This is a genomic window from Pseudomonas sputi, assembly GCF_021603585.1.
GTDB lineage: Bacteria > Pseudomonadota > Gammaproteobacteria > Pseudomonadales > Pseudomonadaceae > Aquipseudomonas > Aquipseudomonas sputi.
On record NZ_BQHI01000027.1, the window covers coordinates 1 to 57,516 of the forward strand.

The following is a 57,516-nucleotide window of genomic DNA, read 5'->3' on the forward strand; positions in this document are numbered from 1 at the left end:
GGAAAAGTGCGATGAATCAATTTGCGATTCTGTACGGAGATCGATTTATCAGGCCAACCTGGTAAAAGCACGGCCTGCCTGACGGCAGGCCGTTACCGGCCCGCACACAAAATATCTGACAGTCCCGCTTGAAAGGGCGGCGCATCTTACCGTGGAACCGCGCTTGATCGCCAAGCGCCTCGCCTGCGTCGCAAGCCGTAACAAGTCGCCCGGCCCAGGCGCTCGGAAATTAAGCTTGAGCTAAGGTTGCGTCCCTACCATCCGGGCCACCAAGCAGCGGTTCTGTGTGCTGATTGCCGTCAGCAGAACCCTTCAACTTGAAGTGAGCCCGGACCATGAGCGCGATCGATTCAACCTCAAAACAAATGCCCACCTTCAGTCTTGTATTGGTCAATTACAAGACGCCGGAAATAACCCGGATGTGCCTGGAATTTCTCCAGCAATACGTCAAGGAGCATCAAATTCCGGTGTGGGTGGTGGACAACGATTCCGCCGATGAAAGCCTGATTTACTTGCGGTCTCTGGACTGGATCAACTTGATCGAGCGCCCTTCACCCGGCAAAGAGGCGGGGCATATTGCTCATGGCAAGGCACTTGATCTGGCACTTGCGAAAGTTGAAACCGATTACCTGTTTTTGCTGCACACCGATACTTTCGTTTTTGACAGCACTGTCTTTTCGATGATGATGAATGAGTGCATGCAATCTTTGGATACGGCGGCGGTCGGTTGCGTCGAGCAATTGGATCGCGGTGTTCTTAGAGACACCTGGCGTTTGTCTTCGCGTTATTTCAAACACTATTTCCGCCGGGCAAAACAGCATTTCGGGTTGCCGTCCCGAGAGCCAAAACCCTACCGGGAAACTCACCTGAAAAGCTTCTGCACCTTGTGGAATGCACGCCTGATCAAGGCTCATGGACTACATTTTTCGATGGACGACCGGGTCCCGGGATACACGCTGCAGGATCGTTTAAGCAGCCTTGGCTACGGCATCAAATGCCTCTCGCCGCGGACGATCTTTCGCTACCTGGATCACATTCAGGCCGGCACCGTGGCCGCGATCGGTGGATACGGCAAACAGCACCGCCGCACCACCATGTATCAGGAAACGCTCAAGCGCCTTCAGTTACAACAGGGCATGCGACCCGCCAAATCGTAAGACAATAAAAAAGGGCGACTTCAAAGTCGCCCTTTTTGTATCTGAATTCTGTGGCCTCCACTCCGAGGAGGTGTTCGCCCAGTGTAATGGCCTGGCAATCCATGCACCGGTAAAGAGCCCTGACACTGGGCGAACGCGAAGGATTTTAATGGAAACTGGCGGATATGTCGTCCTGCTTCAACATGAAATTTATGTACTGAAAAGTTAAAGAAAATATTCGTCGATATTTCCCGACAAACTTTCTGACATCACCCCCTCGAATACTTCATATGACTGTTCTCATACAATTGTTTGTACAAGAACAGCCGCTTTGTAGAGTTAATACTCAACTTTCATGCTGACTGGTCACTTTTAATACATCGGTGTAAGTGACCACAACGCTTTGCCCGACTTTCAAATCTTTCAGTTTGGCCTGAATCTCAGGCTTTTCGACGTTGAGGGTTTTCGACTGGCCTGAAGGGTTTTCCAGGGTGACCTGGTTTGTCGCCAAATCAATTTTGGTGATTTTCAACTGGACCTGAACCTGGCGGAAAGCCTCGCCACCGGGGTTGCTGCTGCCCACGGCGTTACGCAGTTCACCGGTACGCTCGGTGGAGCCTGGCAGACCTTTATCCACGTCGGTGTCCAGATAAGCGGCGACCGAACGTGTCACCTCGATCTTGACCAGATCGCCCACCTTGAGATTTCCGAGGTTTTTCGCCTTGTCGCTGAGCTGAATGTGCACCTGGCGACCTTCTGCGCCTTCCAGGACCACCTGATGATTGGCCGGGTCAACCGCCAGCACTTTGGTGGTGACCCGGTCCGCCTCGACCGCGGCCGACAGCGGGATATCGGCGGCCATCGCCGAAAGGCTGGCAGCAGAAAAGACAGTGGCAAGTGCAATGGCGTGCGTCAGTGCTTTGAGCTTCATAAGCGGTACTTTCCCTGTGATGGATGGCAGCGCACGGCACCGAATGGGTCTCGGCAGCGTGCGTGCCAAGGAGCATAGACGCTGATCGGCCGTTGCTCCTCGATCCGGGTCAATCAGTACCCGGTCATCTCCAGATACCCCTGCCCGCCCCGGTTGCCGCTCAGGCGCACCGGCCCTTCCCAATACGGAATGCGCAGGTTCATCCAGGCATCGGGGTTGATTGCATCAAGGGTGATCTGCAGGTTTTTCTGCGGAATGTCGATTGACCAGCGCACCGGCATCGAACGGCCGGCCACCTTCGCAGTGCCTTGCGGGGTCAGCTTGATCTGTTCGGCGTGCAGGGTTTCGGTCTGGCCATCGGCGGCAATCCACGTGCCGGTCAGGTACGGCGCACCTTCCTTCTGGCGCATGCGGTAAAGCATGACGTGTTCACCGCCGTCCAGATGCAGGGAGAACCAGTCCCAGCCCGTCTGGTTGGCGGTCAGCGGCTGGCTGCTCCATTCGCGGTCGAGCCACGCGGGGCCGTTGACGGTGTAGGTCTGGCCGTCGATCTGCAGGGTGCCGCTGGCCTGGAAGAACGGCTGGCTGTAGTAATACGACGCCTGGCCCTGTTCGGATTTCTGGCTGAAGCCCTTGTCGCCCTGCAGCACCAGCGGGCGGCTGGAGGTCAGGCGCAGTTGGTAGCTGAAGTTCTTGTCCTGGGCGCTGAGTTGCAGGTCGGCCAGCGGATCGCTCGCCTGACTGACAAAGCGCCAGTCATCGATCCATGCCTCGAACGGCGCCGCACGCACCCCGGCCTGGCCGACGCCGCCACGGGCGTAACGCTCGGCGGCGTGGTGGACGCTGGCCGAGGTCACCGCTGCATGCCCGAGCCAGATCGTCTGGTTGGCCCAGCCCGGTTGCTGCGGCGAGGCGTTCAGGGCGCTGCGGAATAACGTCCACTGCACGCCGAAATCGTTGCCCTGGGCATCCTTGAGATTGGCCGTCACGTACCACCATTCGATGCGAAAACCGTCATGGGCACCGTGATCCGCCGGGAAGCTGAACACCCGCCCCGGCACCACCGGCGTAAACGCCTGCGCTTGAGCGCCCATCCCGGCGAAGCCCTTCTGCTCCGGTGCCGGGTTGTCGCATCCACCGAGCAATAACGCCAGAAACGCCAGCGCAAACCTAATTCTCATGGGCAAACGTCCTCAACAAGTCCGCCGGTTGCGTGCGGTACAGCGAATACAGCGGCCACGCCGAGGCCAGCAAGGTCGCCAGCAGCGCCAGCCCCATCAGTTGCAGCAACTGCCATGGAAACACCCGCAGCGGCAGACGCCAGCCAAAAGCCTGCACGTTGATCACCGCGTCCAGGCACCACGCCAGGCCGATGCCCAACGGCAACGCCAGCACCAGCGTCAGCAGCGCCAACAGCCAGGTTTGGCCGAGGTTGAGCAGCATCAATTGTCGTCGCGTCACGCCCAGAGCCCACAACGGTGCGAGCTGACCGAGACGGCTCTGGCTCTGGGTCAGCAGGCTGATGAACAGCGCCACGCCAGCGACGGCCAACGTCAGGCTATTCAGGGCGGCGGTCGCGGCGAAGGTGCGTTCGAAGACTTGCACCGACCAGCCCTTGAGTCGCGCCTGATCGACGATGCGGCTGTCATCGAGCTGAAAGCGTGCCTGCAAGGCCGTGAGCAGCGCCGGGATGTTCGGCGGGTCGATGCGCAGGTTGAAGCGGTTCGGCGTCAGTTGCGGCCAGCCGCGCAACAGGTGATTGCTGTTGACCAGCACATGGCCCTTGGGGTTGCCGTAGTCGGCGTAGATCCCGACGATGCGCGGCGACCACGACCCGCCCGGCGTGGGAATCGTCAGGTGATCGCCCGGCGCCACTTTCAAGCGACGCGCCAGTTGCTCGCTGAGCATCACCGCATCGTCCTTGGCCAGCGCCGCCCACGGGTCATCGCCCCGCGCTTCGAGCAGCGGCCAGTGCTGGCGATAGTGCGGATGATCGATGATCCCGAACACGTCCGCCGGCCAGCCTTGCAGCGTCACCGAAACCTGCCAGTTGGGCATGATCGCCGTGACGTTCGGTTGCTGTTTGAGCCAGGTGGACAGCTCTCGCGCCTGCGCCGGGTTGCTCGGGTTCAGATAGAGCTCGGCGGTGAGCCGTTGTTCGAGCCAGTCGTTGAAGGTCTGGCGGAAACCGGCGGTCATGCTGCCGGCACCGATGTTCGCCGCCATCGCCAGCAGCAACGCCATCAACGCCAGGCTCAGCGCCGGCAATTGCTGGCGGCAATCGGCGAGAAACCACTGCCCGAGCACCGAGCGGCTACGCCCGAGCGAACCGTTGAGCAGCGCACTGAGCAACACCGGCAGCGCCAGCGCGGCGCCGAGCAACAGCCCCGCCATCAACACAAAACCGCTGGCCAGGCTGTTGCCCCACACCAGCGCGGCCAAGGCAATCACTGCACACACGCCGGCCACCCAACCCTGACGCCGCAACCAGCGCGCATGTTGCTGATGCCAGGCCTGTGGATCCGCCACCGCCAGCAACGGCAGACGCGCCGCCCGCAGCAAGCTGTTGGCTCCGGCCAGCAACGCGCCGAGCAGGCTCAAGCCGATACCGCTGAACCACCACCATGGACTCAGACGCAACTGCCCCGCCACTTCCGCGCCGTACAGACCGCGCAGGCTGGCGGCGACATCCGGCAACAGCACGCTCGCCAGCCAATAACCGCTGACCACGCCGAACAGCCCGCCGATCAACGCCAACGCGCCGAGCTCGACGATCAGGCAAGCGATCAACATTCGCGCGCTGACACCACAGGCCCTCAGCGTGCGCAGCAGTCCCCGGCGTTGCTCCAACGCCAGACCGATGGCCGCGTGGACAATGAACAAGCCGACAATAAACGAGAGGAACCCGAGCGCATCGAGGTTGAGGTGGAAGCTTTCGGTCAGTCGCGCCAGGTTGTTTTCCTCGCCACTGCTCTTGAGCTGCAGCTGGCCTTTGAACGCGGCCGGCACCTCGGCGTGAAAATCCTTCGGCAGCAGCAGACGCGACAGTTGATCGGGTTGTTCGAGCACGCGTTGAGCGGCGCCAATGTCCACCAGCAGCACGCCGGGGGCCATGTCGGTTTGCGCTCGCAGCGGTGGCAACGTCTGGCCGGTTTCGCTGGTCGGGGTCGCGCCCTCGACGAGGTTCAGCGCCCGCAAGGTGTCGGGAGAAATCCAGGTGCTGCCCGGCGGGGTGAAGAATTCGACGACGCGTTCAATCGGCATCGCCTGCCCGGCCACTGCGCTGTCGCCGGGCAACGACACCGGTTCGATGCCCATCAATTGCAGGCGCTGGTTCTCGTGGCCCTTGAGCATCAGGCGCCCTTGCAGCACCGGCGACACCGGCCAGCCCAGGCGCCGCAGGTCAACAAACCATTGTTGCGGGAACGTCGCGCCGTTCGGCGTACTGAGGCTGGCTTGGGGCTCGCCGCCGATCATTTGGCTGGCCCGAGCGTAACTGTCCCGCGCCTGACTGTTGAGGGCTTCGACTCCGGTCAACAGGCTGGTGGCCAGCCATAGTCCGGTCAGCACACTGAAAAACTGCACCGGATGGCGTCGCCAGTGACTGAGCAGCGCCATCAGCGCATGGCGGAAAACCTTCACGTCAATCGTCCGTTGGACAGCACCACCCGCTCGGCCAGCCGTGCCGCCACCCGCTGACTGTGGGTGACCATCAGCAAGGTGGTCGGAGTGTCGTCGAGCAATTCCAGCAACAGCCGCAGCACTTCGTCGCTGGTGGCTTCGTCGAGGCTGCCGGTGGGCTCGTCGGCCAGCAGCAATTTCGGTTGCGCGGCCAGCGCCCGACCGAGCGCGACCCGTTGTTGCTGGCCGCCGGAGAGTTGTTCGGGATAGCGCTTGAGCAGTTCGCTCAGCCCCAGACGCTGCACCAGGTGATGCTGCCAGCGCGGGTCATGCCGCCCGGCCAGCCGCGCCTGAAACGCCAGGTTGTCCTCGATCCGCAGGCTGCCGATCAGGTTGTACTGCTGAAACACCAGACCGATTTCGGTGCGCCGCCAGTTGGCCAGTTGCGCCTCGTTCATCCGGTCCAGTCGATGCTCGCCGCTGCTGATGCTGCCGCTGTCGACTTTGTCGAGCCCGGCGATCAGGTGCAGCAGCGTGCTCTTGCCGCTGCCCGACTCGCCCATCAGCGCCAGGCTGCTGCCGGGTTTGAGCGTCAGGTCGATGCCTTGCAGCACCGGCAACGAGCCTTGCGGGGTGAGGTAGCTTTTGAAGACGTTGTGAACCTGGAGCATGCCGCCATCCGATCGATCCGTGTCGGCCAAGGATAGCGGATACCGACGCGTTACTGCCCCACCGCCACACTCGTCGGCGCTTCACCCGGCGTCACGATGCTGTTCAGGTCGATGTGTTTCCACTCGGGCTTGGCCCCCAGCCGCGCGTTGAAGCGGTAGTTGAAGGTGAATTCATCCGCCGTCGCCACGCTCAGCGGTTTGCCGTACACCGCTTCGATTCCCGGCAGGTCGTAGCCCATCAACTGCAACAGGGTCGGGAAGATGTTGTAGTGACTGGAGCGATCCTTGTTCGCCGCCAGTTGCGCCGACCAGTCCAACGTGTGCAACTGATCGCCCTGAATCACCACCAGCGGCACCAGCCCTTCTTCCTCCACCGGATCGCCGCCGCAGTGGGTGTTGAGTCCCGGATTGCCGCGTTCGTGCAAATCCTGGCCGTGATCCGAGGTGTAGATCAGCAGCGCATTGTTCAGGTTGGCCTGGGCAAATACCCGCGAGAAGAACTCGCCGACATTCCACAGCAAGGTGTTCTTGTAGGCATTGCGATACAGCACCCAGTCATCCGGCTGGCCGTTGAAGCCGGTGCGTTCACCGGTGTCGGCGACTTCCGTGAACTGCCCGCGCGGCAAGGTCGGGCGGTAGGCCATGAAGGCGTCCGGGTATTTGTCGTGCACCGGGAAGTGCGCGCCGACCTTGTTGATCAGCACCAGCTCCGGCTTGTCGTCGTTGAGCAGCTCGATCAACTTGGCGGCGGCGGCCATGTCGCGGTCGCGCACGCTGGTCTGGTCGAATTGCACGAATTCGTCGATGTCCTTTTTTTCGGCATCGTTCATCAGGTTCTGCAGGTTGCCGCCAGTGCGCTGAGCGTCGATATAGACCGTGCGCAGGCCGGCCTTTTTGGCGTACTGCCAGATCGACGGCAACGTGCTGTTGATCCGCATGTAGTCAGCGCGGGTGCCGCCGTAGCGCAGGGTGATGTTGGTGTCGGCGCTGCAATTGGCGATGGACGCCGCGTAGCCGTAATTGAAGATCTCGACGCCCGGACGGGCCTGCTTGAGGTTGCTGTGCACGCCGAACGGCGCGTTGATGTCCAGGTAATTGCCGGAAATGCTCTCGTCGATGATCAGCACGATGTCGTGGCCGATCGCCGGGCCGTTACGTGCGAGGGTCACCGGCTCACGCGGGCCGACGGTGTTGTGCAGCGCTTCGTAGCCGAACAGGTTCAGATAGGCCAGCGGCGTGTACATGATCGGCAACCCGCGCGCGCCCTCCCCGGCGCGTACGAACAGCACGACGCTGAGCAGCAACACGCCACACACCGGCGCAGCGATCCGCCAGGCATTGGGTAGCGGGATCGCGTGCCGAGGCTTGAGACCGATCCCGAACAACAGCAACAACCCGTTGAGCAGCCCGTGGATGATCGCTCCCCGGTATTGATACGCCGCTTCCTGGATGAAGCCGCCGGAGTACACCAGCGAAACGAAACTGCTGTAGGTCAGGTAATCGGCGGTCACCCTCGTATAAACATCAAAGAACACCGCCGAGACAAACAGGGTTAATGCGAACACATGCCGAATGATAGTCTGACGTATATAGGCAGTTAGTAATAACGCACCTGTAAGCGTCAAAAACATCGCGCCAAAAAGAAGTACTGTCAGCCCCATACCCATCGCATTTAAACGATCGAGGTAATATTCGGAATAAAGCAATAGATAAATAATTAAAAGCAGTTCTTTTAAATATCGAAACATGGCGATTCCGGGTGCGTCCGACGAGACGTTGTCAAAGGTTTGTCGGTCAAAATCTGACACTAGCACCGGGCCATCAAAGCGCAAGAAATGTCGGACATTATCAAAAAGCGTCAAAAAACCGCTGACTCAAATCTGACACACCCAAGTCGTTAAAACCCTTGAATTTCGCGGCCTACGACCGTTTATCGCTTTCTTGAAAATGGGAAAAACACGTCAAGAACGGGACAAATCCAACTACAGCAAGCACTTGATGGCCTTTCGCCCCCAGACATGGGGGTGTTATACCCCTGCAACATGTCATTTTGCTGACACGCTTTTCCCACATTGCGCTATACCCCTTTTGACAGTTCCATTTTGATCTTCCATCACCGTCTTACGAGGCACGCCAATATGGACGTGAGCGTATTTGGTACGGGCTATGTTGGCCTGATACAAGCAGCCGCACTTGCCGATGTTGGACATCGCGTATTGTGCGTTGATATTGACCCGAACAAGATTAAACAACTGCAACAGGCGGTACCGCCTATTAGCGAACCGGGTCTTTCGGCAACTTTGGAAGAAAACATCAAGGCCGGGCGTTTGTTGTTCAGTACCCAGGCCAGTGATGCGGTGGAACATGCCGGACTGATCTTCATTGCCGTGGGCACGCCGGCCGACGAAGACGGCTCCGCCGACCTCAGCCATGTGCTCAACGTGGCGCGGCAGATCGCCAGCTTCATGGAGGATGATCGCACGCTGATCATCAAGTCCACGGTGCCGGTCGGCACGGCGGATCAGGTGCTGCACACCGCTGAAGAAGAACTGCAGCGGCGCGGCAAAAGTGGTCTGGCGGTGCGGGTGGTGTCCAACCCGGAATTTCTCAAGGAAGGCAGCGCCCTCGCCGACTGCATGCGTCCGGACCGGATCATCGTCGGCACCCGCGACGAGCTGGCCCGCGAGCAGATGAGCGAGCTGTACGCGCCCTTCTGCCGCAACCACGAAAAACTGATGTTCATGGACAACCGCAGCGCCGAGCTGACCAAGTACGCAGCCAACGCGATGCTCGCCACCCGCATCAGCTTCATGAACGAGCTGGCCAACCTCACCGAACTGCTCGGTGCCGATATCGAAGCGGTGCGCAAGGGCATCGGCTCCGACCCGCGCATCGGCTATCACTTCATCTACCCCGGCTGCGGCTTTGGCGGCTCATGCTTTCCCAAGGACCTGCGCGCCCTGCTGCACACCGCCGAACACAACGGCATGCCGCTGAAACTGCTGCGCAGCGTCACCGACGTCAACGACGCGCAACGGCACATTCTGTTCAGCAAACTCAGGGCGCAATTCCCTCAGGGGCTGGCCGGCAAGTCCATCGCGATCTGGGGTCTGGCGTTCAAGCCGAACACCGACGACATGCGTGAAGCCCCGAGTCGTTACCTGATGGATGCGCTGTGGGCCGAAGGCGCCAGCGTGCAGGCCTACGATCCGGAAGCGATGTCCGAGTGCCGGCGCCTTTACGGTTACCGCAATGACCTGCACCTGTGCGCCACCCGCGACGACACCCTGGAGGATGCCGACGCGCTGGTGATCTGCACCGAGTGGAAGAATTTCCGCGTGGTGGATTTCGAGCTGCTGGCCAGCAAGCTGCGCTCCAAAGTCATCATCGACGGCCGCAACCTCTACAACCCGGAACAAGTGGCAGCCGCCGGCCTGCACTACAGCGGCATCGGTCTGCGCCATATCGCGCCCGACGGGTTACGGCCATGAAAATCCTCGTCACCGGTGCGGCCGGGTTCATTGGTGCTCATGGCGTGCTGCGGCTGGTGCGCGACGGGCATCAGGTGATCGGCCTGGACAATTTCAACGGCTACTACGATCCGCAGCTCAAGCACGATCGGGTGGACTGGGTGCGCGAACAGATTGGCGATTTCCAGCTCGCCACGATTGATCTGGCGGATGCGTCGGCTCTGGAAGCCCTGTTCGTCCGCGAACGGCCGCAAGTCGTGGTCCACCTCGCGGCGCAGGCCGGGGTGCGCTATTCGCTGGAAAATCCACGGGCCTACCTGGACAGCAACCTCGACGGTTTCCTGAACGTGCTGGAGTGCTGCCGCCGGCACCCGGTCGAGCACCTGATCTACGCCTCGTCCAGTTCGGTGTACGGCGCCAACCAGCGCACGCCCTACTCGGTACAGGATGGCGTCAATCACCCGCTGTCGCTGTACGCCGCGACCAAGAAAGCCAATGAGCTGATGGCCCACAGTTACAGCCACCTGTTCGGCATCCCTTGCACCGGACTGCGGTTTTTCACGGTGTACGGGCCCTGGGGCCGGCCGGATATGTCGCCGATCCAGTTCGCCAAAGCCATCAGCGAAGGCTCACCGCTGAAGCTGTTCAACTACGGCGAGCATCAGCGCGATTTCACCTACATCGACGACATCATCGAAAGCATCGCACGCCTGATCGAGCGGGCGCCCCGGGCCAATCCCGAGTGGAACCGCGAGCAACCCGACCCGGCCAGCAGCATGGCCCCGTGGCGTTTGTTCAACATCGGTGGCCAGCATCCGGTGGCGCTGAAAACCTACCTCGCCCTCCTGGAAAAACACCTCGGTCAGAAAGCCGTGGTGGAGTTGCTGCCGCTGCAACCGGGCGACGTACTCAATACCTGCGCCGAGGCCAGCGATCTGGCCCAGGCCACCGGGTTCCAGCCCCTGATCGAGCTGGATGAGGGACTGGGGCGATTCATCGCCTGGTTCCGCGATTACTACCCCACTGCCTATCGCCCACGCGCCGCTCGCGGCTGAACATCAGCGGAGGACTCCATGACTGGACATGAGAAAGGTGTACCGATCCAACAATTGGTGCGGGACAAACGCATGGATCCGGAACAGCGAATGCGCCTGGACGCGGCGATCCACCGTCAGGGCCAAGGCTGGATGACCGGTCGCGATGGCGGTCGGCCGTGGCAACTGTCGCGCACCAATCGGGTGGTCGCCTGTCTCGGCGCACTGATGATTCTGCTGATGATTTCGCCGCTGCTGATCGGTCTGGCGCTGGCCATCAAGTTCACCAGCAAGGGCCCGGTGATGTTCGTGCAGAAACGCACCGGTTATCGCGGGCGCAAGTTCGGCATGTACAAGTTCCGGACCATGGTCGCCAACGCCGAAGAGCTCAAGGAGTCGCTGCGCCACCTGAACAAGCACGGTGCCGACGCCATCGACTTCAAGATCGACCAGGACCCGCGCATCACCGGGATCGGCGGTTTCCTGCGGCGCACCAGCCTCGACGAACTGCCCAACCTGATCAACGTCGTGACCGGCGACATGCGCCTGGTCGGCCCTCGTCCGACCTCGTTCAACGCCTACCGCTACAAGGACAATCACCTCGCGCGTCTGGCGATCTACCCCGGCATGACCGGCCTGTGGCAGATCTCCGGACGCAGCAATATCGACTTCGACCAGCGCGTTGAGTTGGACCTCAGCTACATCGCCGAGCAGAGCCTTCTGCTTGATCTGAAGATCCTGTTGAAAACCCCCTTCAAAGTATTCAGCGGCCACGGAGCAAGCTAATGGACGGTTCAACCAACAAAAGCCTGAGCATTGCCAGCCCCAGCGAGTCGAACCTGACCTCGACCGTGCTGGACCTGGATCTGCGGATCCTGTTCCTGACCGCCGCCAACCCCGGCGCCGGCACCACCACCAGCGCCCTGGCGCTGGCCAGTCAACTGGCGCAGATGAGCAGCGGCCAGGTGCTGTACGTCGACGCCAGCCAGTCGGCGAGCAACCTGACCCAGCAACTGAACCTGAGCAAGGAGCGCGGCCTGCGCGACCTGCTGTTCAACCCGGACAACCCGCCGCTGTTGCAGGACTGCGTGGTGCAGGTGTCGAGCCTGCCGTTTCACGTACTGCCCAACGGCCGGCCGATCCGCACCATGGAACACCTGACCGCCGAGCGCCTGAGCCCGTTGCTCGATCAACTGGGCAGCCAGTACCGCTTTGTGGTGATCGACGGCGACGCGGTGTATTCAGCCGCCGACACGCTGGTCATCAGCACCCAGGTCGACGGCGTGGTGTTCGTGGTACGCGCCGAAGACACGCGCTGGGAAGTCGCCCAGGCAGCCGTGCAACGGTTGACCCAGGCCGGGGCGAAAGTGGTCGGCAGCGTGTTCAACCGACGCAAGTACTACATGCCCAAATGGCTCTACAAAAACCTGTAAGCAACCGCAAAGGATGACGCCATGAACGCCAGGATTCTTGTGCTGCTGATGCTGCCGCTTGCAGGCTGCTCGAGCACCTCCGAAACCCAGAACATGCCGGTGAACATTCTCACCGCCACCCCGGCCAACGCCCAGGCCACCGACATGCCGAAGATCGAGCAGACCCTGCGCCCGCAGGATGTGCTGGACGTGATCTTCCACATCAGCACCAGCGGCTCGGACGCCTACCGCGTGCAGTCGGGTGACCAGATCGGCCTGAACTTCACCGCCGCCAGCCAGCTCAACGGTAATCAACTGGTGCTGCCGGACGGCACCATCGAACTGCCGGGCGCCAACACCTCGGTGAAAATCGCCGGGCTGACCAGCGATGAAGCGCGCCAGGAAATCCAGCGCGCCTATCAACGCAAACAGCTGTTCCAGCCCAACCGCAATCAGTTGACGGTGCAGATCATCAGTCCGCTGACCAACGAGCAGAACCTGAAAAACGCCCTCAACCACCCGGCCACCGGCATGAGCCGCGAGATCACCGTCGGCACCGACGGCTACGCGAGCTTCCCGGAAATCGGCGCCGTGCCGCTGCAGGGCATGACCGTCAACCAGCTCGAAGCCTTCCTCAACAAGAAGTACGCGCAACTGCCGGGACGCATGACCGTGGACGTGCTGCTCAAGTCCACCGCCGGCAATGAAATCTATGTGTTGGGTGAAGTCGGCCAGCCGGGCTCCTACCCGATCCGCCGGCCGGTGTCGGTGCTGGAGGCGCTGACCCTGGCGCGTGGCACCAACGTCAAGGCGCGGCTCGATTCGGTGGTGATCATGCGCCGCAACGGCAATCAGGTGCAGGCCGTGCGCTACGACGTTGAAAAAGCGTTGTCGGGCGAGGCGCCGCAAATCGCCTACCTGCAACCGGACGACATGCTGTACGTGCCGAAAACCAAACTGGCCAGCGCCGGCGAACTCGCCAGGCAACTGGCCGACGTGGTGCTGTTCCAGGGCGTGGGCTTCAGCTTCGGCTACCGCGTCGACAACAAAGACAGTGACAGCAACTGACTCTCAGGTGACCGACATGAACCCAAAGGAAAACTACCTGCATGAGTTCTTCAGGATCTTCTTCGCCAACAAGCAACTGGTGAAACGGGTCTTCCTGATCTTTGCAGTGATCGCGCTGGTGCTGCCACTGCTGCTCAAGCAGAGCTTCGATATCACCGCTCAGGTGATCGTGCAGTCGAAAAAACTGTCACAGGGCGACGCCACCACATCGCTCACCGTGGACAACGCCACCTTCATCCCGCCGTCGCTGGCGGACATGGAAACCGAGAGCAACATCCTGCGTTCGCCGGCGCTGATCCGGCAGACCATCAGCGAGCTGCGCGACAAGGGCGAATACACGCCTTCACCGGGCATGTTCAGCAAACTGGTGAGCGAGCCGTTCAAGCGCTACGTCAGCTCGCCGCTGCGCCTGTACGTGATCAACCCCTTGCGCAACGCCCTGGGGCTTGAGACCGATCCGGTGCGCGACACCGCGCTCGATGCGCTGACCCAGGACGCGATAGACAGCCTGAAGATCGAGACCCTGCCCGGCTCCAACGTGATTTCGATCGTCTACAGCTTCCCCGATCCGCATCAAGGCACGAGCTTCGTCTCTGCCCTGCTGCAAAACTATCTGGTGAGCCGTCAGGCGCTGCAATCGATCGAGCTGCCGCAGTCGTTCTACGAAACCAAGAAACATCAGTATCAGGTGCGTCTCGATGGCCTGGAAGGCAATCGCCAGGCGTTGCTGGAAAGTGTCGGCGCATCGGATCCGAAGGAGGAAATCACCTTCCGCCTCAACGCGATCAACACCGAAGAGCAGGCGCTGAACCTGTATCGCGACCGTCTGCTGCAAAGCCAGCGCTGGCTCGAGTACCTGAAGACCGCGCTGGCCGCCGCCAGTAACAGCAAACTCAACGACTACACCTTCCCCTACACCTTCACCACCACCGTCGACAACGTGGCGTTCGAGGATCGGGAAATCAAACAGATGGGCGAGCAACTGACCACTCAGGTCAGCCGCTACATGAACGACCTGGCCGTGTTCCAGCCAAGCAGTGAACCGATGTTGCTGACCCGCGAGCAGATTGCCCGCACCCGTCAGCAGTTCCTCAAGGTGGTGAGCAACCGCATCCAGGAACGTACCAACGATCTGGCGGTGGTCCAGCAGGTGATCAATCAGAAAACCGCGCGCATCGCCGAGTTCAAGAGCCGCATCCAGGAATTGCAGCAAACCCAGAGCAAACTGCGGCAGATGGACACCGAGATCGATGCCCTGCACGCCGCGTTCTCGACCTATGCCCAGCGTTTTGCTGAAAGCAGCACCACCCGTTCGCTGAACGATGACTTGTCCAACGCCCGGGTGTTGAGCCCGCCGTTCGAGCCGACCGAAGCGGCGTTTCCCAAGCCGATGCTGATCATTCCGTTCGGGCTGTTCACCGGTTTGCTGTTGGCGATTGCATTGGTCTACGTGCGTGAGTTCTTCGATCACCGCTTCAAACACCCGGCGCAAATCAGCCACGAACTGGGCCTGCCGGTGCTGCTGGTGATCAACGACCAGAACGCCCAGCCGAGCAACCCGCACAAGAACTGGACCGTGCCAAGCTTCATGTACTGGGTGCGCAATTGAACACGCCGTCCACCCCGAACGCCGCCCTGCCGATCATGCATTTGCTCAGCAGCGGTGGCTTCTACGGGGCCGAGCGCATGTTGCTCGATCATTGCCTGGCGACACCGGGGCAGCACCAGGTGCTGTTCCTCGATGCGCCGCCGGAACTGATCGCGCGCTTTCGCGAGGCCGGCGTCGACGCACAAGGCTGCGCAGGGCTCGCTGCCCTGTTGCGGCACTTGCGTCAGCGCCGGGGCGAGCGTCCGTTGATCAATACCCACAATTTCAAGGGGCTGTTGTTCGGCTGGGTCGGCGCCACGCTGTTGCGCCTGCCGCTGGTCATCACCCAGCACGGCTTCACCCCGCGCAGCCGCAAGCAGAAGTTCTACACCTGGCTGAGCCTGCAACTGTGCCGCACGGCGTCGGTGGATCGGGTGGTGTGTGTCGCCGAAAGCATCGCGCTGTTGCACCGTCAGGCCAGCGTACGCGCGGAGAAGTTGCAGGTGATCCCCAACGGATTGCCGGCAGCGGCCGCCCTGCCTTGCGAGGCGCCAGGACCACGCTGGCTCGCCGGATACGTCGGGCGCTTGAGCAGTGAGAAAGGCCCGGATCTGTTTCTCGACGCGCTGATCCCGCTGTGTCACCAGCATCCGCAGCTCGACGCGGTGATGCTCGGCGACGGCCCGGAACGCGAAGACTTGCAGGCGCGGATCGACGCCGCCGGTTTGCAGCAGCGTATCCGTCTGCCGGGTTACCAGACCGACATGCGCCCCTGGTGGCAGCAACTCGATGCGCTGGTGATCAGCTCGCGCACCGAAGGCACGCCGATGATTCTGCTGGAAGCGATGCAGGCCGGAGTGCCGGTGGTGGCATTCGGCGTCGGCGGGATTCCCGATGTGCTGGAGAACCGCCACAACGGTTTGCTTGCGGCCCCCACCGACAGCAATGCCCTCGCCCGCCAGCTCGATACCCTGCTGTCCGAGCCCGGGTTGGCGCGGCAACTGCGCGACAACGCAAAACGCACGCAACAGGACCGCTACGACCTCAAGGCCCTGGCCGAACGCTGGTCGCAGTTGTACATCCGCACGGCACGGGAGGCACGCGCATGATTCTTCCGCTCTCGATCGTCAGTCTGCTGGGGCTGGCCTGCATCGCTCTGCTGGCCAGCCCCTGGCCCTATCTGGCGCCGGGCGCAGTGCTCGGTCTGGTGGGGTTCGCGGTGTTGTACCGCAAACCGACCTGGGGCCTGCTCGGCATCGTCGCCCTGGTGCCGTTCGAAGGTTTCTTCAAGGACAACCCGCTGTCGGGCAGCAAACTGATCGGTGCTTCGCTGGCGGTGATCCTGATGCTGCAACTGGCGATGCATCAGATTCCCTCGGATCGCCTGCGCAGCAATATCTGGCGTTTCCTGATCGCCTTCATGGTTCTGTACTTTCTGAGCCTGCTCAACACCGATGACATGGGCATGTCGCTCGGTCATCTGCGGGAAATCAGCGTCGGCCTGATTCTGTTTGTCATCACCCTGCTGATCGGCCGCGAGCTGAACCTGGACCTGTTCGCCCGGCTGGTGACCCTGGCGGTCAGCACGACCTGCGCCATGGCCATGTTCTCTACCAAATTCCAGGATCAGGGCCGCGCCGCCGGCCTGCTCGAAGACCCCAACGCCTTCGCCCTGCTGATCGCGTTCGCCATTCCAATGGCGTTGCTGCTGGTGATCCGCAGCCCGAACCTGCTGCATCGGCTGTTCTGGGGCGGTTGCTGCCTGCTGTTGCTCGGCGGCATGACCAAGACCGAATCGCGCTCCGGGCTGGTGGTGCTGGCCCTGAGTCTGGTGATCGGTTGCTGGCACTACCGCGCGCAACTGGCGCGGATTCGCCCGCGTCACCTGGGCTTTGCCATGCTTGGCGCGGCGATCGTGATTCCGCTGGCGATCTATGCGATGCCCGCCGGTTACATCGCCCGCATCCAGTCCCTCAGCGTGTTGAGCGCCGGTGCCAAGGGGCACAACGACGAATCCCTCGGCCGCCGCGCCTCGTACATCGTGGTCGGCAGCCAGATGATCCGCGAAAACCCGCTGCTCGGCTCCGGCCCCGGCACCTTCCCGCTGCACTACGCCACCACCGGTTACGCCAAGGCGTTTTCCGCCAACCGCAAAGTCGGCGACCTGTACCGCCGGGCGCATAACACCTACCTGGAAATCTTCAGCGAACTGGGGGTGCCCGCCGGCCTGATGTTTGTCGGCATGCTTGGATTGGGCCTGTACAACCTGGCGCGGGCGCGCAAGGCGTGGATGTTGCGGCGTGACTGGCAGCAGGCGGATCTGATGACCCATCTGGGGGTGAGTTTTCTGTCGCTGACGCTGTTCCTGATGTTCCTCAGCGCGCCGAACCAGAAATACCTGTGGATCATGCTCGCCATGACCTGCGTCCTGCGCCTCAAAGCCGAGCAGGCACCGATGACGGAGGCCAGGGCATGAGCCGGATCAGTATCGTCATTCCGATGTACAACGAGGCCCGGCACATCGGCCGCACCTTGCTGGCCGCGCAAAAAGCGGCGCACGCGGCGGATGTCGAGTGTGAACTGATCGTCGTCGACAACGGTTCGAGTGACGAAGGACCGCAGATCGCCCGGCAGTTCGGCGCCCACGTACTGGTGATGCCGGGCCTGTTGATCGGTGCGCTGCGCAATCGCGGCACGGCCATTGCCACCGGGGAATGGCTGGCGTTCATCGACGCCGACGTCGAAATGCCCGAAGACTGGCTGCTGCCGTTGTTCGACATCGAAGCCAGCGGCCAGGCCGACGTCTTCGGTCTCGATCTGCACACCCCCGCCGCTGCGCCGTGGTACGCCACTGCCTGGCAGCGCCGGACCCTGCGCCCGAGCAGACACACCAGCCATGCCGTCGACTGGCTGCCCAGCGCCAACCTGTTGCTGCGCCGGCGCTGGTTCGACAAGGTCGGCGGTTTCAACGAAACCCTGCGCACCGGCGAAGACAAGGAATTCACCCTGCGCCTGCGCGAGCACGGCGCCCGACTGCTGTCGATCAATGAACACGTCGCGCTGCACTGGGGTTACGAAATGAACTGGCGCGAGTGGATGGGCAAGGAACTGTGGCGCCAGGGCAGTCATCTGCAACTGCTGCGCAGCCACGGTTTCAGCCTGCGCCTGCTGCGATTTCCAATGTTGTCGATCTTCGTCTGGATTCTCGATTTCCTGGCGATATCCGCCCTGCTCGACGGCTTTCCCCATCACGCCGTGATCATGGTGATGCTGACCCTGGTGCCGGGGCTGGTGCTCAGCGTGCGCCAGAGCGCCAGGCACCGCAACGTCTGCCTGACCCTGCAACTGTGGGGCCTGCACTGGCTGCGTCTGCATCTGGCGGGCGCGGCGTTCATTCTCAGTCTGTGTCATTGGAACGCCAGGAGGCCTGCCCGTGGCTGAATTCATTTTCTGGATGTGCCTGCTGCTGCCGGCGTACGCCTACGTCGGCTATCCACTGCTGCTGACGCTGCTCGCGCCGCTGTTTCCGGCGTGGCGCCACAGCCCGGCCCCGCCGCTGAACATCAGCATCGTCATCGCCGCCCACAACGAAACGCGGCACATCGAACACAAGCTGCGCTCGCTGCTGTCCCAGGATTATCAGCCGACGACCCTGCAAATCATTCTGGCCAGCGACGGTTCCACCGACGACACCGTGGCCTGCGCGCACAAGGTCGTTGACCCGCGAATCACCGTGCTCGACCTGCCCCGCCAGGGCAAGGCGGCGACGCTGAATGCCGGCGCGGCGTTGGCCACCGGCGACATTCTGGTGTTCACCGACGCCGACAACCAATGGTCGCGGGAAACCCTCGGCAACCTGCTGGCGCCCCTGAGCGACCCGCAGGTCGGCGCCTGTGCCGGACACATGGTGATCCCGGTCACCGGTGGCGGACTGAGCATCGGCGACAGTCTTTATCGGCACTACGAGGGCTGGTTGCGCCGGGTCGAGAATCGCACCGGGTGCATGGTCTCCGCCGACGGCGCCCTGCTTGCCCTGCGCCGCGAGTTGTTCGAGAACGTACCGGCCGAGGTCAATGACGACTTCTTCATCAGCACCTGTGCGCCGGTGAAGTTCAAGCGCATCGTCTACGTGCCCGAAGCGCAAGTGATCGACCACGGCGTGGACGAAGCGGACAAGCAATTCCGCCGGCGCCAGCGGGTCACCGTCGGCGGCCTGCAAAGCCTGGCGCAACGCAGCGAGCTGCTCAATCCGTTCAAGCATGGGCTGTATGCGATTGCGTTGATCAGCCACAAGTTGATCCGGCGCCTGGCGCCGATCCTGTTGCTGCCGCTGCTGCTGAGCAACTTCTGGCTGTGGGAAGAGCACGGTTTCTATCGCCTGAGCCTGATCGCCCAACTGATCGGCTACGCCATCGCAATCGCCGGCCTGCTGGATGCACAACACCGCTTGCCCAAGCCGTTCCGCCTTGCGGCGTTCCTGCTGGTGACACTGGCGGGCATGAGCATCGGCTTGTGGCAGTTCCTGCGCGGCCAGCGTTATGCCCAGTGGAACCCTGACCAAAACCGTTGAGAGGGACAGAGCCATGGCGATCAAACAACTGATTAAACGCACCAGCGGCTGGCTCTATCTCAACTCGTCCGTGGGGCGACACCAGTTGCACGGCGCCGGTGTGATCCTGATGTTGCACCGGGTGCTGTCCAATGACCGCGCCGCCGACCTGCCGCACCGCAACGAACTGTGCGTCGGGCCCAAGGCCTTCGAGCATTTGCTGGTGTGGCTGCGCAAGCATTTCGATTGCGTGCCGCTGATGGAGATCCTGCAGCCCAACGCCTTGCGCAGCGAGCGTCCGCAGGTGGCGCTGACCTTCGACGACGGCTGGCGCGACAACGCCGCCAACGCCTTCGCGCTGCTGCAGAAACATCAGGTGCCGGCGAGCATTTTTCTCTCCACCGATTTCATCGGCAGCCGTCAGCGTTTCTGGTGGGAAAGCATCGGTGAAACCCTGTGGGGCAGCCATGGCGAAAAAGCCCGCACGCACTTGATCGAGTGTCTGCGTTCGGTGGGGCAGCCGTTGCCGGTGCTGTTGGACGACATTGATGTGGATCGTCGCAGTCTGACCTTGTTGCATTACCTGCAAAGCCTGAAGGCGCTCGACCCGATGATGCTCGAACACCTGACCGACGAATGTCCGCAGGAGTCATTGCCGCAAGCGCTGGACTGGCATCAAGTGCGGGCGATGGAAGCTTCGGGGCTGGTGCGTTTCGGCCCTCACGGCGCCAGTCACGCGATCCTCACGGGCCTGAACGATGTGCGTCTGAGCGAAGAAATCAGCCGCAGCCGCGATGCTCTTCAAAACGGCTGCAACCGGCCGCTGCCGGTGTATTGCTACCCCAACGGCGACAACGACGAGCGCGTGCGCGAACAGATCGCCAATCACGACTACCCCTTCGCGCTCGGCACCGGCACCGGCCTCTATCGCGGCACCGGCGATCCGCTGAATCTGCCGCGCTTCGGTGTCAGCCAGCGCACCGCACGCAACCCGCAACTGCTGTCGTGGCGGATCTATCGCGGGGCACGGCCATGAGTCGAGGCAATTACCTCAAGCACCTGGCGCTGAGCATGGGCACCAAACTGGCGATGATCGCCCTGCGCCTGCTGAGGAATGTGCTGCTGGCGCGGATCCTCGGGCCCAGCGAACGGGGCCTGTTCGCCCTGCTCAGCACCCTGCCGGATCTGATCAGCGCGGCCACCAGCGGCGGGTTGAATTCGGCGGTCGGTTATCAGGCCGCCAAGCAACGACCGATGGGCTTGTTGCTCGCGCAAGTGTTGGTGTTCGGCTGCTTGCTGGCGGGTCTGTTGACCTTGCTGGTGGTGGCGCTGGTGCGCGAATTCGGCAGCGAACTGGACGTGACCATGCAACTCGGTCTGCTGGCGTGGCTGTTGCTGCTGGCGGTGCCGTTGACCGTGCTCAAAAGCGGTCTGCTGACCTTGCACAATGCGTCCGGCGGCGTGGTCGCGTTCAATGCCTTGCGACTGGTGGAATCCCTGGCGCCGCTGCTGCTGTTTCTCGCCCTGTTCTGGATGTGGAAAGAAGCGGCGCTTGAAGCGGCGCTGATCAGTTGGCTGGCCGGCATCAGTCTGGTGGTGCTGGTCGGCTGGCTGTGGCTCAAACGCGCGCAGCCGTTGCAGCTGCAATGGGATCGCGCCAGCCAGTACGAATTGCTGCGTTTCAGTGCGCGCAGTCACCCGGATCTGCTGTTCCAGCAAGTGATCCTGCGTTCCGATTACCTGTTCATCGGTGCCCTGCTGGGCAGCACTGCCCTCGGGCATTACGCGATGGCCAGCGCCGCCGCCGAGTTGCTGCTGATCGTTCCGGAAGCGGTGACCACGCCGCTGATGAAGCGCCTGCTGCAGCAGGACGAAGGCATGGACAAGGTCACCCCGCTGGCCCTGCGCCTGACCGCCACGGTGATGCTCGGCGCCTGCCTGACCATGGCCGTGATCGGCGAATGGCTGATCGTCACCCTGTTCGGCGTCGCCTACCAGCCGGCGTATCCAGCGCTGCTGGCATTGCTGCCGGGGCTGCTGGGCCTGTGCTACGCGAGCATCCTGCGCCTGGATCTGATCGGCAAGAACCGCCCCGGCACGGTGTCGCTGCTGATGGGGCTTGGTGCGCTGCTCAACCTCGCGCTGAACCTGCTGCTGATTCCGGCCTACGGCATCGTCGGCGCCGCGGCGGCATCGTCGATTGCCTATCTGGCGGTGACCGTGGCGATGCTGGTGTTGTACTGCCGGTTGAGCGGCGTGGCGTTCTGGCAAACCCTGATCATTCTGCCCAGCGACCTCACGCCGATGTGGCTGATGTTGCAACGACGCTTCTTACAACGGAAATCGGCATGAAAGGCCTGTCCCTGCTGTTCGGTCTCGGCCTGTCGCTGGACGCCCTCGCGGCGTCGATGCGCTGGGGCGACATTCGCGACGGCAGCCTGTACCTGCAAGCCGATCATCCCGACACAGTGACCGTGCGCTGGGCGCCGGCGTGGCAGGCAGAGGCCAACGAAGAGCACATTTACCTGCTCGACGGCCGGGGGCGATTGCAGGGCGAGCGCTTCATCAAGGCCAGTGAAACCCGTGGCAGCCAGAGCTGGCCGTTGGCGCCGGGCGCCGCGAGTTATCAGCTGGAAATCCCCGGCTACAGCTTCCGCAGTTACCGGGTCGAACACGACGAAAACACCGTGGCGCTGTTCGCCCCGGCCAAAGTGCATTTCAGCGCGGAAACCCGTAACGGCGATGAACTGTATTTCAAGGTCGCCGCCGGTGAGCACGCGATATTGGCGGGCAAGTTTCACGGCGGGGTCAGCGCCCTGCAGGTGCAACGGGTCGGCGACGGCCAGCCACTGACATTGGCGCTCAAACCCTATCGCGCCTATTGGCAGTTCGATCAGGTGGCGTTGCCGGTCAGCAAACGCGAACAGGTCTGGCGCCTGCGTCTGCAAGGCAGCGGCAAAGCGGCGTTCTGGCTCGACGGCACGGCCAATCTGTTCGCGCAGAATCCGCAACAGCTCAAACCGCTGCGTGAAGACGACGGCCAGACGCACCTGACCCTGCACGACAAAGTCCTGGGGCGCACCCCGGATCTGGGCATCGCCCTGCCCTACGTGATGCCGCCGCCCGCCAGCCATCCGCTGCTCGACGTACTGAAACCGACGGCCGCCAGTTACTACAGTTTTGTCGACGTGACGGCGAGACAACCGCAGTTCGAAGATGCATTTCGCCAGGTTTATCAGGATCGCTTCGGCATTCGTCAGGACATCACCCTGCTCGCCGGCAGCCAGCGTCAGGCCGATCTGCGCGCCGACGTGCAAAGCAACAACGGCCTCGACGCCTGGCTCGCCGGCACCCGGGCGCTGGGCGGCAAAGGCACGCACTACATCGGGTTCGCCGACGAGCCCAACCTGAACTATTCGAGCTACGAGCAATACCGTTCGATCTTCACCAGCATGGCCCGGCAAGTGCGCAGCGATCCGGCCAATGCCAGGGCCGGCGTGCGCATCGCGATGCCGGCCAGTTCGCGGCTGGTCAATGGCCCCTTCGCCGACAATGCAGCCAGCAAGCGCGGCATCGACTGGGCCCGGCGCCTGCTCGGTGAATCCGCCGAACAGGTCGATGCGCTGGCCTGGCACGAATGGATGATTCGCGACCTGCTCGCCACCCGCGTATACCGCGACAGCGTGCGGCGGGCGGCGGAGCTGGTCGGCCTCGACGCCCGCGGCCAGCCGCGCAAGGCCTTGCTGCTGGATCAGACCAACCTGTCCAGCGGTTCAAGCCTGAGCCCCTACGATCAGGAAACCCATTTCACTTCACTGTGGTGGGCCTCGGTGGTGATCAACGCCTCCCAGGACGGTTTGCTGACCATGCTCAACTGGTTCCAGGCCGCCGATGAGCCGCAGTACCCCAAAGGCATGTTGCGAGTGCTGGGCGATGATCGCTTCGAGTTGAAGCCGGTGGGGCTGGCCCAGCAGTTCATCCAGCAGCACTGGTTGCACAACGTGTTGTGGCTGGAGAACGATGCGTTCGAAGTCGATGTGCTGGCGATGGCCGGCGACGATCAACGCGGACTGCTCGGTGTGAACAAAGGCACGCGTTTGCAGCATGTCGACCTGGCGGGCGCCAGATGCCCGATGAACAACGGCGCGCTGCGTTATTTCGGCGCCGACAACCGCAGCCGCGATGCGCCGTTTCGCTGTCAGGACGGCCGCGTGCGCTTCGAACTGCCGGGACAGACCCTGTTTGCCCTGCGCTGGAACGCCTCATGACCGCCCTGTTGATGTCCGGCCGCGCTGGCCTCTGGCCGCGCGATGACTCGTCATCAGGAGCCACGACCATGAATGTTCTGCAAAAACTCTGCGATCACATCAAACACAAAGGCCTGCGGGCCACCTTGGCCAAAGTGTGGAAGCACTACGTCTTTTCTCATCAGGAACTGCTGTGGATGGAGCGCGACCTGGTCAGTCCGGTGCCGCCCCACAGCCTCAAACCCTACCCGCCGCTGCGAGTGGTGAAGATCACCCCGGACAACGTCAGCGCCTTCGCCCGCCACTTCGGCGACCGCGTCGGCACCATGGCGGAGCTTGCCCGGGAACATCACACCGGGCACATGCACCTGGACGATCAGGCCATGCGGTGGCCTTCATCTGGGGCACCGCCCAAGACTATTTCGACCGGCACTACTACGGCTGCCTGTTCCCGGTGAAACCCGGCGAGTTCTTCGAATTCGGCGGCGAACTGACCCGCTCGTACTGGGGCACCGAACTGTCGGTGGACCTGCAACTGGAACTGTGGAACGCCATGGCCGCTCAGGGCTGCGACAAAGTCGTGGACGTCTGCGAATTTCACAACATCCCGGCGCTCAAGCTGCACCTGCGCATGGGCTATACCGAACAGGGCCGGATCATGAATGTGTATCAGCTGTTCGGTCGCTGGCGCTTCTACCGCGAAACCCGCTACAGCGGCTCGCGCCTGGATGCATTGCGCAAACCTTCCCGTCCACCTGTCACAGCCACGGTGACCTGAGCCTATGGCGCGATTCGAATGGCGCACTTCGTTGTGCGCACCTGACTTCCCGGCGGCGGCCTATGAAGCGCTGCGCCTGCGGGTGACGGACCACACGCCGTTCAACAGCCTCGACTGGCTGGGTGCGGCAGAGCAGGCGCTCGACGCGCACGAGCGGCTGCACGTATTGCTGGGTTGGGAAGCAGACGAATTGCGCCTGTGCCTGCCGCTGGTGGCGAGCCGTGAACGGTTTTTCGGCGTGCCGTTTCGGGTGGTGCATCACCTGGGTTATCCACTGGCCGATCGCCTGGCGTTGCTGTCACGGCTGGACGCCAAAGACATGCGCCAGGTCCTGCGGCTGATTCGTCAGCGAATGCCCCACGCCCTGTTGCAACTCAACGAAATCGCCGAGCCGCTGGGCGCCGAAAGCGTGCTCACCGAATGGATGGCCCGCAGCTCCACCGGCGAACGTCGCTTGAGTTGCCGGGTACCGGTGCACCTGATCAGCGACGCCGACCGCCAGGAAGTCTCGGGCGACCCGCGCTACAAACTGCGCCGGGCGCGCAAACGGATCGCCGCGTGCGCTGCCGAAGTCCGGCGGATCACGCCCGACGCGACCAGCATGGGCCCGTTGCTGCAGGTCATCAGCGAAGTCGAAGCGGTCAGTTGGAAAGGCGACGAAGGCGTCGGAATCTTTGCCAGCGACCGCAGCCGACGCTACATGGAAAACGCCTTCACTGCCCTCGCCGCGTCGGGCCGGGTGCGCGTGGTGATGCTGGAACTGGACGGGCGTTGCATCAGCTACCGGCTCGGCCTGCTCGAACAGGGTCGACTCTACGATTACAACCTCGCCTTCCTGCCGCAATACGCCGATCTGGGCAGCGGTCGGGTGTTGCTGGAGGAGTGGATTCGCTGGGGGCTGGACGACAACTGGCGCTGGATCGATGCCTCGCGGGTCAGCCTGGAAAACTCCAGCCATCAACTGCACGAACGCATGACCGGGCAACTGGAGCACTGGCGCTGGAGTTTCTATTCCTGGCGCCCGAGCGGACTGTTGCTGGGGCTCGGGCTGCGCGTCTGGCACCGGCTCAAGCCGGCGTTGCAACAATGGCGGGCGAAGCGTGCAACCGTAAAAGCGGCGGCCACCCCGACACCGGTAAAACACCTCACCAAGGAGGGCGAACATGCCACGCCAAGTCATAGTCAACGCTGACGATTTCGGCCTGAGCCCGAACGAAAACGCGGTGATCCTCAGTGCGTTCCAGGCCGGGGTCATCAGTTCCGCTACCGCCATGGCCAACATGCCGGCGTTCGAAGCGGCCTGCGCCATGGCCCGGTTGCCGCTGCTGGCAGGACGGATCGGTCTGCATTTCAACCTGACCTACGGCCGGCCCTTGAGCCGGGCCATTCTCGAGCGTCGCACCTTCTGCGACAGCCATGGCGTGTTCGACCTCAACCTGCCGCGCCACAGCCTGTGGCTGGGCCGCGAAGATCGCGAGGCGGTGCAGGAAGAATTGCAGGCGCAGTGGCAACGCTGTGTCGATCAGGGCATGCGTCCCAGCCACCTCGATTCGCATCAGCACGTGCACAACATCTGGCCGATCGGCGAGATCGTCGCGCGCTTCGCCGCCCATCAAGGGGTGCCCGTGCGCCTGGCGCGCAACCTGGGACAAAACCTCAGCCTGCCCAAACGTGTGTTCAAGGGGTTGCTCAACCGTCGGTTGCAGAGTCTGGCCGGTGTGACCGCGGATTACGTCTGCACGCCGGTCGATTTGCGCAACGCCCCGGCGCCGACCGACGGCGTGCTGGAAATCGTCGCCCATCCGAACCAGTTCGGGGCGGATTTCGGCGACGCCTATCTGCAACCCGAAGAGTCCCTGAGCCGCTTGCTAGAGCAGCGACTGACGGGCGTTCCACGGGTTTCCTATGCCGATCTGAACAAGGACTTTCTGCGGGGTGCCGAGGCACTCTGAACCGTTACATAACTTGCAATACTTTCAAAGCTGGCGCTTTGACATGAATTTGCCGGCTTGATCTATACCCACAAAAGCGTCATCCACAACACCCGGGCTCCGGCCTCGGAGGGCATCATGAGCGTCATTGAAAAGCTGCGTGAACGTATCAAGCAAAAAGGCCTGGGCCGCACCTTCGGCACGTTGTGGAAACGCTACGTGTTCTTCCATTGGGAACTGTTGTGGATGGAGCGCGACCTGGTCAGCCCGGTACCGCCGCACAAACTGCGCCCCTACGACGGCCTGCGCAAAGTCGACATCACCGCACAGAATGCCGGCGCGTTCGCCAAGCATTTCGGTGACCGGGTGCAGACCATGGCCGAGCTGGCCAACGAGGGGCACACCGGGCACATGTACCTGGACGCCGACGGCCATGCGGTGGCGTTTATCTGGGGCAGCATTCGCGACTACCACGACCGCCACTATTACGGCTGCACCTTCCCGGTCAAACCCGGCGAGTTCTTCGAGTTCGGCGGTGAAATGATCCGCGCCTACTTCGGCAGCAGCCTGTCGGTAGACGTGCAGGTCGCCCTCTGGGAAGCCATGGCCGCCCAGGGTTGCAACAAGGTGGTGGACGTCTGCGAAACCCACAACATCCCGGCGCTGAAACTGCACATCCGCATGGGCTATCACGAACAGGGCCGCGTCACCCACGTCTATTGCCTGTTCGGCAAATGGCGGTTCTTCCGCGAAACCCGCTACGCAGGCTCACGCCTGGATCCACTGCGCAAGCCGGGACGGCCGGTGGTGACGGCGGCTGCGCAGGCTTGAAACAACGAAGGCGGCCATTCGGCCGCCTTCGCAATGCTCCATTCGCGCCTCAGCGCTTCACCCCCACCCACGTAAAACACAGCGGCATCTGCGCCTCGCGGTTCTGGTACTGGTCATACACTTCTTCCCGGTTCGAGTGCGGGTATTCCTTGAAGTGCGTGATGTTCAGGCCGGCCTCGAGGGCGGCGGTGAAGAGCGCGCCGAGGGTGTGCGCGAACCAGTAAGACTTCGCCGCCGGCTGTTCGACCTTGCCGACGTAGACGATCGGCTCTTCCTGCACGAACGGTTCTTCGCGGAAATACGAGCTGGCAAGGCGAAACGGGTCCTCGGCCTCGGGGTCGACCATTTCCAGGAACGGGTGGGTTTCGTAGATCACCAGCCGTCCGCCCGGTTTGAGGGTCGAGGCGACATGGCGGAAAAATTCGCCGATGTCGGGCATCCAGTTGAGGACGCCGATGGTGATCAACGCAACGTCGAAACGGGCGCGCAGCGATTCAGGTAAATGATGGATATCGGCTTCGATGAACTCGGCCTTGTGCGGCGAACGCTTGTTCAGTTCGCGGGCCTGTTCGAGAAACGCGCCGGACTGATCGATACCGACCACGCTCCGTGCGCCGAGGGCGAACAGTGACAGGCTTTCGCGGCCGTTGTTGCACCCCATTTGCACGACGTCTTTGCCATCGACACCGACCTGCTCGAGCACGCCGCGCAGGGTGTCGTCGAGGCAGGAAAAATCGGCCTGCGTGACCTCGGTCAGCAAGGCCTGCCAGTCGGGCGAGTCCTGATGATGACGAGCGGAATCGTTCCACGCCTGACGATTGCTCTCAATGGCGTTTTTATTGTTTGGCACTTCCATGGCACACTCCGGGCGATGCTCACAATTGAGCGGCCCGAGTCTAGTCCAGCCTCGCGCAACAGGTTGTTGCGAACTTGTAAGCCGCCTGCGTCTGCACCAACGCCTGCACCGCGGGCAGCTATAGTTAATAGCCTTGGGGAAATCCGCTTCCACAGGTGCTGCCATGGGAATGTTCAATCGACTGCTGTTATCCGCCTGTCTGCTCGCCGCCACGCCGGTGCAGGCGCTGGACAGCAACTTCAACTATTACGGGTCGGACCAGCCTTTTGCCCACCCTGCTCCCCCGTCGCTGTCGGCCCAGCCGCCTCGGCCGTTCGATGACACGCCGCCGCAGGATTTCATCGTCATCCCGGATCGCCATGTGTTCCATGACTCGCAGCTGCCCACCGTAGCCGATGCGACGGTGCGGGTGTTTATCCGCACCTACGATGCCGAGCGCGGCATTTACGTCAACGACGAAGTGCTGGACCCGACGTGCGTGCTGGAATGCCTCGGCACGCCCAATCCACGCAGTAACGCGGTTTACCACTGACGCTTGTCCGGCCGCGCCAGGCCGAGCTTTTCGATGCGGTAGCGCAGCATGTCGCGGCTCAGGCCCAGCAGGCGCGCCGATTTGGTGACGTTCCAGTCGGTCTTGTCGAGCATCTTGCGCACCATGTCGCGCTCGACTTCCGGCAGGTTCATCGATTCGGTGTTGCTCGCCGGACGTGGTTCGAAATGCTGCACTTCGTGCTGATGCTGCGGCGGCAGGTCATCGCACAGGCTCATGCACACGTTCAGTTGATGCGCGGCGACGGTGTCGTTTGGCGCCAGCAGCACGGTCTGTTCAAGCATGTTGCGTAGCTCGCGCACGTTGCCCGGCCAGGTGTAACTGCGCAGCAGCTCTTCGGCCTGATCGCTGAAATGCAGGTTCGGTTTGCCGTAACGCTTGCCGTGACTGGCGAGGAAGTGACGGGCCAGCAGCAGGATGTCTTCGCCACGGGCGTACAGACGCGGCACCTTGATCGAGATGATCCGCAGCCGGAAAAACAGATCGCGGCGGAATTTGCCCTGCTGGACCATCTGTTCAAGGTTGCAATTGGTGGCGCTGATCACCCGCAGGTTGACCTTGCGCTCCTTCACCGAGCCGACCCGGCGAATGGTGCGGTCCTCCAGCAGTTTCAGCAGTTTGGCCTGGAGCACCAGATCCATTTCACCGATTTCATCGAGAAACAGCGTGCCGCCATCAGCGGCTTCCACCAGCCCGACCCGGCGATCCTTGGCATCGGTGAACGCGCCTTTCTCGTGACCGAACAGCTCCGACTCCACCAGGTTGGCCGGAATCGACGCGCAGTTGAACTCAATGAACGGGCCTTTGCTGTGCGCACCGTCGAAATGCAGCGCCCGGGCGACCAGTTCCTTGCCAGTCCCGGTTTCGCCCTCCACCAGCACCGGCGGCAGATCGCCGTTGGTCATGCGTCGCTCGGCTTCGAGCAACTGGCCGATGGTGTTTTTCAGGTGCAGCATCGGCGCCGATTCGCCGATCAGCGCCTGCACTCCGGATTTCTGCGCCTCGCGCTCCTGATAGAACGACAGCGTGCGCTCCATCCGTTCGGTGGCCAGGGCCTTGTCCAGCAGCAGTTTGAGTTCCGGCAGCGCGACCGGTTTGGTGACGTAATGAAAGGCGCCCTCCTTCATTGCCACCACTGCGTCTTCGACGTTGCCGTAGCCGGTCATCATGATCACTTTCAGTTCCGGCGCGCTGATGCGCAGCTTCTGGATCAGATCGTGACCACTCATGCCCGGCAGCGAGTTGTCGGTCAGGACGATGTCCGGCATGAAGCTTTCCAGTTGCCCCAGCGCGTCCTCGGCCGAGTGGCAGACCGTCACCTCGAAGTCTTTGCGCTCCAGGTAGGTCTGAATATTGTCGGCCAGCAGTTCGTCATCCTCGACCAGCAGAATGCTGTGTTCCATATTCCCCTCCCGATGCCACTCTAAAGTTGAGACTGACGCGGGTTCCTTCCTGCTCCCGGCTGGTCAGCACGACCGACCCCTGAAACCGCTCCATGATTCGCTTGACCAGCGCCAGGCCGACCCCGAGGCCGCCCTGCTTGGTGGTGAAAAACGGTTTGAAGACCAGTTGTTGCTGCTGCGCGCTCATGCCTTTGCCGGTGTCGCTCAGGGTCATGCGCACCTGGTCGGTCTGCGCTGTTTCAATCTCGACACTGAGTACGCCGCCCTTGGGCATTGCTTCCAGGGCGTTGGCAAACAGGCTATTGAGAATTTGCGTGAGCAGCACCTTTTGGCTGACGACCGGCGGGCAATCCTGGGGCGTGAATCGCACTTCAACGCCATTGCGCCGGATCAGCGCATCAAACGCCCCGAGGGTATCCTCGACCGCCGCGAGCAGTTCCACCGCCTCGCCGTCATCACTCATCGGGCGCAACGACACCAGCAGTTCGCGAACCCAGCGCGACATGCGATCGACCTGGCTGATGATGTCGCCGATGTTGCGCTGCGCGCCGGGGCTGGCGATTTCCTGAGCCAGTTCGGCGCTGGAACGAATGGTCGCCAGCGGATTGCGCAGGCTGTGGGCCACCGCCGAGGACATCTCGCCCAGGGCGACAAAGGTTTCGTTGCTGATCAACTGCTGTTGCTGGCTCTGCAGCAGGCTCGAGGCGCGCCGTACGATCCAGAACAACCCCAGGTAAATCGCCGCGCCGCCAAGGATGGTCGCGGCCCAGATCGAGGCGAATCCACGGTCGATGCGGTCCACCAGATCCGCCGGTTCCTTGTAGATCTCGACCATGGCGACCACTTTGCTTTTGTCGGCGTTGAACATCGGGATGTAGTTTTCGATGAACAGGTATTTCGGTTCACGGGACAGCCGCTGCTCGGGTTTCTCATCGTCGATCTTGTGATAGCTGGAAGACACCGGGACTTTCATTTTGAACGACTCGTCCAGTTCATCGTCATCTTCGATCTTGACGTTGATCAGCTCGGGGTTGGTCGACCAGATGATCGTGCGGTCCAGCGCATACACCGTGGCCAGCAATACGTCGGGCAAGTGTTCGACATGATCAAGAAACTCGGCGCGGGCCGCAGCATGGGCCAGCGCGTCGACATCGGGGTAGTTCTGATCCTGGCGCGGGTCGAGCATCTCGCCCATGGTGCGTTGCGGCGTGATGTTGGCGTGGCGCATTTCCGCATCGCCGATGGCCTGCACGAATTGCGCGGTGAGCAAGGCATCGCGCTCCACACTTTCGGTCACCACAAAGCGCGTGGAGATGTAGCCCAGCCCCAGCGCCACGGCCGCGATGATGAAAAAACTGGCCAGCGAAAACCAGCGCAGCAGATTGAACTGCCCGCCCCAGCTCTTGATGGCCGCCAGCGCGAGGTTCGGTGCCGATGTTTTCTGTTCTTCCAGTCGGTGCATGGCAGTGCCCTGGTGTTTTTTTTGTATCGCGTCGGTCAGCGCCGCCTTACGAGTGAGTGTAGGTGGCAATGACCGTGACACACGGTTCAATGATGCTATTTAGCCGCTACCGCATACGACTCACCGTTTCGCTCGCAGATGCCGGTTTTACTGGCGTCAACGCCCCGTCAGCCAAGGGCTGCACCGACGGATGCTGACGCTCGGTTTCGGCACTCAGAAAGTCGATGATCGACTGTGCCGAGGCCTCGTCCAGACGCAGATTGGGCATCGGGATGCGCTCGTATTGCTCATAGAGTTGCAGCGCGATCGGGTCTTTCTCCGCCAGCACGCGGTCCGGTTCGCGGATCCAGCGACTGAGCCAGGCCGGGTCACGCTGGCGGGTCACGCCGATCAGGTCCGGGCCGATGTTGCGCATGCCAATGCCTTCGCCATCCTGCGGGCCAAGGCTGTGGCACGAGGCGCAGCGGGTGCGGAACAGTTCTTCGCCGTTGCTCGGCGGACGGATCTGCGGGGCGTCGGCGTAACTCTCTGCGGTGCTGGCCTGTTTCCAGTTCTGCAACGTATTGGCGAGCTGGTCAGCGAGGATCCACGGGTTCTCGAACGGCGAGGTTTTCATCCAGCGCCCGGTGCTCTGGTTACCGACGATCAGGCTCAGGTTGTGATCCTTGGTGCGGCCATTGTCGACGCCTTCGATGAACAGCCCGAGCTTCTTGCGCAGCTCGGTGACATCTTCGAACTCGCCGGTGAGGAACTTCCAGCCAGGGCCGACCCTGAAGCGTTGCGAATAGGCCTTGAGCACTGCGGGGGTGTCGCTCAACGGGTCGAGGGTGATCGAGTAAAAGAAGATGTCTTTTCCGACCCGGTCCCCCAGCAGTTTCTGCACCTGGCGCAGACGCGCGGTCTCCAGTGGGCAGGAGTCGCTGCACGACGTGAAGATGAAGTTGATCACCACCACCTTGTCTTTGATCAGGTCATCGAAAAACCGCACCTGCCGACCGTCCTGGTCGGTCAGCAGGGTATTGGGGAAATAGTCGCCACCCCACGGGGTGGCGGATTCGCTGGCACCGTCGGACTGCGCCTGATGGGCGATGAGCACCTGACTGCCGAGCAGGCAGGTGACCAGCACCAGAATCAGATGCATGCCCAGGGCGCGGGAGCGCGGCGTTGGCTGGGTCATGTCGGCTCCCTCCCGGCTCATGGTTTCACGGTCACTTGCGGGCCGACGCCATCGCCAGTGCGGAAGGTTGGCAGTGCAGCGGAGTTGACGTAGCGCACGCCGTCCCAGCTTGGCAGCGGTGTCGGCATCAGCTGAAGTTGCCCAGGTTTCTCGAGGTCCCAACGCAGCAGCATCGAGTTGTCCTCATGCTGGGTGTTGTGACAGTGCTCCATGTAGGTCCCGGCAAACTCGCGGAAGTTGATCGCCATTTCCACGCTGTCCAGCCCGTCGGCTTCCGAGCCGATCCGGTAGACGTCCTTGCGCGCCCATTTTTCCCATTCAGGCGGGGCCTTGCCGCCACGGCTGAGGATGATCCCCTCCTCGAAGTGCACGTGTACCGGGTGGCTCCAGCCCGTGCCGCCGGCCTTGATGTTCCACACCTCCAGGGTGCCGATGCCGCTGACCCCGGCGTCGGTCGGGCCGCTGGCCAGTTTGGTCGAGGCATTCAACCGGCGCGGGTCCATGTGGAAGCCGAAGCCGCCATCGGTCTTGATCGTCCACGGCGCTTCATCGGTACCGTCGGCGCGGCCGAAGGTGAACGTCCGGTGCAGCGCCTTGGCGAGCAAGGCCTTGTCGGCAGCGTTGTCGCGGTGGATCTTCAGCGGAATCATCACCATGCCTTCCGCCTTGCCCGGTCTGGCGGGCTCGTAGGCGGCCGGGTTCATCGACAGATCCTGGCCGGTATAAGCCTTGACGTTCAGTTGCAGGACCTTGCCCACCACCGGGTCGCCCCGGTCCCATTGCGGGCCTTTGCTGGCCTGCTTGATGACCGCCAGGTATTTCTCCGACAGCACGTCGGCCAGCGGGATCACTTCTTTCGGACCCTTGCCGTCGTCCTGGGCTTGCAGGTTGACAAAGAACAGCTTGTCGCCCGGTTTGATGCCGTTTTTCGCGAAGTTGACGATGATGTCGAACCGCTCGGCGATGCCCTGGGTCGGCAGAATCGCGTTGTGGTTCTGTTTGTCGCCGTCGGCATCGAGGTCCATCGAACCGTCGAACGGCACGCTGTGTTCCATGATGTTGCCGTCGTTGGCGATCATGTGGAACGGCACGCGGCTGTACGACACGCCAGCGTTTTTCGGCCCCGGGAATTCGCCGCCGCTGCCTTTGACTTCACGCACCAGGGCGAGCTTGAAGTAGCGCGACACCGAACCGTTGAGGAGACGGAAGCGATAACTGCGCGCCCGCACGTCGAGGCTCGGTTTCCATTGCCAGTTGACCAGCACCTGATCGCCGATGAAGCCATCGGTGTTGAACGGGTTGAACCACAGCTGACCTTGCTGATCCCAGGCCTTGTCGGCGAACACCAGGTTGACGTCGTAGTCGCGGTTGCCCCACGGCAAGGCGCTGCCGCTGGGAAAGCGCAGGTTGACGCCGTCGTTCACCGATTCGTTGCCGCGGTCCAGGGCGCTGTAGTAGTTCATCATCGCCGCGTTGCCCTTGTAGACGTTCTGCGCGGTGAAATCGAGCATGTGGTCGTGGAACCAGTGGGTGCTCATGGTTTCCCGGTAGTCGCCGCGAATCTTGATGGTGCCGTGGTCGCAGGTCTTTTTCGCCGGCTGCAGGTCGTTGACCCACAGGGTTTCTCCCGGCGCGCACGGGAATGCGGCGCGCGGATCTTCGGCCTTGGTGTTGATGCTGTCGTAACCGGCAAGCTGGATCGGCCAGCGATAGTCGTAGTACTGGCCGGGGAAGAAGAACGCGTTGGCATAACCATCGCTCTCTGCCGGCGCATGGCCGTTGTGCTCGTGAGTGCTGATGGTGTGCAGACCGAAGCCACGGTTGGCCGACGGATCGATCGGCAAGCCGTTGTAATGCCGCATCAACACTGGTTGGCCGTAGCGCACCATCAACAGTTTCGGTGGCAGCGTGCCGTCGAAGGTCCACACCGAGTTGTGGTTCTGCACCGGCATCGCCGGGTGGAAGCGAACGTCGACCCCCTTGGCCGCGCCATCCGTCGCCGGTATGCCCGCGACGTTGTGGTACAGCCCGCCGGGGCCGAACTCGCCGACCGCATAACCGTGCATCTGCCGACTGTCACGCAGCCCGCCGTTCAGGCGCGCGCCGGTCTGCACGGTCTTGTAGGCGACTTGCGGGTAGAACTCGTTCCAGCGCTGATGGGCCCAGCCTTTTCCCGGTGGCCGGCCTTCGGCAGAGGAGCCGATATGCCGGTTGAGGAACAGTTCGATCTGCGATTGCCAGGGGTTGCGGTCAACCACGTTGGCGTACTGGCTCGGAAATGGCGTGAGCCCCGGTTGACGCAGAAATGCATCCAGCGCCGTGCCGGGAGGCGCGCTGCGGGCGATGTTGTTCGGGTCTTGCGCCGGCGCCGGGCCGATGGCGGCTGGCGGGAAACTCAAGGGCGCTGCCGGTGTGGTCGGGTCGAGTTTTTCCGGGCCGAACTCTTCAAACAGCATCAGTTGCTGAGTGAACGGCTGAGCACCGTACAGCGGGCTCGGCTTGCCGTTGGTGGGGTAATTGAAACTGGTCTGGACGGTGGGCGGCAGAATGTTTTCCGTACGCGTCGTGTCCCGCGTGCCTTTGACCCCGTCGGGCAGATCGAAGGAGTCTTCGTTGGCTTCGGGCATCGTCAGGATCGCGTTGAGGGCGCCGGCGCGGTCCTCGGGCTCGTCGTAATAGGCCGACGGGTCGGACGCTTCCGGCTGATTCTCGTCGTCGATCGGGCTCGCTCGAACCCCGGTCATCTGGCCGAGGGTCAACATCAGAAAGACGCTCAGTGGCGTCAACAGGAAGCGTTTTTTGGGGTCATGCGTTGTTCTGTCCATCACCAACCGCCTCATCTAAGGAAGGGGTGATGGTGTTTTGCAATTACCTCGCCAAAAAATCATTTCCAGTTGTAACAGGGACTTGCAGGCGCTGTTGCATTCCCCACTCCCCGGTGACCGGGGCCTGACACCCACTGCTGGGGGAAGTTCACCCCGATTTACTGGATGAGCTGAAACGCCAGACGAACGGTGGTGCCCTCGCCTTCGCGGCTGTCCAGACTCACGCCGCCTCCGAAGCGCTCCATGATCCGTTTGACCAGCACCAGCCCCACGCCAAGGCCGCCCTGCTTGGTGGTGAAGAACGGCCGGAACGCCATGCTGCGCTGCTCTTCATTCATGCCTTTGCCGGTATCGCTGAGCATGACGCTCACGCCACGGCTGTCGCTCGGTTCGAGGGTGATGGTCAGCGTGCCGCCCTTGTCCATGGCTTCCAGCGCGTTGGCCAGCAGGCTGTTGAGGATCTGTGCGAGCTGTACTGGCTGGCTCAGCACCATCGGCGTCTGCTGGGGGTGAAACACCACCTGCACGCCGGCCTTGGCGATCTGTTGCTCGAACGCCATCAGGCTGTCGTGCAGCGCCGCCACCAGGTTCACCGGTTCAGGGTCATCGTTGAGCGGTCGCAACGATTGCAGCAGCTCGCGCACCCACTTCGACATGCGATCGACCTGGCCGATGATGTCCTTGATGTTCTTCTGCGCCGGCCCCGCATCGAACTCCAGCGCCAGCTCGGCACTGGAGCGGATGGTCGCCAGCGGATTGCGCAGACTGTGGGCCACCGCCGAAGACATCTCACCCAGCGCAACAAAGGTTTCGTTGGCGATCAGTTGTTTTTGCTGGGCCGCCAGCAGGATCGCCGCCCGCCGCACGATCCAGTACAGCCCCAGATAAATCAGTCCGCCGCCCAGCGCGGTGGCCAGCCAGATCAGCGTCAGGCCGCGCTCCATGCGGGCGATCAGGTCTTTCGGCTCTTTATAGATCTCGACCATCGCCGTGACGTTCTTGCCCTCGGCGTCGAACAGCGGGATGTAGTTTTCGATGAAGATGTATTCCGGCGGCACCACGAACTTCTGTTCTTCACGGGCCTTGTCCACATCGTGGTAACTCGCCGACACCGGAATCCTTTCATCGAACGCCCGGTCAAGGTCTTCGTCGGCATGAATCCGGGTGTTCATCAACGCGGGGTTGGTCGACCAGATCACGGTACGATCCGGCGCATAAATGTTGGCGAGGATCACGTCCGGCAAATGTTCGATGTGATCGAGAAATTCGCCCCGGGCACTGGCTCGGGCCGCCGGGTCGACATCGGGAAAGTCGTTGTCCTGACGCGGGTCGAGCAACTCGCCCATGGTGCGGATATTGGGGATCGAGACGTGGCGCACTTCCGCCGACGCGATGGCCTGGATGAACTGCGCGGTCAGCAGGGCATCGCGCTGCACGCTTTCCTCGATCACGAACCGTGTCGATACCGCCCCGAGCGCCACGGCCACGGTGCCGATCACCGCCATGCTGATCAATGAAAACCAGCGCAACAGGTTGAACGGCTGCTTGCGCGAGCTCAGCCGCTGGCTGCCCTCCTCGACCGGTAGCGATTGTGACTGCATGTTCATGGCGGCGACTTCCCGATACGTCCCTATAGGGTTATAGCCCACGGTTGGGTGTTTGTCCGGATGCGGGGGGTGAACGGCCCCACACTCAACCAATTTCCCGGTCAGGCGAAAACCGCCAAGCGTTCATGCCCCCACAATCCCCAATGCTGGGGACAGTCGCCCTATCAGGGCGAGCGTCCTTTTCTCCCATGCCCACCCTCGAACCCTTGCGCCACGGGCCTTTGCCGCCAGTTGGCCGATCGTTGGTATGGAAGTTGTAAAGCCCTCTGCAACTGACCCATCCCACGGGGCAGGTACTTTGCTAGAGGGATTAACTCATGCACCCTTTACTGTCCAAAACCGCGACCGTCCTGGTCGTGAGCGCCTTGGCCCAGGGCATTGCCCAGGCCGCTCTGTTCGCCGTCGATCCGGGTCCCTACACACCGGCCAATGGCGGTTTCGCCAGCTGGTATCAGGACAGCCACGGTCGCACTCTGGATCTGTGCCTGTCCAAAGCGCTCAGCTCCCGCGTACCGAGCACCCCGGGCGCCCCGTCGTACATGTGCTCGCTGCTGCCGACCCCCGGCGTGTTCGATGACGCGCAACCGATCGTGTTCCCCACCAACTTCCCCGATGAAGCGTTCTGGTTCACCGGCGAAACCACCATTGTCGATGCGGCACGCGGCATCGACCTGACTTACGTCAGCGCCGTCGAAGCCGCGTTCGCCGCCGAAGAGCCGGTGGAAGGCGATCAGGTCAGCTTCGCGCGAATCCGCATCCGGGTCGACGTGCCCACCGCCGGCACCTATGTCATCACCCACCCGTACGGCGTCGATGTGTTCACCGTCGATACACCCGGCCAGCGGGCCATCAACATGACCCGCGACATCGGTATCGGCATCCCGCAAACCTACGACGGCGCGCTCAAGGGTGACATCGGTCCGTTCCTGCGCAGCGTCAACGGGCCGTACACCGAGACCAACCCGTTGACCGGCGCGGCTGAACAGTTCGTTGGCGATCCGAATCTCAACGAGGCGGTAACCGGCAGCCCGTTCAATACCAACTACGTGCGCATCGAAGGCCCGGGCGGCATTGACCTGCGCAGCACGACCTTCGCCGTGTCCGGCAAATTGTCGACAGTGGTTCGGCCAACGCCTCTGATCACCGAGCGCAGCACCTACTCACGCAAGCCCGGCGAAAGCGCACCGGTGGCCCAACAAGACGTGTTCGTCAAAGCGCCGCCAGCGCCGGGCACCGCCGCCATCACCAGCAGCACGCCCGTCGTGAACATGACAGAAGCCGACAGCACCGGCAGCTGGTACGCGCAATCGGCGGTCAACCCGACCTTGCCGACCGTGCTGCAAGTGACCGCCGACAACCACCTGGCAATCGCCACCAGCTCACCGACCACCCTGCCCATGACGCTGACTGACCTGGTGGTGATCCAGCGCGCCGAGTACAGCCTCAGTTCCGGGCAATTGACCGTGGTGGCTTCGACCAGTGACGAAACCTCGCCACCGGTGCTCACCGCCACCTCCGACACCGGCGCCACCATCGGTGCGCTGGGCGGCGACGGCGCGGAGAAAACCCTGGCCACCGGGATCACGCCGATACCACCGGCCAGGGTTCGGGTGACGTCGTCCAACGGCGGCAGCGATACCGAAGAAGTGGTCATCGTGCAATGAACGCTCACATGCCCAGATCCGCATCAGGAGGCATCATGAACAAGTGGCCACGCTTCGCGCTCAACGCGCTCGGGCTGACAATCTCGCTGACCGGCAGTGCGTTCGCGCAACTGGCCGCCGTCGATCCCGGCCCCTACACCTTCGCCACCGGGAAATTCCCGATGTGGTACCAGGACAACAATCAGCTGTCGATGGAGCTCTGCCAGTCCCGCGCTGCCAGTTCGCGGGTGCCGGTCAGCACCCCGCCGGCGTACATGTGCACCCTGCTGCCGGAACCGGGCGTCTATGACGACAGCCTGCCGATGGTGTTCCCCGACAACTGGCCGCCGGAAGCTTTCTGGTTCCTGGCCGAAACCGCCATCCCCGACAACGGCGCCGGTTTCGGCGTGGACGCCTACGTGGCCGGGATCGAGGCGGCGTTCGCCTCGGAAAATCCGGCGGATGGCGATCAGCAAAGTTTCGCGCGGATCCGCATCCGGGTGAACGTCCCGGTGGCCGGCACCTACACCATCACCCACCCGTACGGCGTTGAAACCGTCAACGTCACCACGCCGGGCCGGCGGGCGATCAACATCACCAGGGACATCGGCATCGGCGCGCCGGGCAACTTCAGCGGTGCGCTCAACGGTGACATCGGGCCATTTCTGCGCAGCGTCAACGGACCGTATACCGAAGTGAATCCGGACACCGGCGGCATCGAAACCTTCGTCGGCGATCCGAACCTCACCGAAGCGGTGACCGGCAGCCCGTTCAACACCAACTTCCTGCGGATCGTCGGTCCGTCCGGCGCAGGCACCATTCAGACCAACCTGTTCACCGTCGCCGGCAAGGTCCTCGACAACCGGCAGCAGACCCAGGTCGCCATCGACCGCGCCACCTATCGCCGGACTTCGGCCGGTGTGCGCGCCGAAGTGTTCGCCAAGGCCGACAGCAGCTCGACCCTGTGCTTCCGCGAAACGGTAGCGCTGCTGCCCGGCCCGCCGCCGACACCTTGCGAGACCAGTCTGCTGGGTGACAACAACGGGCTGTTCTTCGGCCAGCGCCTGGGCACCGGCCCCCTGCCGTCGGTGGTGGTCGTGACCGCCACCAACCCGGCCGGCACGACCCGGCCGACGGCTGTCTCGGCCAAGCTCACCGACGTGGTGAAAATCCAGACCGCCCGCTACAGCTGGGCCAACCACAGCCTGCTGATCGAAGCCACCTCGACCGATGAAGTCACGGTGCCGGACATGGTTGCCCAAGGCTACGGACGCCTGTCGAAATCCGGCACCCTGCAACGCATCACCGTGGCTGACCTGACTCAGCCCCCAGCCACCGTCACGGTCAAGTCCGCCGCCGGCGGCAGCGACACCGAACCGGTGGTCGTGGTCGGCAGCGCACCGGACACCGGTGAGAACCAGGCACCGCTGTCCGTCGCCGACACCGGCAGCACCAGCTTCGGCGTGCCCATCACCCTCAGCCTGTTGACCAACGACAGTGACCCCGACGGCAATGTGCCGCTGAGCATCACTGCGCTGACTCAACCGGCGGCCGGCCAAGGCACCGTGGTCCTGAACGGCACCACGTCGGTGGTCTACACCCCGCCAGCCGTGGTCAACACTCCGCTGACCACCACCTTCACCTACAAGGCCCAGGACAACAAAGGCCTGGCCTCGGTGAACCCGGCGACCGTGACGATTACCGTCGCGCCCAACCAGCCACCGACCGCCGTCGCCGACAGCGTCGCCACGCTGGGCGTCGCGATCCCGATCAACGTCCTGGCCAACGACACCGATCCGGAAGGCAACACGCCGCTGGGCGTCGCCAGCCTGACCCAACCGGCCGTTGGCCGCGGCACGGTCAGCACTGACGGTACGGTGATCACCTACACCCCACCGGCCACCGTGACCACGGCCTTCACCACGACCTTCACCTACATCGCCCGGGACAGCTTCGGCGCCCAGTCGACGCCGGCGACCGTGACGGTGCAAGTGTCGCCACGGCCTGCCGCGGAGACCTTCACGATCACCACCTCGACCGTGCAGGCCCGTTCCGGCGGACGCTTCAACTGGGACTTCACCGGCACCTCGTCGGTGACCACCGGCAACACCATCACCGTGCAGGTCACCACCCCGAACGGGTTGGTCACGCTCGGCACGACGACGGTACCGGTCACCGGACGCTGGCGGCTGACGCTGAACAACACGCTCGTCGTGCCATCGGCCAACCCGACCGCCACCATCCGTTCGTCCCAGGGCACCGTTCGCACCGTCTCGGTGACCACCCTCTGAGCCCACGCCCCACCCAACCCACACCGCCTGGCGCGGGGTGGGTGGGGCTGACTCAACCACGATTTCAGGTTTGAGCAACACAAAACACAACAGGACAACACCATGAACACGCCGACCGCCGCCCTGCTTTGCCTGCTCGCCCTGTGCGTCAGTGCGGGCGTGCGCGCCGACGACCTGATGGAAAACGACGACCTGGCGCCCAACAGCGCCGATCTCGGCGAACTGCCGCCCCCCGTGGGCCAGCAAGCGCTGATCGACCAGAACGGCCAGGTCAACCTCGCGCTGCTGTCGCAGAACGGTCAGTCGCTGCTGGGCAGGATCGTGCAGTCGGGCAGCAATCAGGAGGCGTACATCCTGCAACAAGGCAGCGACCTGATGGCCCTGATCACGCAAACCGGCTCCGGCAACGCCGCGTCCATCACGCAAACCGGCAGCCACAACCGCGCGCAGATTTCGCAAAACGGCAACAACAACGACGCCAGCATCGAGCAGGCCGGCACGGGGCTGCAAAGCGCCGTGACCCAGTCGGGCAACGGCATGAGCGTTTCGGTCAAGCAATATCGCTAAGCACTGCAATCATCGGAGAGTTCATCATGTTCAAACTGACACCCCTCACCGCCGCCATCCTGGTCATGATCAGTGCCCAGGCCATGGCCGACGACAGCATTTCCACCCAGAGCCAGCTCGGCACCGCCAACATCGCCGATGTGAAGCAGACCCAGGCCCCGTTCAGCACCGCGACCCAGACCCAAGTGGGCCAGGGCAACAACGCCGCCGCCGTGCAGGACACCGCCACCAGCGTCATCACCCAGGACGCGGTCGGCGACTACAACGCCGGTTACGCCGAACAGCTGTTCGAAGACAACAGCACCATCACCCAACAACAGACCGGCGCCTTCAACACCACCCACGCCAGCCAGTCCCTCGGTTTCGGCGCCGGCAACCAGGCGCTGCAACAACAGCAAGGCACCGGCAACTTCTCGTTCGTCTACCAGGACTCGCAGAACGGCAGCGAAGGCAAGACCTTCCAGTTCGGCGACAGCAACGAAGCCAATATCGAGCAGCTGTACGAAGGCACCGGCAACAGTTCGGTGATCACCCAGTACGGCACCGCCAACTACGGCACCGCCGAACAAGTGCTGCACAACGGCGGCCAGATTGGCATCAACCAGGCCGGCGAAGGCAACTACGCCTACGGCGACCAGCGCAACGGCACCGGCGGCAACATCACCATCAACCAGTTCGGCAACCTCAACGGCACCGAAATCTGGCAAGACTCGCAACTGGCAAGCCAGGCCACCGTCAACCAGTACGGCGACAGCAACGAAACCGTGGTCGACCAGAGCTTCGGCGAAAACAACACCGCCGCCGTCACCCAGGTCGGCAACACCAACGCCATCTATGCCGACCAGTTCGAATCGGTCAACTCGACCCTGGCGCTGTACCAGGTCGGCAACGGCAACGTGCATTTCACCTACCAGAACGGCGACAGCCACACCCTCAACGCCACATCGGTGGGCAACGACAACAAGGTCTACGCCAGCAACTGGAAAGGCCCGCAGTCAGGCGGCCAGTTCGGCAGCAGCCAGCGCGCCACCGTCACCCAGGCCGGCAACGGCAACATTGCCAGCTTCACCCAGGACGGCATCGGCCAGATCATGACCACCCACCAGACCGGCACCGGCAACAAGACGACGGTCAGCCAGGCCGATTCCTACAACGAGCTGTACTTCGATCAGAACGGCAGCGACAACATCCTCATCGCCGACCAGCGCGGCACCACCAACCTGGTTCAGGGCTCGTCGAACGGCTCGGGCAACAGCGCCGAGTTCGACCAGTCCGGCACCGGCAACCAGGCGTACACCGCGCAGCTGTACGGCAGCGACAACATGATCACCGTGAAACAGACTGACACCATGAACGTGGCGTATGTGACCCAGGGCGGGACAGGAAACTTCGCCAATGTGGACCAGAGCGGGATGACACAGACCGCGACCATTCAGCAGTTCGGGTCGGCTAACCAGGCGACGGTGTTGCAGCAGTAAGTGTTGAGTGTTGGAAAACCGCGATCTTGAGGTCGCGGTTTTTTTTGCGCTGACGCTTGAGTGGCGTCCTACGGAAAACGGAACGTTTTCAGAAATTCAGGGAGTTTTCTGACGAATTCTGGCGGTTGGCCGTCGGAAGTGCAGGCTCTAGGATTTGCCGGGACAACTTGATCCCCATGGAGCTTGGCCTACATGCAATTCATCCAGACAGCGACGACAGCGATACCGTTCGACCCACTGTGCCCGGTTGTTTCGGATCTTGATCCCGAGGAGCAGGCTGCGAGTTACGACCGTTGGTTTCGGGCCGAAGTACAGGCCTCTCTCGATGATCCGCGTCCGAACATCCCGCATGACCAGGTGATGGCCGAGATACATGCCTTGATGGAATCGATGCGCAAAAGGGCTGATGCTAATTGAGATGAAATATACGACTTATAGCGGCTCGAGCCTTCTTGCCGTCTGCCTCGTAAAGCCCATGCAACAAAGCCTGATCGGTTAACCGATGGAGACGGAAATGATTGTAGAAGGCTTGTCCCAATCGCTGATTATCAAAGGAACCCATTTCCCACAGGCCCAAGAATTCTGCATAGGTAGCGCTGTCGATTTCCCGTGGTGGTGAAAGGTCCATGCGCTCCTCAAAAATAGTTAGTCGCCAGGAAGCATTAGCGTAGCCAAAATCGGTATTGCGCTTTTCTACTTTTCACCTTGCCAACGCAAAGCACTCACCCCGCCTCATGCTTTCTTCGTTTGTCCTCCATCAGGGCCGACATTTCAGCCATCACCTGCGCATTCGGAATGCTGGGTCGTGGGTCATCGATTGAAGCCTGTACTTTGGCACGCAACCAACGGTCATAGCTGGGGGGCCTGCTCTTCGCTTTCGAAGTCTGAAACGATGGTGGAGATCAGGGGATCCATGGTGGCTCCAGTTTGTATGTGAAAAACGCGACCCCGTTGCTGGGTCGCGTTTTTTATTGGGGACTTGCTGGATCAGCCCTTCAGCTCGACGTGATCCAAGGCCTGATTTACGGCCAGTTCACCCAGCATGAGGATCTGCGCGATGCCCAGAGCGGTCTTGCGGTGGGCGGGGTCGAGGGTGGCGGCGAAGTTGTTGAGCATTTCGCTGGCCGAGCCCAGGGATTCGCTGGCGTTGGCGAGCAGGGATTCGGTGTTGTAGGCCGGGTTGGCGAGGTACATCGGGGCGGGTTCGTTGACGCTGCCCATGATGTGGGCGCCGGGGCAGAGGTAATGGTCCAGGGCGCGCTCGGCGGCTTCGTGGAGTTTTCTGGAGTGGGTGGAGGTGTATGGGGAAGTTGGGTCGCTTTCGGAATGGGCTTGGTTTTCGGGTGGGTTGGGTGTTGGTTTCTTCATGATCATTTCGTTCTCATTGATAGTTGCAGCTGGCCCAATCGACTTCCAGGAAGAATGGGTGGCAGCCGTACGCAGGCTGGAAATCCGGGGAGAACGCGACCCGGCAGACATAAATGTCTCCCGCGTACAGCCGCCATAACAGCGTGCACACAATGAAGGTGCGCAGCATACGTTATGAACAGCGTTTTCGCCTTCTCACATTCCCGGGTTTCCAGGCCCGGCCGCTGAATTGGCAGCGACCGAAACAGGCTAGAGCCCGCGCTTCCGACGGACAACCTGAAAACCTTGTGGGAAGGATCGCTAAAACAGACACAACTTTTAAACATTCGAGAATGGGACGCGGAGCGTCCCGGGCTGCATTCCCACGCGGAGCGTGGGAACGATCAAAGCAAAAGCAGTCCGCTTTCTGCTTTTCGCTTCTCACCACTCAACACAATGAGCGTTAGCTCGAGTAAAGCTTTTGACGTGCCGGCCCCTTCGGAAGGCTGAGTGGAGGGATTCATCCGGGGGTGGGAGCGCAGCGACCGTGCGGCGAAGCCGCATGCATCGAGAGGAGGTGCAGCGAAGCAAACCGTAGGCGATGCCCCCGGATGAATCCCGGAGCGAAGGAACCCCGAGCCCCAGCGAGGGGCCGAACGCCGGGGCCCAGACCTTTGGTTACTTTGGGGCGTTTGCCAAAGTGACCCGCTGTAAGAGCGGAACCGCCAGCAGCAACACCCAAAAAAACGGATATTCACCCAAACCACCCAGAGAACCTGGTCGGCCCAAAGGCCGCCAAGTTCACTCGGCCTCCGGATCCACCTTGTTCTGAGTCAAATACCGATTCAAAACATCATCCTGCGAAGGCGTAGAAGCATCCCCCGCCACCTGCCACAACCGCCGCTCAATCCCCTGCGCCACCATATGCCCCACCGCCGCCTCAATCGCCGAAAGCACACACAACTGCGCCGGCTCATTGGTCGTATACCCGACTTCAGCCTCAAGCAACTTCTTGAACTCGATAAACTTGAAAATCCCCGCACTGCGCGCCACCGAATAAATCGTCTTGCTGGTCATCACATTCGCCAACACCTGCCCGCTGCGCACATCCACCGCGCGCAAGTTGACGGTGACCTGATCGACCCGATACTCACGGGACAGATCGATCCCCAGATACCGCGCCCCTTCCCCACCGCTGCGCACGTTGGTGTCATAGGCAATGATCCCGCCCTCGAGCATCATGTTCGCCGCCTGCAACGGTGGCAGCTCACCCTGAATATTCACCGGCGTATTCGGCTTCTTCTGCGAGGCCCGAATGATCTTGCGTTCCGTCAGCAGGTTCTGCAGCCCCTCGCGTTCGAGCACCACAAACCAGCCGCTGGCCTGCATCGCGTCCATCAACATCGACGCCGCGCCCTGGGTGACGCTGGTGGAAAAGGAACTGGCCGGCGTCGGTTTGTACTGCCCGGTCTGGTCACGGAAGCCGTACACCACCGCCATCAACCGGCCCTTGGGTCGCGGCATTTTCAGCAAGTCATAGTAGGTCGAGGCCCTGGGGGTCAGGGTCGGGGTGTCGGTGTCCTGCTCGGCCGGCATCGGCTCGCGCAGACTGCACCCTTGTAATGCTGCCAACATCAGCCCTAGCGCAATTATTTTTTTCATGTCCATCGCTCCCCGGAACCGTCATCCCGTCATGGGTTGAGGCCGTTCACCTGAATTTCAGAAACTTCGCCGCTCGCACGGTCGGTCACTTCAATCGTCAGTGCCCCCGAGTCATCAACGACGTTGACGATAAAAGCGTCGGTGGACAGGCTCCCCGTGTTGCCGGTGGAGATGTTGTCCAGCAGTTGCCCCAGCAACCGTGACTGCAATTGACTGGTGAAGCGCTCCAGCGCCGAAGTGCCGGCCACCGCCGTGCGGCTTTTCAGGTCCGGATCGTCGTGGTCGTTTTGCGCCTGGGCGTTGTTGAGCAGCCAGGTGCCGTTGAGCGGGTTGCCGCCGAACGACGGATTGACCGGTGTGTAGACCAGTTCGGTGGCCTGGACAGCCGCGGCGCTGGCAAGCCCGATCAACAACCCCGAGATCCAGAATCCGCTGCGCCGTGAGAACGTTGTCGTGTTCATAGTTCGTCCTTCTCAAGGTCGGTGGTGTCCTGCAACAAGGCTTCCAGCTTGCGCCGGACCACCTCCAGTCGAACCGAATCGGCGGCCGCGTAGGCCTCGTCCTTCAGTTCCACGATGTTCGGCGGCAGGAAGCGCCGATACACCAGGCGTTGTTGATATTCGACGGTCACAAGGCTCCCCCAGCGCGCGTCGGGGCGCTCGCGCACCACCAGGTTGAAATCCATGCGGCTGGTGTCGCGCAGGCGCTCGCTGAACGAGTAGTAAAAGTCGTGGCCGATGTGCGAGATCGTGTCGTCGACGATGAAGCCCATCATTTCGTCTTCCTCGCCGGCGCTGGCGAAAGACGCCACGACCGCGAGGATCAACGCGCACCACCCTTGCCGGCTCATGGCTGCAACGCCTGCGGCAGCGCTGACTGGCCTTTGGCCGGGCCGTTGGTGCCATCGAGGAAGGCTTTCTCGGCCACGAACTGCCAGTCCGAATAACGCTGCATACCTTCAAAGTCCGACCATTGCGCCGGGAAGTCCGCCTGCTTCAACGGCACCTCGGTAGACGGGCTGTTGATGCCGGTGATGCGTCCGTCGAAACCCCGTTGCAGCGCCCATTCGCCGCCACCGATCGGGTCCGGATAGAGCTGGCGCAGATGGTGCCGAGCTTGCGGAAAACGTTCGTCCTGCAGCAGGTCGGCCAGTTCTTTCGGGTACTGCGCCAGCCCCGGCGAACTGCGGTAGTAGCTGCGCAGCGCCTGGGCATACTGGGTACCGACCCACAGCAGTTGCTTCTCGCGGTCGCGGCGCGACACGGTCGACCACAACTCGCCGGCACTGGCCAGGCCCATGCCCATGATCACGATCAGGAACAGCACGCCCAGGTAGGTGAACCCACCCTGCTCCGCGTGCTTACCACTCGGAATACTGGCTGCCATCACGCGCCCTCCCGGTCGCTCCGCTCTTGATATCGGCAACGCCGCCCGCCACACCGTCCGGGGGCGCGATCAGCACCCATTGGTCATTGCGTTCGGTGATCGGGTCTACCGGCGCGTTGCGCAGGTAACGCATTTCCACCAGTTGTTCGATGGAGTCGGGATAGCGCCCGGTGTCGCCGTAGTAGTGATCCAGCGCCTCGCGCATGGCCGACAGGCTCTGGTGCAACGTGGTCTCTTTCGAGGCCTCAAGGCTGTTGAAGTAGCGCGGCAGGGCGATGGTCATCAGGGTCGCGATGATCGCCATCACCACCATCAGCTCGAGCAAGGTAAACCCCTTTTCCCGGCGCATGAGAATCACCACTCGCGGTACGCGATGCCGTTGAGGCCACGGCCCCTGGCGAGGGAGTAGACGTCGAACACGTCCTCGCCATCGCGCGGGTTCTGGGCCGAACTGTTGTAGGCCCGCAGGCCCCAACCGCCGTTGTCGTCACGTTTGGCCGGCACCAGCGGATCCCGCGGTATCCGGCGCAGAAAGTAGAACTTCGCACCCTTGGCGCTGCGCACGTCGCGCACGCCTTCGACCAGCACTTTCAGGTTCGGCGGATAGCCGCTGCTGTTCAGGGATTTCTCGATGTAGCCGGCATCGAAGGCACGCTTGTAGGCGTCGATGCCATCGCGAATCTGATACAGCGCGGTGCGCAGTTCCTGCTCCTTGCCACGCCGTACCAGGGTCTCGGTCAGCGGCGCGGCCATGCCGGCCAGCAGGCCGATCAGGGCCAGCGTCACCACGACTTCGATCAAGGTAAAACCGCGCTGGGAGGCGTTCATGATCAAGGCTTCTCGACAGTGACACGGGTGGTGGCCACGGCCGCGTCACCGACTGCACGAGGCTGCGCGGCAGGCGCCGGCATCGAGTAGCTTTGCGAACGGTCCGGCGCCTGGATGTGCATGCTGGTTTCAGTGCCGGTGGAAAACTCCATGTCCGACGGGCTCTGGTACGGCAGGTTGCGCACGATCCGTGGCGTGATCGAGAGCACCAGTTCCGATTTGCCGATGGTGTCCTTGTTGCTGCCGAACAGCCGGCCCAGACCCGGAATGTCGCCGAGGCCCGGAATCTTGTTGCCGGTGGCACCGTGGTCGTTGCGCATCAGGCCGGCGAGGATCTGGGTCTCACCGTCATGCAGGCGCAGCGAGGTCTGGGCGTTGCGGGTGTCGACCTGCACCGGAATCGTCCCCTGGCGGGTCGGCTCCAGTGGCGTGGCGTTACTCACTTCCAGCGCGACCTTGATCGCCACTTCGTTGTTCAGGTGCACGGTCGGCTGCACTTCGAGCTTCAGACCGACGTCGAGGTAAGTCACGCTTTCCGTGATCACCGGGCCTTGAGTGGAAGGCACCGACGTGGCGCTGATGATCGGCACTCGCTGACCGATGTGGATGCGCGCCTGTTCGCGGTTGCTGACGCGGATCACCGGGCTGGCCAGGGTGTTGATGTCGTTGTCCTGGGCATTGATCTTGGCCTGTGGCGACGGCGAGATGGAAATCCGGCTGGAGTTGATGCCTTTGAGTTGATCGAGAATGGTCACCGCCGAACCGTCGCTGTTGACCACACCGAAGGTGTTCGGCCATTGCAGGCCGAGGTCGAGAATGCGCTGGGTAGCGACTTCCATCACCTCCACTTCCAGCACCACTTCCGGATTGGACTGGTCTTGCGATTGCAGCAGTTTCTCGGCCATGCGCACGGCGTCTTCGGTGTCGCGCATGGTCAGGGTGTTCAGGCGTTCGTCGACGAACACGTCGCGGGTCTTGAGCATGGTCTTGATCATGTTCAGCGCAGTGTTGGCGTCGATGCTGGTCAGGTAGAAGGTGCGCATCACCAGCTCCTGGTAATCCTTCAGCTTCTGCGGCGAGTCCGGGTAGATCAACAAGGTGTTTTCGTTCACCACTTTCTGGTGCAGCTGGTTCTGTTGCAGCAGCAGTTGCACGGCGTCTTCGATGCGCACGTCACGCACGAAGATCGTGGCTTTCATGTCCGGGCGCAGGTCCTTGTCGAAGATGAAATTGAGGCCGGCGACCTGCGACAGCACTTCGAAAATGGTCTTGAGGTTGGCGTCGCGAAACTCCAGAGTCACCGGGCGATCGAGCCGGGTGCGCAGTTGCGGGTACTGGATCACGTTGCGGCTCTGCACCAGACGGATGTTGCCTTGCAGCTCCAGCGCGCCGTCGTTTTTCGGGTCAAGTTCGAGGATCTGTTTGACCTGGCGGTCGGCGCCGTAGATGTCGCCACGGCGCAGGTCGCCACGGGCCAGTTCGAGTTTCTCGTCCATGCTGCGCAGGTAGTCGAGCTGACGCAGGGCATCCTGGGCGCGGCGGTTGTTCGGCTCGATGGTCAGCACCCGGCTATAGGCGGTGCGGGCCGAAGCGAAATCGCGACGGGCGCGGTCGGTGTCACCGGAGGTCAGCAGCGCGGTGATCGCCTTGGCGCGGCCGCTGTTGAGCAGCAGGTGCAGCTCGGTGTCGCGCGGATTTTCCCGCAAGCCTTCCTCGATCCGGGCCAGGCCCGCCTCGTACTGCCCCTGATCGATCAGGTCGGCGGCTTCCTTGTTGGCGACCTGCGCGGAACTGCACGCGGCCAGCCCGGCACACAGGCCGAGGCTCATCAGCAAACGGGATCTGTTCATTGCGTACTCCCCACAGACAAGGTCTGCGACAAATGCAAAGGCAGGTAGACCAGGCTCAGTTCCACATCGGAAATCGCCGCAATCTTCCAGGTGTCGTCGATCACATCCCCGCTGCGCACGACGTAGATTTTCTCGCCGTCCTGCAAGAACACCTGCAGGTCGCTGCGGTCATGCAGCCTGCCGACGAACTGAAACGGCACCGGTGGCAGGCTCGGGGCTTGCACCACCGGGGTCGGGTTGATCGCTCGTTCGGTGACCGTCGCCAGGATCGGCGCGGCCTTCCAGGATTTGCTCGCAAACAGGTCGCCGGCCGGGCTCAGGTCCTTGATCGGCGCCGCATTGGCCTTGGCACTGCTGGCGGGCAAGGCGCCACGGGCGGTGGCTTTTGCCGGGCTGGCCACGGCGACTTCGATCGAATCCGCCTCGTCGCTCGGCGAGAAATAGTCCGGCAACCAGGCCAGCGCCGCCGCCACGCCGAAGAACGCCACCCAGCCGCTTATGCGTTTGCTGTCCATCACGACCTCGACAGGTAGAGGGTCATACGGATCCGGCCGCTGAGGTCGGTGTCGGCAATCTTCTTGCGTTGAAACTCGACGTCTTCCACCACCACTGCCGGCAACTGGCCGAGCAAGGCGTGCAGGAAGCGGCGCAGTTGCGGGTAGCTGCCGCGCACCGGCAACAGGATCTGGTAGCGCGCCAGATGGGTCTTGGGATCGACGCCGAGGGCGTATTCGCCGCGCGCCAGGGTGATGTGCTCCTGCGCAGCCAACGCATAGATGCGGTCGATGGCGACAGTGGCTTGCGGCTGGGCCGGCAGCTTGTTGCGAAAATCATCGAGCTGACGCTGCGGCACCACCGGCGGCGCGATGCTGCCGTCCTCGACCCTGGCCAGGTATTCGGTGGCTTGCTGGGTTTGCTGGCTGAGCTGTTGCAGCGACTGCCAGCCCGGCAGCAAACCGCCGAGTGCCCAGACAACCGTGACCAGCAGCAGCGCCAGACCGGCCAGACCCGGAACGCCGAGGCCTTGCAGGTATTCGTGAACGATCAGTCTAGGGATTCGCATCGCCCATCTCCCAGGTCGCCGACAGGTTGAATTGCACCGGTTGCTCCGGCGATTTGACGACGATTTCGTGGCTCAGCAGCGACACGTCGGACAGCTCGTCACTGGCCTCCAGCCGTTTGTGGAAATCCAGCATCGCTTGCAGATCCCGCGCTTCGGCGCTGATCCGTACCTGGCCCTTGCGAGCATCCGGGGTCAGGGTCAGCAAGGCGATGTCGTCGCGCGGCATGGCTTCGAGCATGGCGAACAGGCGTTCCCAGGGGCGGCGCAGTTGCTGCGAGACCTTGCGCATTTCGGCGAGGTTTTGCGCCTGCTCGCGGGTTTCCGCCGGGCTCAGCGTTGTCTTGCTGCCGCTGTCGCCGGTGAGCTGGCGCTGGGTGTGCTGCAAGTGACCGTGCTGTTGTTCGGCCTGATCGCCGAGGTGCTGCTGCACGCTGAAGCACACCAGCGCGAGGATCACGCCACCGCCGAGCAGGCTCCAGCCCAACGGGCCGGAACGCGGACGAGGCTGGAAGTCGAGGTTCAAGGCGCGCATGTCAGGCCACCGCCCGGGACATGACGTACAAGGCGTCATGCACGGTCATCGAGTTGTCTTCGAGGGTGCGCAGCTGCACCCCCGCCACCTCCGGTTGCGCATCAAGGCGCGCCGGGGCGTGCAGATAAACGTTGAAGGCGCGTTCGCTGGTGGAGGCTTGCAGTTGCCGTTCGCGACCGATCAAGGCGCTGAGCGCCGCGTCGCTGTCGCTGCCGCCCACCGAGCGCACCGACGACCAGCGCCCTTCCCTTGCCAGCAGCAACACGCTGCGTTGCGGTTCGGCGACGATGAACAGGAAGTCGCCGGCATCGAGGCTTTTGTCGAAGCGGTTGAACGCAGTCATCAGGTACGGCTGCACCGAACGCAGGCGCAGACCGCGCCCCGTAACCAGCGTGCGCAGGCGTTCCAGCAAATCCTGCGGCAAGGCGCTGGCGATCCGGTCATGCCCGGCGGGCTCGGCCGACAGCACCAGGCTCCACGGTTGGGTCGGGGCGCCGAACAGGTCCTCGAAACACAGTTGGGCGAAGCCGCGCAGTTCTTCGGGGCTGCTGATCTGCTCGCTCCAGGGCACCAGGCAGAAACGGCTGAAGTGACCGGAGATGACCACGCTCAGCTCGGCACCGGCGCGGGTGTGTTCGCCAAGCAGACGGTCGAGGGTGTCCAGCGCCACCGCGTAGCTCTGGAAGCCTTCGTCGATGTAGCCGACGCTGCCCAGCCACAGGGTGTCGTTGCCCCGGCGCTGGCCGAGGCCGACACCGCTGGCGCCGAGCACGGCGATAAAGTGATCACGCGATAAAAGTGACACGATTGATCTCCTCCAGCGTGGTCCGACCGTGCTCCACCAGCTCCAGCGCCGATTCGCGCAACAGGCGCAAACCACGGGCGCAGGCCAGGGCTTTGATCTGGGTGATGGGTTGACGCTCGACGATCATTTGCCGCAGTTCGTCGTCCAGGTGCAGCAGTTCGGCAATCGCCGTGCGTCCGCGATAGCCGCTGCCCCGGCAGTGGCCGCAGCCCTTGCCGTGGACGAAGTGGTAGTGATCGACTTTCAGTGGGTCGAGGCCCGAGGCGCGCAGTTCTTCATCGCTCGGGTTGACCGGCGTGCTGCAGCTGCTGCACACCAGCCGGATCAGGCGCTGGGCGAGGATCGCGTTGAGCGCCGAGACCAGGCTGTAAGGGTCGATTTCCATCTGGGTGAAGCGGCCGATCACGTCGAACACGTTGTTGGCGTGGATGGTGGTGAATACGAGGTGACCGGTGAGCGCCGATTGCACGGCGATCTGCGCGGTGTCCGGGTCGCGGATCTCGCCGACCATGATCTTGTCCGGATCGTGGCGCAGGATCGAACGCAGGCCCCGGGCGAAGGTCAGGCCTTTTTTCTCGTTGACCGGGATTTGCAGCACGCCCGGCAGCTGATATTCCACCGGGTCTTCGATGGTGATGATCTTGTCCACGCCGTGGTTGATCTCGGTGATCATCGCGTACAGCGTGGTGGTCTTGCCGCTGCCGGTGGGGCCGGTCACCAGCACCATGCCATAGGGTTCGGCGGCGAGGCGACGCAACTGGCGCAGGGTTTCGTCTTCAAAGCCCAGTGCTTGCAGTTGCACACCGCAGACCTTGTCGGCCAGGTCCTGTTTGTCCAGCACCCGCAGCACCGCGTCTTCGCCGAAGATGCTCGGCATGATCGACACCCGGAAGTCGATCTGCCGGCCGCTGATGCCGATCTTGAAGCGACCGTCCTGGGGCACGCGTTTTTCGCCGATGTCCAGTTCGGCCATGACCTTCACCCGCGAAATCACCTGCTCGGCGAACTCGCTGCCCTGGATCTTGCCGATGTTGTTCAGCACGCCGTCGATCCGGTACTTGATCACCAGGCCCTGGCCGGTGGTGCCGAGGTGGATGTCGCTGGCGTGCATTTTCAGCGCGTCGTACAGGGTCGAGTTGACCAGTTTCACCACCACGCTCGAATCTTCGCTGATGCTGGTCAGGGACAGGCTTTGCAGGGTGTCGGTCTCGCTGCCGGCATCGGCCTGGGCGTTGAGCGACTCCACCGCGTGGAAGCTTTCTTCGTGGCGGGCCAGATAGGCCTTCAGGTCATCGGCGTGCACCAGGTACAACGGCGCGCCGTGCAGGCATTCGTCGATCCAGGCCAGGCGCGCGGTGTCGAAGGGGTCGGCGAACACGCCGATGACTTCGTCGTTGTGGCGCAGCAGGATGAATTCGCGCTTGAGGCATTGCGCGAGGGTGACCCGGTCGAACACCGGCGCCGCCAGAAACAGCGTGTCGGTGTCGAGCACCGGGTAATGCAGGGTGGCGCCGAGGCTGGCAATGAACGGCATCGGCGCCAGCTCACAGAGCACGGCCAGCGCATCGAGCACCCGCTCCCCGGAAGTGCTGGCCCGTGCCCGGGCCTGGGCCAGTTGCTCACTGGAAAAGCGCGGCGGGGTCTGTGCCTCCTGGGGAGGGGTGACCGACAGCGGTTCGACGACAACGGACAGACGATCCATGGCTTGCTCTCCAACACCCGGGGCTTGAGGCCCTGACGGCGCGGGAGGCGAGTTCGGCGAGTGCCGGAACGTCTATCGCGCCATTACTCCCCGGTGAGCATTTGATCGTCGTCCGGTGCCATGGCCTCCGACCGGTTTCGTCGGCGGTCCGCCAGCACCCAACTGCCATCGTACAACTGCAACGGGAAGCTCTCGGTCCTGCTCTGGCGTCGTTCGACGAAGCCTTCGGATGGGCTCGCACCGGGTTTCGCTTCGCGCTGGATCCCCAGAAGGTCGCAGACAGCTCGGGCCAGTTCCGCCAAAGGAAACGGTTTGAACAGGATGTGACTGACCCCCAGTTGCCGCGCCCGCTCACAGACTTCAGCGGTCGGGTGACCCGTTATCAGCACGAAATGACACGTCCTGTTCTGGCGGACCGCGTCGAGCACCTCGAACCCTTCCATATCGGGCAAGCGGTAATCGAACACCAGCACGTCAGGAGCGAAAGTCTCGGCCAGGCCGATTCCCTCTGCGCCGTCATGTGCAATCCGGACGTCCAGCCCTTGCGCCGACAGATAATCCTGAAGGTTCTGTGCAAGCAGCTGTTCGTCTTCGACAACCAGTACTTTGTTAACCAAGGTGGACTCCTTGAAACCCGCAAGTCCGAAAACTGAACCTGCTGGAGTGCGCCTCACAGGAGGTAACGCACACTTCATGCCAGGCTGAGTGCCGGTATTTTCTTGTCTTCATGTCCTTGAATTGAATGGAAATGCCCGCTCGTCCCGGTACCCCGTTCCCCAGAAACGGGGAAGCACCTGAATGGGCATCGAAGCCATTCCCCACTATTGGGGGGGAACCTTCAGTCATCGTCAATTCGTTCGATCCTGTTCTGCGCCCGCAACTGCGCGAGCACTTGACGACGAGCCTGGGTCTGTTGCTGTCGGGCGAGGTACGCCCTGACTGTTTCCAGCCCTTGCTCCTCTGGGACATCGGCCGCCTCCTTGTGGTTCTCGACAAAAATCAAATGCCAGCCGAACGGCGTACGCACCGCTTCGCTGACTTCACCAGGCTTGAGGGCAAACGCCGCCGCTTCGAAGGCCGGCACCATTTGCCCACGGGCGAAATACCCCAGGTCCCCGCCCTGGCTGGCGGTGACATCTTGCGAACCCGATTGGGCGACGCTAGCAAAGGTTTGCCCCCCTGCGATAGTCGCACGCAACTCCTCCAAGCGTAGCCGCGCTGCTTCAACCGTGGCGGCATCGGCATCGCCGGCGACCTTGATCAGAATGTGCCGGGCCTGCACCTGCTCCGGCGCACCCATTTCAGCGCGGTGTTGCTCGAAAAACGCTCGCACCGTTTGCTCGTCCGGGGCCTGGACCTGGGTCAGTTCGGCAAACATCCGCTGCGCCGCCAATTCGCGGTGGGTGTACTCGGTGAATGAAGCCTCGTCGAAACCGGCGTCCTGCAAACGCTGGAGGAATTTATCGGTGCCGCCAATGGCGGTGCGGGTCCGTTCGACCTGTTCGCGCACCGTTTGCTCATCGATCGTTACCCCGCGCTTGCGCGATTCCTGCCAGAGCAATTCCTTGTCGATCAGCGTATCCAGTGCGGCCTGACGCAGTTGTTTATAGGCCTTGGGGTTGCGGATGCTCGCCACGGCGCGCCCCTGATCCTCCAGGTACTCGGCGAAATAGCGTTCCAGGCGAAACTCGGAAATCGCCTCGCCATTGACCCGGGCGGCCACCGGTTCATTGTTCGCCAGCGCCACCGACAACCAGCCTGTCAGCAGCCAACACAGGGTTTTGAGCTTCATGATCAGGGCCTCCGGTCAGGGCGTGGCAAGAATCGGTTTGTAGGGAGCGACCAGATAAAAACGCTGGTCAGGCAAATCAATGGTCACCACATGCGCCCCGCTCAGGCCCAATCGTCGCCCGGGGCCGAAGCTCAGGCGCGGGGTCAGGCCGGTGTCGAAGTCGTGCAGGCCTTCGAGGGCCGCCACCAGTTTTTCGCGGCTGGCGTCGCGACCGGCCTGCTTCATGCCTTCGCTGAACAACTGCATCGAGGCGTAGGCGCCGACTTGCAGCACCGCATGCTGGGCGCCGAGACCTTGATGCTCGCGCAACAGCGTCAGCGCCATGCGCCCGGCCTGGGTCCAGTCGCTGGGCACGAACGGATACGCCAGAAACACCCGCCGGGAAAACCCTTCCGGCATTTGCAGCAGATCCCCCCCCACTTGGCTGGACGCCGCAAACAGGTACGGCACCTGCCCGGCATTCTGCAATCCGGCTGCCAGCCGGCTGAAACCAACACCGCTGCCCAGGTAGAACACCGAGCGTGAGCCCAGCGGCAAGCTGTCCGCCGCCGGGTCGTAGGTCTGCACTTGGACCTTTTGCCAACCATGCTCCTGCAGATAGCGGCCAAGGGTCTGCGCCGCCAGCGCCTGGGCCGGGTCATCGGGATAGGCAATCAGCGTCGGCCCTTGCAGCACCCGCAGACTGGCGGTGGCGTAGTCGGCCAGCGCGATCAGTTGCTCGCGCAGGCCCGGCAAGGGTTCGAAAATCTGCGGGCTGGCCTGTACCGGGCCGAGCAGCGACAGGGCCCCGATCAGCGGCACGCCCGACTGCTCCAGACGCGGCGCCAGTTCGCTGTCCAGTGCCGGGGCCAGCGGTGCGATCAGGGCGAAGACTTGCTCTTCCTCGATCAGCCGTTGCAGGGCCTGTTCGGCGCTGGCGCGATCCGGGCCGGGGTCGGCCACGGTCAAGCGCAACTGCCGGCCGTGAATGCCACCGGCCTGATTGATCCGCGCCACGCTGCCGTTGAGCACCGCCGCGATGGTGGCGCCCTCCTCGGCCAACGGCCCCTGGCTGGGCAGCAAGGTGCCCAGGTGCAAGGTCTGGTCATCGAGCCCCGGATCGCGGTCATCGGCCAGGCGTTTGAGGTACGCGGTGAGGTTGCGCTGATCCTTCATCGACAGCAGGAAGCGCGGCATGCTCGGGTCGAGGCGATTGTTGCCGGGATCGCGGCCCTGCTGGATGACCCGCGCCAGGCTGCTGTCGGTGTAGGCCGGGTAGTTGCGGCCGTTGACCTGTTGCTGACCGTGAGTGCTGGTCAGCCGCGACCAGTTGAGCTCCGGCGGACGCACCCCGCCTTCGGGCCGGCCAAGGCCGTCGGCGCCGTGGCAGTTGGCGCACGGCAGGCTGGTGGCCGGCAGCAACACATCCGCCGCGCCGACCCGC

The 57,516-nt window shown here is 62.6% G+C and carries 51 protein-coding genes and 2 pseudogenes (1 of these 53 only partly in view); 24 read left to right on the forward strand and 29 right to left on the reverse strand.

The genetic code is table 11. From position 1 onward, the window contains the following. The first annotated feature begins 335 nt into the window (after positions 1-335). A complete protein-coding gene (locus L6D81_RS24835; protein WP_236182309.1) occupies positions 336-1,157 on the forward strand; it encodes a glycosyltransferase family 2 protein in 822 nt (273 codons plus the stop codon). Between the two features lie 325 nt (positions 1,158-1,482). On the opposite strand, the gene L6D81_RS24840 is transcribed toward L6D81_RS24835, so the two are convergent. From L6D81_RS24840 to L6D81_RS24860, 5 genes are all read right to left on the reverse strand, one after another. After that, positions 1,483-2,067: a hypothetical protein gene (locus L6D81_RS24840; protein ID WP_236182363.1), complete on the reverse strand. Its 585-nt coding sequence runs from the start codon at positions 2,065-2,067 to the stop codon at positions 1,483-1,485. Positions 2,068-2,180: 113 nt separating this feature from the next. Then, positions 2,181-3,248 (reverse strand): lipocalin-like domain-containing protein, encoded by a 1,068-nt coding sequence (locus L6D81_RS24845; RefSeq protein ID WP_236182310.1) that lies wholly within the window; start codon positions 3,246-3,248, stop codon positions 2,181-2,183. Beyond that, entirely contained in the window at positions 3,238-5,709 is a 2,472-nt protein-coding gene (locus tag L6D81_RS24850; protein WP_236182311.1) for an ABC transporter permease, read from the reverse strand. The genes L6D81_RS24845 and L6D81_RS24850 overlap by 11 nt, the downstream gene beginning before the upstream one ends. After that, on the reverse strand, positions 5,706-6,359 hold the full coding sequence (locus L6D81_RS24855) for an ABC transporter ATP-binding protein (protein WP_236182312.1): 654 nt from the start codon (positions 6,357-6,359) through the stop codon (positions 5,706-5,708). The genes L6D81_RS24850 and L6D81_RS24855 overlap by 4 nt, the downstream gene beginning before the upstream one ends. A gap of 50 nt (positions 6,360-6,409) precedes the next feature. Then, positions 6,410-8,107, reverse strand: a complete 1,698-nt coding sequence (locus tag L6D81_RS24860; RefSeq protein WP_236182313.1) for a sulfatase-like hydrolase/transferase — start codon at positions 8,105-8,107, stop codon at positions 6,410-6,412. A gap of 390 nt (positions 8,108-8,497) precedes the next feature. On the opposite strand from L6D81_RS24860, the gene L6D81_RS24865 reads away from it, so the two are divergent. From L6D81_RS24865 to L6D81_RS24945, 17 genes and pseudogenes are all read left to right on the forward strand, one after another. After that, complete coding sequence (locus L6D81_RS24865) at positions 8,498-9,850, forward strand: UDP-glucose dehydrogenase family protein (protein WP_236182314.1); 1,353 nt, start codon at positions 8,498-8,500, stop codon at positions 9,848-9,850. Further along, on the forward strand, positions 9,847-10,884 hold the full coding sequence (locus L6D81_RS24870; RefSeq protein ID WP_236182315.1) for an NAD-dependent epimerase: 1,038 nt from the start codon (positions 9,847-9,849) through the stop codon (positions 10,882-10,884). The genes L6D81_RS24865 and L6D81_RS24870 overlap by 4 nt, the downstream gene beginning before the upstream one ends. A gap of 18 nt (positions 10,885-10,902) precedes the next feature. Further along, positions 10,903-11,649, forward strand: a complete 747-nt coding sequence (locus tag L6D81_RS24875) for a sugar transferase (protein ID WP_236182316.1) — start codon at positions 10,903-10,905, stop codon at positions 11,647-11,649. Then, positions 11,649-12,296 carry a CpsD/CapB family tyrosine-protein kinase gene (locus L6D81_RS24880; RefSeq protein WP_085698620.1) on the forward strand — a complete coding sequence of 216 codons (648 nt, stop codon included), beginning with the start codon at positions 11,649-11,651 and terminating at the stop codon, positions 12,294-12,296. Before L6D81_RS24875 ends, L6D81_RS24880 begins: the two co-directional genes overlap by 1 nt. A 21-nt stretch (positions 12,297-12,317) precedes the next feature. Further along, the gene (locus L6D81_RS24885) at positions 12,318-13,343 is read left to right on the forward strand and encodes a polysaccharide biosynthesis/export family protein (RefSeq protein ID WP_236182317.1); all 1,026 of its coding nucleotides are present in this window, start codon (positions 12,318-12,320) and stop codon (positions 13,341-13,343) included. A gap of 16 nt (positions 13,344-13,359) precedes the next feature. Further along, complete coding sequence (locus L6D81_RS24890; protein WP_236182318.1) at positions 13,360-14,952, forward strand: GumC family protein; 1,593 nt, start codon at positions 13,360-13,362, stop codon at positions 14,950-14,952. Positions 14,953-14,987: 35 nt separating this feature from the next. Next, positions 14,988-16,040: a glycosyltransferase family 4 protein gene (locus L6D81_RS24895; protein WP_373874341.1), complete on the forward strand. Its 1,053-nt coding sequence runs from the start codon at positions 14,988-14,990 to the stop codon at positions 16,038-16,040. Further along, a complete protein-coding gene (locus tag L6D81_RS24900; RefSeq protein WP_236182320.1) occupies positions 16,037-17,407 on the forward strand; it encodes an O-antigen ligase family protein in 1,371 nt (456 codons plus the stop codon). Before L6D81_RS24895 ends, L6D81_RS24900 begins: the two co-directional genes overlap by 4 nt. After that, positions 17,404-18,372, forward strand: a complete 969-nt coding sequence (locus L6D81_RS24905) for a glycosyltransferase (protein ID WP_236182321.1) — start codon at positions 17,404-17,406, stop codon at positions 18,370-18,372. Before L6D81_RS24900 ends, L6D81_RS24905 begins: the two co-directional genes overlap by 4 nt. Continuing rightward, a complete protein-coding gene (locus L6D81_RS24910; protein ID WP_236182322.1) occupies positions 18,365-19,501 on the forward strand; it encodes a glycosyltransferase in 1,137 nt (378 codons plus the stop codon). Before L6D81_RS24905 ends, L6D81_RS24910 begins: the two co-directional genes overlap by 8 nt. A 13-nt stretch (positions 19,502-19,514) precedes the next feature. Further along, the gene (locus L6D81_RS24915) at positions 19,515-20,516 is read left to right on the forward strand and encodes a polysaccharide deacetylase family protein (RefSeq protein ID WP_236182323.1); all 1,002 of its coding nucleotides are present in this window, start codon (positions 19,515-19,517) and stop codon (positions 20,514-20,516) included. Further along, complete coding sequence (locus L6D81_RS24920; RefSeq protein WP_236182324.1) at positions 20,513-21,832, forward strand: lipopolysaccharide biosynthesis protein; 1,320 nt, start codon at positions 20,513-20,515, stop codon at positions 21,830-21,832. The genes L6D81_RS24915 and L6D81_RS24920 overlap by 4 nt, the downstream gene beginning before the upstream one ends. Then, positions 21,829-23,748, forward strand: coding sequence for a hypothetical protein (locus L6D81_RS24925; RefSeq protein WP_236182325.1), 1,920 nt, complete (start codon positions 21,829-21,831; stop codon positions 23,746-23,748). Before L6D81_RS24920 ends, L6D81_RS24925 begins: the two co-directional genes overlap by 4 nt. Positions 23,749-23,816: 68 nt before the next feature. After that, a pseudogene (locus L6D81_RS24930) lies at positions 23,817-24,505 on the forward strand (N-acetyltransferase family protein). Between the two features lie 4 nt (positions 24,506-24,509). Further along, on the forward strand, positions 24,510-25,697 hold the full coding sequence (locus L6D81_RS24935; RefSeq protein ID WP_236182326.1) for a GNAT family N-acetyltransferase: 1,188 nt from the start codon (positions 24,510-24,512) through the stop codon (positions 25,695-25,697). Beyond that, the gene (locus L6D81_RS24940; protein ID WP_236182327.1) at positions 25,669-26,457 is read left to right on the forward strand and encodes a ChbG/HpnK family deacetylase; all 789 of its coding nucleotides are present in this window, start codon (positions 25,669-25,671) and stop codon (positions 26,455-26,457) included. The genes L6D81_RS24935 and L6D81_RS24940 overlap by 29 nt, the downstream gene beginning before the upstream one ends. Before the next feature lie 117 nt (positions 26,458-26,574). Further along, positions 26,575-27,267, forward strand: a complete 693-nt coding sequence (locus L6D81_RS24945) for a GNAT family N-acetyltransferase (protein WP_236182328.1) — start codon at positions 26,575-26,577, stop codon at positions 27,265-27,267. Between the two features lie 49 nt (positions 27,268-27,316). Here the strand turns inward: L6D81_RS24945 and L6D81_RS24950 are convergent, their stop codons facing one another. Then, complete coding sequence (locus L6D81_RS24950; protein WP_236182329.1) at positions 27,317-28,123, reverse strand: class I SAM-dependent methyltransferase; 807 nt, start codon at positions 28,121-28,123, stop codon at positions 27,317-27,319. 163 nt (positions 28,124-28,286) lie between these two features. On the opposite strand from L6D81_RS24950, the gene L6D81_RS24955 reads away from it, so the two are divergent. Then, positions 28,287-28,655 (forward strand): hypothetical protein, encoded by a 369-nt coding sequence (locus tag L6D81_RS24955; protein ID WP_236182330.1) that lies wholly within the window; start codon positions 28,287-28,289, stop codon positions 28,653-28,655. Here the strand turns inward: L6D81_RS24955 and L6D81_RS24960 are convergent. From L6D81_RS24960 to L6D81_RS24980, 5 genes are all read right to left on the reverse strand, one after another. Next, complete coding sequence (locus tag L6D81_RS24960; protein WP_236182331.1) at positions 28,646-30,076, reverse strand: sigma-54-dependent transcriptional regulator; 1,431 nt, start codon at positions 30,074-30,076, stop codon at positions 28,646-28,648. The genes L6D81_RS24955 and L6D81_RS24960 overlap by 10 nt on opposite strands. After that, positions 30,045-31,538 (reverse strand): sensor histidine kinase, encoded by a 1,494-nt coding sequence (locus L6D81_RS24965; RefSeq protein WP_236182332.1) that lies wholly within the window; start codon positions 31,536-31,538, stop codon positions 30,045-30,047. Before L6D81_RS24965 ends, L6D81_RS24960 begins: the two co-directional genes overlap by 32 nt. Before the next feature lie 106 nt (positions 31,539-31,644). After that, the gene (locus tag L6D81_RS24970) at positions 31,645-32,715 is read right to left on the reverse strand and encodes an SCO family protein (protein ID WP_373874339.1); all 1,071 of its coding nucleotides are present in this window, start codon (positions 32,713-32,715) and stop codon (positions 31,645-31,647) included. A 17-nt stretch (positions 32,716-32,732) separates the two neighbouring features. Continuing rightward, on the reverse strand, positions 32,733-35,540 hold the full coding sequence (locus tag L6D81_RS24975; RefSeq protein WP_236182334.1) for a multicopper oxidase domain-containing protein: 2,808 nt from the start codon (positions 35,538-35,540) through the stop codon (positions 32,733-32,735). A gap of 158 nt (positions 35,541-35,698) precedes the next feature. Then, complete coding sequence (locus L6D81_RS24980) at positions 35,699-37,147, reverse strand: sensor histidine kinase (protein ID WP_236182335.1); 1,449 nt, start codon at positions 37,145-37,147, stop codon at positions 35,699-35,701. A gap of 317 nt (positions 37,148-37,464) precedes the next feature. On the opposite strand from L6D81_RS24980, the gene L6D81_RS24985 reads away from it, so the two are divergent. The 5 genes from L6D81_RS24985 to relB (L6D81_RS25005) all read left to right on the forward strand — a co-directional run bounded on the left by L6D81_RS24985 (position 37,465) and on the right by relB (L6D81_RS25005) (position 43,543). Then, a complete protein-coding gene (locus tag L6D81_RS24985; protein WP_236182336.1) occupies positions 37,465-38,811 on the forward strand; it encodes a hypothetical protein in 1,347 nt (448 codons plus the stop codon). Between the two features lie 35 nt (positions 38,812-38,846). Next, positions 38,847-41,081, forward strand: coding sequence for an Ig-like domain-containing protein (locus L6D81_RS24990; protein WP_236182337.1), 2,235 nt, complete (start codon positions 38,847-38,849; stop codon positions 41,079-41,081). 102 nt (positions 41,082-41,183) lie between these two features. Next, the gene (locus tag L6D81_RS24995) at positions 41,184-41,648 is read left to right on the forward strand and encodes a curlin (RefSeq protein ID WP_236182338.1); all 465 of its coding nucleotides are present in this window, start codon (positions 41,184-41,186) and stop codon (positions 41,646-41,648) included. 26 nt (positions 41,649-41,674) lie between these two features. Continuing rightward, positions 41,675-43,126, forward strand: coding sequence for a curlin (locus L6D81_RS25000; RefSeq protein WP_236182339.1), 1,452 nt, complete (start codon positions 41,675-41,677; stop codon positions 43,124-43,126). 192 nt (positions 43,127-43,318) lie between these two features. Beyond that, the gene (gene relB, locus L6D81_RS25005) at positions 43,319-43,543 is read left to right on the forward strand and encodes a type II toxin-antitoxin system RelB family antitoxin (protein ID WP_236182340.1); all 225 of its coding nucleotides are present in this window, start codon (positions 43,319-43,321) and stop codon (positions 43,541-43,543) included. On the opposite strand, the gene L6D81_RS25010 is transcribed toward relB (L6D81_RS25005), so the two are convergent. The 18 genes and pseudogenes from L6D81_RS25010 to L6D81_RS25095 form a co-directional block, all read right to left on the reverse strand. Further along, positions 43,536-43,754: a hypothetical protein gene (locus L6D81_RS25010; RefSeq protein WP_236182341.1), complete on the reverse strand. Its 219-nt coding sequence runs from the start codon at positions 43,752-43,754 to the stop codon at positions 43,536-43,538. The genes relB (L6D81_RS25005) and L6D81_RS25010 overlap by 8 nt on opposite strands. Positions 43,755-43,848: 94 nt before the next feature. Continuing rightward, a pseudogene (gene relB, locus L6D81_RS25015) lies at positions 43,849-44,041 on the reverse strand (type II toxin-antitoxin system RelB family antitoxin). Between the two features lie 72 nt (positions 44,042-44,113). Beyond that, the gene (locus tag L6D81_RS25020) at positions 44,114-44,494 is read right to left on the reverse strand and encodes a DUF6124 family protein (protein ID WP_236182342.1); all 381 of its coding nucleotides are present in this window, start codon (positions 44,492-44,494) and stop codon (positions 44,114-44,116) included. Between the two features lie 780 nt (positions 44,495-45,274). Next, positions 45,275-46,135: a CsgG/HfaB family protein gene (locus tag L6D81_RS25025; RefSeq protein ID WP_085607704.1), complete on the reverse strand. Its 861-nt coding sequence runs from the start codon at positions 46,133-46,135 to the stop codon at positions 45,275-45,277. Between the two features lie 29 nt (positions 46,136-46,164). Next, on the reverse strand, positions 46,165-46,596 hold the full coding sequence (locus tag L6D81_RS25030; RefSeq protein ID WP_236182343.1) for a curli assembly protein CsgF: 432 nt from the start codon (positions 46,594-46,596) through the stop codon (positions 46,165-46,167). Beyond that, entirely contained in the window at positions 46,593-46,985 is a 393-nt protein-coding gene (gene csgE, locus L6D81_RS25035) for a curli production assembly/transport protein CsgE (RefSeq protein WP_236182344.1), read from the reverse strand. Before csgE ends, L6D81_RS25030 begins: the two co-directional genes overlap by 4 nt. Then, positions 46,982-47,521 (reverse strand): type II secretion system protein, encoded by a 540-nt coding sequence (locus tag L6D81_RS25040; protein WP_236182345.1) that lies wholly within the window; start codon positions 47,519-47,521, stop codon positions 46,982-46,984. Before L6D81_RS25040 ends, csgE begins: the two co-directional genes overlap by 4 nt. Then, a complete protein-coding gene (locus tag L6D81_RS25045) occupies positions 47,496-47,870 on the reverse strand; it encodes a type II secretion system protein (protein WP_236182346.1) in 375 nt (124 codons plus the stop codon). Before L6D81_RS25045 ends, L6D81_RS25040 begins: the two co-directional genes overlap by 26 nt. 5 nt (positions 47,871-47,875) lie before the next feature. Beyond that, positions 47,876-48,349 (reverse strand): type II secretion system protein, encoded by a 474-nt coding sequence (locus tag L6D81_RS25050; RefSeq protein WP_064378909.1) that lies wholly within the window; start codon positions 48,347-48,349, stop codon positions 47,876-47,878. A gap of 2 nt (positions 48,350-48,351) precedes the next feature. Beyond that, positions 48,352-50,199: a secretin N-terminal domain-containing protein gene (locus L6D81_RS25055; protein WP_236182347.1), complete on the reverse strand. Its 1,848-nt coding sequence runs from the start codon at positions 50,197-50,199 to the stop codon at positions 48,352-48,354. Continuing rightward, a complete protein-coding gene (locus L6D81_RS25060) occupies positions 50,196-50,714 on the reverse strand; it encodes a hypothetical protein (protein ID WP_236182348.1) in 519 nt (172 codons plus the stop codon). Before L6D81_RS25060 ends, L6D81_RS25055 begins: the two co-directional genes overlap by 4 nt. Beyond that, positions 50,714-51,262 carry a GspMb/PilO family protein gene (locus tag L6D81_RS25065; protein ID WP_236182349.1) on the reverse strand — a complete coding sequence of 183 codons (549 nt, stop codon included), beginning with the start codon at positions 51,260-51,262 and terminating at the stop codon, positions 50,714-50,716. Before L6D81_RS25065 ends, L6D81_RS25060 begins: the two co-directional genes overlap by 1 nt. Then, on the reverse strand, positions 51,249-51,794 hold the full coding sequence (locus L6D81_RS25070; RefSeq protein WP_236182350.1) for a PilN domain-containing protein: 546 nt from the start codon (positions 51,792-51,794) through the stop codon (positions 51,249-51,251). The genes L6D81_RS25065 and L6D81_RS25070 overlap by 14 nt, the downstream gene beginning before the upstream one ends. 1 nt (position 51,795) lies before the next feature. Then, on the reverse strand, positions 51,796-52,599 hold the full coding sequence (locus L6D81_RS25075; RefSeq protein ID WP_236182351.1) for a hypothetical protein: 804 nt from the start codon (positions 52,597-52,599) through the stop codon (positions 51,796-51,798). Then, complete coding sequence (locus L6D81_RS25080; RefSeq protein ID WP_236182352.1) at positions 52,580-54,301, reverse strand: GspE/PulE family protein; 1,722 nt, start codon at positions 54,299-54,301, stop codon at positions 52,580-52,582. The genes L6D81_RS25075 and L6D81_RS25080 overlap by 20 nt, the downstream gene beginning before the upstream one ends. 83 nt (positions 54,302-54,384) lie before the next feature. Then, positions 54,385-54,918, reverse strand: a complete 534-nt coding sequence (locus L6D81_RS25085; RefSeq protein ID WP_236182353.1) for a response regulator — start codon at positions 54,916-54,918, stop codon at positions 54,385-54,387. A 221-nt stretch (positions 54,919-55,139) separates the two neighbouring features. Beyond that, the gene (locus tag L6D81_RS25090; protein WP_236182354.1) at positions 55,140-56,093 is read right to left on the reverse strand and encodes a peptidylprolyl isomerase; all 954 of its coding nucleotides are present in this window, start codon (positions 56,091-56,093) and stop codon (positions 55,140-55,142) included. 15 nt (positions 56,094-56,108) lie between these two features. Then, a protein-coding gene (locus L6D81_RS25095) for an ABC transporter substrate-binding protein (protein WP_236182355.1) crosses the window boundary here: on the reverse strand, positions 56,109-57,516 show its 3' portion. Its footprint extends 143 nt past the window's final position; the window shows 1,408 of its 1,551 coding nt (coding positions 144-1,551); its start codon lies off the right edge, out of view; its stop codon occupies positions 56,109-56,111.

Excerpts from the sequence above, each read along its gene's own strand:
- L6D81_RS24995 (WP_236182338.1), top strand. The coding sequence starts at position 41,184 with ATGAACACGCCGACCGCCGCCCTGCTTTGCCTGCTCGCCCTGTGCGTC.
- L6D81_RS24890 (WP_236182318.1), top strand. The coding sequence starts at position 13,360 with ATGAACCCAAAGGAAAACTACCTGCATGAGTTCTTCAGGATCTTCTTC.
- L6D81_RS24985 (WP_236182336.1), top strand. The coding sequence starts at position 37,465 with ATGCACCCTTTACTGTCCAAAACCGCGACCGTCCTGGTCGTGAGCGCC.
- L6D81_RS24990 (WP_236182337.1), top strand. The coding sequence starts at position 38,847 with ATGAACAAGTGGCCACGCTTCGCGCTCAACGCGCTCGGGCTGACAATC.
- L6D81_RS24845 (WP_236182310.1), bottom strand. The coding sequence starts at position 3,248 with ATGAGAATTAGGTTTGCGCTGGCGTTTCTGGCGTTATTGCTCGGTGGA.
- L6D81_RS25080 (WP_236182352.1), bottom strand. The coding sequence starts at position 54,301 with ATGGATCGTCTGTCCGTTGTCGTCGAACCGCTGTCGGTCACCCCTCCC.
- relB (WP_236182340.1), top strand. The coding sequence starts at position 43,319 with ATGCAATTCATCCAGACAGCGACGACAGCGATACCGTTCGACCCACTG.
- L6D81_RS25070 (WP_236182350.1), bottom strand. The coding sequence starts at position 51,794 with ATGCGCGCCTTGAACCTCGACTTCCAGCCTCGTCCGCGTTCCGGCCCG.
- L6D81_RS24970 (WP_373874339.1), bottom strand. The coding sequence starts at position 32,715 with ATGACCCAGCCAACGCCGCGCTCCCGCGCCCTGGGCATGCATCTGATT.
- L6D81_RS25030 (WP_236182343.1), bottom strand. The coding sequence starts at position 46,596 with ATGAACACGACAACGTTCTCACGGCGCAGCGGATTCTGGATCTCGGGG.
- L6D81_RS25090 (WP_236182354.1), bottom strand. The coding sequence starts at position 56,093 with ATGAAGCTCAAAACCCTGTGTTGGCTGCTGACAGGCTGGTTGTCGGTG.
- L6D81_RS24980 (WP_236182335.1), bottom strand. The coding sequence starts at position 37,147 with ATGAACATGCAGTCACAATCGCTACCGGTCGAGGAGGGCAGCCAGCGG.
- csgE (WP_236182344.1), bottom strand. The coding sequence starts at position 46,985 with ATGAGCCGGCAAGGGTGGTGCGCGTTGATCCTCGCGGTCGTGGCGTCT.
- L6D81_RS24855 (WP_236182312.1), bottom strand. The coding sequence starts at position 6,359 with ATGCTCCAGGTTCACAACGTCTTCAAAAGCTACCTCACCCCGCAAGGC.
- L6D81_RS24950 (WP_236182329.1), bottom strand. The coding sequence starts at position 28,123 with ATGGAAGTGCCAAACAATAAAAACGCCATTGAGAGCAATCGTCAGGCG.
- L6D81_RS24960 (WP_236182331.1), bottom strand. The coding sequence starts at position 30,076 with ATGGAACACAGCATTCTGCTGGTCGAGGATGACGAACTGCTGGCCGAC.
- L6D81_RS24935 (WP_236182326.1), top strand. The coding sequence starts at position 24,510 with ATGGCGCGATTCGAATGGCGCACTTCGTTGTGCGCACCTGACTTCCCG.
- L6D81_RS25025 (WP_085607704.1), bottom strand. The coding sequence starts at position 46,135 with ATGAAAAAAATAATTGCGCTAGGGCTGATGTTGGCAGCATTACAAGGG.
- L6D81_RS24880 (WP_085698620.1), top strand. The coding sequence starts at position 11,649 with ATGGACGGTTCAACCAACAAAAGCCTGAGCATTGCCAGCCCCAGCGAG.
- L6D81_RS24900 (WP_236182320.1), top strand. The coding sequence starts at position 16,037 with ATGATTCTTCCGCTCTCGATCGTCAGTCTGCTGGGGCTGGCCTGCATC.
- L6D81_RS24955 (WP_236182330.1), top strand. The coding sequence starts at position 28,287 with ATGGGAATGTTCAATCGACTGCTGTTATCCGCCTGTCTGCTCGCCGCC.
- L6D81_RS24965 (WP_236182332.1), bottom strand. The coding sequence starts at position 31,538 with ATGCACCGACTGGAAGAACAGAAAACATCGGCACCGAACCTCGCGCTG.
- L6D81_RS25040 (WP_236182345.1), bottom strand. The coding sequence starts at position 47,521 with ATGGCAGCCAGTATTCCGAGTGGTAAGCACGCGGAGCAGGGTGGGTTC.
- L6D81_RS24905 (WP_236182321.1), top strand. The coding sequence starts at position 17,404 with ATGAGCCGGATCAGTATCGTCATTCCGATGTACAACGAGGCCCGGCAC.
- L6D81_RS25050 (WP_064378909.1), bottom strand. The coding sequence starts at position 48,349 with ATGAACGCCTCCCAGCGCGGTTTTACCTTGATCGAAGTCGTGGTGACG.
- L6D81_RS24920 (WP_236182324.1), top strand. The coding sequence starts at position 20,513 with ATGAGTCGAGGCAATTACCTCAAGCACCTGGCGCTGAGCATGGGCACC.
- L6D81_RS24840 (WP_236182363.1), bottom strand. The coding sequence starts at position 2,067 with ATGAAGCTCAAAGCACTGACGCACGCCATTGCACTTGCCACTGTCTTT.
- L6D81_RS24835 (WP_236182309.1), top strand. The coding sequence starts at position 336 with ATGAGCGCGATCGATTCAACCTCAAAACAAATGCCCACCTTCAGTCTT.
- L6D81_RS24945 (WP_236182328.1), top strand. The coding sequence starts at position 26,575 with ATGAGCGTCATTGAAAAGCTGCGTGAACGTATCAAGCAAAAAGGCCTG.
- L6D81_RS25065 (WP_236182349.1), bottom strand. The coding sequence starts at position 51,262 with ATGCGAATCCCTAGACTGATCGTTCACGAATACCTGCAAGGCCTCGGC.
- L6D81_RS24870 (WP_236182315.1), top strand. The coding sequence starts at position 9,847 with ATGAAAATCCTCGTCACCGGTGCGGCCGGGTTCATTGGTGCTCATGGC.
- L6D81_RS25000 (WP_236182339.1), top strand. The coding sequence starts at position 41,675 with ATGTTCAAACTGACACCCCTCACCGCCGCCATCCTGGTCATGATCAGT.
- L6D81_RS24925 (WP_236182325.1), top strand. The coding sequence starts at position 21,829 with ATGAAAGGCCTGTCCCTGCTGTTCGGTCTCGGCCTGTCGCTGGACGCC.
- L6D81_RS24895 (WP_373874341.1), top strand. The coding sequence starts at position 14,988 with ATGCATTTGCTCAGCAGCGGTGGCTTCTACGGGGCCGAGCGCATGTTG.
- L6D81_RS24915 (WP_236182323.1), top strand. The coding sequence starts at position 19,515 with ATGGCGATCAAACAACTGATTAAACGCACCAGCGGCTGGCTCTATCTC.
- L6D81_RS25060 (WP_236182348.1), bottom strand. The coding sequence starts at position 50,714 with ATGGACAGCAAACGCATAAGCGGCTGGGTGGCGTTCTTCGGCGTGGCG.
- L6D81_RS24860 (WP_236182313.1), bottom strand. The coding sequence starts at position 8,107 with ATGTTTCGATATTTAAAAGAACTGCTTTTAATTATTTATCTATTGCTT.
- L6D81_RS25055 (WP_236182347.1), bottom strand. The coding sequence starts at position 50,199 with ATGAACAGATCCCGTTTGCTGATGAGCCTCGGCCTGTGTGCCGGGCTG.
- L6D81_RS24875 (WP_236182316.1), top strand. The coding sequence starts at position 10,903 with ATGACTGGACATGAGAAAGGTGTACCGATCCAACAATTGGTGCGGGAC.
- L6D81_RS24865 (WP_236182314.1), top strand. The coding sequence starts at position 8,498 with ATGGACGTGAGCGTATTTGGTACGGGCTATGTTGGCCTGATACAAGCA.
- L6D81_RS24885 (WP_236182317.1), top strand. The coding sequence starts at position 12,318 with ATGAACGCCAGGATTCTTGTGCTGCTGATGCTGCCGCTTGCAGGCTGC.
- L6D81_RS25010 (WP_236182341.1), bottom strand. The coding sequence starts at position 43,754 with ATGGACCTTTCACCACCACGGGAAATCGACAGCGCTACCTATGCAGAA.
- L6D81_RS25045 (WP_236182346.1), bottom strand. The coding sequence starts at position 47,870 with ATGCGCCGGGAAAAGGGGTTTACCTTGCTCGAGCTGATGGTGGTGATG.
- L6D81_RS25020 (WP_236182342.1), bottom strand. The coding sequence starts at position 44,494 with ATGAAGAAACCAACACCCAACCCACCCGAAAACCAAGCCCATTCCGAA.
- L6D81_RS24940 (WP_236182327.1), top strand. The coding sequence starts at position 25,669 with ATGCCACGCCAAGTCATAGTCAACGCTGACGATTTCGGCCTGAGCCCG.
- L6D81_RS24975 (WP_236182334.1), bottom strand. The coding sequence starts at position 35,540 with ATGGACAGAACAACGCATGACCCCAAAAAACGCTTCCTGTTGACGCCA.